The organism is Curtobacterium sp. PhB128, from assembly GCF_004340725.1.
Taxonomy (GTDB): Bacteria; Actinomycetota; Actinomycetes; order Actinomycetales; family Microbacteriaceae; genus Curtobacterium.
In genome coordinates, this window is record NZ_SLUR01000004.1 from 225192 (window position 1) to 281503 (window position 56312).

Annotated in this window: 55 protein-coding genes and 2 tRNA genes (2 of these 57 cut by a window edge); 33 read left to right on the forward strand and 24 right to left on the reverse strand. The window is 71.3% G+C overall.

The features are described 5' to 3' along the window. From EDF23_RS09270 to EDF23_RS09285, 4 genes are all read left to right on the forward strand, one after another. Positions 1-560: the 3' end of an MFS transporter gene (locus EDF23_RS09270; protein WP_311316827.1), read on the forward strand. 895 nt of this gene lie to the left of the window's left edge; 560 of the gene's 1455 nt are visible here — the last part of the coding sequence; the start codon falls outside the window, past its left edge; its stop codon occupies positions 558-560. A 170-nt stretch (positions 561-730) separates the two neighbouring features. After that, positions 731-1411, forward strand: coding sequence for a GntR family transcriptional regulator (locus EDF23_RS09275; protein ID WP_131846694.1), 681 nt, complete (start codon positions 731-733; stop codon positions 1409-1411). A 170-nt stretch (positions 1412-1581) separates the two neighbouring features. After that, positions 1582-2916: an LCP family protein gene (locus EDF23_RS09280; protein WP_131921486.1), complete on the forward strand. Its 1335-nt coding sequence runs from the start codon at positions 1582-1584 to the stop codon at positions 2914-2916. Positions 2917-3403: 487 nt separating this feature from the next. After that, positions 3404-3492: transfer RNA gene (locus EDF23_RS09285), tRNA-Ser, on the forward strand. Between the two features lie 141 nt (positions 3493-3633). Here the strand turns inward: EDF23_RS09285 and EDF23_RS09290 are convergent. Continuing rightward, entirely contained in the window at positions 3634-4830 is a 1197-nt protein-coding gene (locus EDF23_RS09290; RefSeq protein WP_123291867.1) for an MFS transporter, read from the reverse strand. A gap of 171 nt (positions 4831-5001) precedes the next feature. Between EDF23_RS09290 and EDF23_RS09295 the strand changes: the two genes are divergently transcribed. Further along, on the forward strand, positions 5002-5451 hold the full coding sequence (locus tag EDF23_RS09295) for a MarR family transcriptional regulator (protein WP_123291868.1): 450 nt from the start codon (positions 5002-5004) through the stop codon (positions 5449-5451). Positions 5452-5515: 64 nt separating this feature from the next. On the opposite strand, the gene EDF23_RS09300 is transcribed toward EDF23_RS09295, so the two are convergent. Then, the gene (locus EDF23_RS09300; RefSeq protein WP_123291869.1) at positions 5516-6511 is read right to left on the reverse strand and encodes a LacI family DNA-binding transcriptional regulator; all 996 of its coding nucleotides are present in this window, start codon (positions 6509-6511) and stop codon (positions 5516-5518) included. A gap of 97 nt (positions 6512-6608) precedes the next feature. Here EDF23_RS09300 and EDF23_RS09305 point away from each other — a divergent pair, with 97 nt between their 5' ends. The 5 genes from EDF23_RS09305 to EDF23_RS09325 all read left to right on the forward strand — a co-directional run bounded on the left by EDF23_RS09305 (position 6609) and on the right by EDF23_RS09325 (position 13668). Beyond that, on the forward strand, positions 6609-7829 hold the full coding sequence (locus EDF23_RS09305; protein ID WP_131921487.1) for a Gfo/Idh/MocA family oxidoreductase: 1221 nt from the start codon (positions 6609-6611) through the stop codon (positions 7827-7829). Further along, positions 7826-8830: a sugar phosphate isomerase/epimerase gene (locus EDF23_RS09310; protein WP_131921488.1), complete on the forward strand. Its 1005-nt coding sequence runs from the start codon at positions 7826-7828 to the stop codon at positions 8828-8830. The genes EDF23_RS09305 and EDF23_RS09310 overlap by 4 nt, the downstream gene beginning before the upstream one ends. 172 nt (positions 8831-9002) lie before the next feature. Beyond that, positions 9003-9995: a MoxR family ATPase gene (locus EDF23_RS09315; protein ID WP_235035938.1), complete on the forward strand. Its 993-nt coding sequence runs from the start codon at positions 9003-9005 to the stop codon at positions 9993-9995. After that, positions 9995-11326 (forward strand): DUF58 domain-containing protein, encoded by a 1332-nt coding sequence (locus EDF23_RS09320; RefSeq protein WP_131880528.1) that lies wholly within the window; start codon positions 9995-9997, stop codon positions 11324-11326. The genes EDF23_RS09315 and EDF23_RS09320 overlap by 1 nt, the downstream gene beginning before the upstream one ends. After that, a complete protein-coding gene (locus EDF23_RS09325; RefSeq protein ID WP_131921489.1) occupies positions 11323-13668 on the forward strand; it encodes a DUF3488 and transglutaminase-like domain-containing protein in 2346 nt (781 codons plus the stop codon). The genes EDF23_RS09320 and EDF23_RS09325 overlap by 4 nt, the downstream gene beginning before the upstream one ends. Positions 13669-13809: 141 nt before the next feature. Here the strand turns inward: EDF23_RS09325 and EDF23_RS09330 are convergent, their stop codons facing one another. Both EDF23_RS09330 and EDF23_RS09335 read right to left on the reverse strand, forming a co-directional pair. Next, positions 13810-14418 (reverse strand): TetR/AcrR family transcriptional regulator, encoded by a 609-nt coding sequence (locus EDF23_RS09330; RefSeq protein WP_165901076.1) that lies wholly within the window; start codon positions 14416-14418, stop codon positions 13810-13812. 229 nt (positions 14419-14647) lie between these two features. Continuing rightward, on the reverse strand, positions 14648-15433 hold the full coding sequence (locus tag EDF23_RS09335; protein WP_123291876.1) for a trimeric intracellular cation channel family protein: 786 nt from the start codon (positions 15431-15433) through the stop codon (positions 14648-14650). 69 nt (positions 15434-15502) lie between these two features. Between EDF23_RS09335 and efeU the strand changes: the two genes are divergently transcribed. The 3 genes from efeU to efeB are packed head-to-tail and all read left to right on the forward strand — an operon-like array spanning position 15503 to position 19603. After that, positions 15503-17098, forward strand: a complete 1596-nt coding sequence (efeU, locus tag EDF23_RS09340; protein WP_131921491.1) for an iron uptake transporter permease EfeU — start codon at positions 15503-15505, stop codon at positions 17096-17098. After that, a complete protein-coding gene (gene efeO / locus EDF23_RS09345; RefSeq protein WP_123291878.1) occupies positions 17085-18305 on the forward strand; it encodes an iron uptake system protein EfeO in 1221 nt (406 codons plus the stop codon). The genes efeU and efeO overlap by 14 nt, the downstream gene beginning before the upstream one ends. After that, entirely contained in the window at positions 18302-19603 is a 1302-nt protein-coding gene (efeB, locus tag EDF23_RS09350) for an iron uptake transporter deferrochelatase/peroxidase subunit (protein ID WP_131921492.1), read from the forward strand. The genes efeO and efeB overlap by 4 nt, the downstream gene beginning before the upstream one ends. A 328-nt stretch (positions 19604-19931) precedes the next feature. On the opposite strand, the gene EDF23_RS09355 is transcribed toward efeB, so the two are convergent. The 3 genes from EDF23_RS09355 to EDF23_RS09365 all read right to left on the reverse strand — a co-directional run bounded on the left by EDF23_RS09355 (position 19932) and on the right by EDF23_RS09365 (position 24475). Then, a complete protein-coding gene (locus EDF23_RS09355) occupies positions 19932-22286 on the reverse strand; it encodes a bifunctional UDP-sugar hydrolase/5'-nucleotidase (protein ID WP_131921493.1) in 2355 nt (784 codons plus the stop codon). A 111-nt stretch (positions 22287-22397) separates the two neighbouring features. Then, entirely contained in the window at positions 22398-23321 is a 924-nt protein-coding gene (locus EDF23_RS09360) for a sugar phosphate isomerase/epimerase (RefSeq protein WP_123938349.1), read from the reverse strand. Then, a complete protein-coding gene (locus EDF23_RS09365) occupies positions 23318-24475 on the reverse strand; it encodes a Gfo/Idh/MocA family oxidoreductase (RefSeq protein ID WP_165901077.1) in 1158 nt (385 codons plus the stop codon). Before EDF23_RS09365 ends, EDF23_RS09360 begins: the two co-directional genes overlap by 4 nt. A gap of 76 nt (positions 24476-24551) precedes the next feature. On the opposite strand from EDF23_RS09365, the gene EDF23_RS09370 reads away from it, so the two are divergent. The 3 genes from EDF23_RS09370 to EDF23_RS09380 all read left to right on the forward strand — a co-directional run bounded on the left by EDF23_RS09370 (position 24552) and on the right by EDF23_RS09380 (position 26970). Continuing rightward, positions 24552-25973 carry a glucose-6-phosphate dehydrogenase gene (locus tag EDF23_RS09370; protein WP_131921494.1) on the forward strand — a complete coding sequence of 474 codons (1422 nt, stop codon included), beginning with the start codon at positions 24552-24554 and terminating at the stop codon, positions 25971-25973. 28 nt (positions 25974-26001) lie between these two features. Further along, positions 26002-26787 (forward strand): dienelactone hydrolase family protein, encoded by a 786-nt coding sequence (locus tag EDF23_RS09375; protein WP_131921495.1) that lies wholly within the window; start codon positions 26002-26004, stop codon positions 26785-26787. A 110-nt stretch (positions 26788-26897) separates the two neighbouring features. After that, positions 26898-26970: transfer RNA gene (locus tag EDF23_RS09380), tRNA-Arg, on the forward strand. 97 nt (positions 26971-27067) lie between these two features. Here EDF23_RS09380 and EDF23_RS19205 read toward each other — a convergent pair. Next, positions 27068-27229 (reverse strand): hypothetical protein, encoded by a 162-nt coding sequence (locus EDF23_RS19205; protein ID WP_165901078.1) that lies wholly within the window; start codon positions 27227-27229, stop codon positions 27068-27070. 36 nt (positions 27230-27265) lie between these two features. Here EDF23_RS19205 and EDF23_RS09385 point away from each other — a divergent pair, with 36 nt between their 5' ends. After that, complete coding sequence (locus EDF23_RS09385) at positions 27266-27640, forward strand: HIT family protein (protein WP_131921496.1); 375 nt, start codon at positions 27266-27268, stop codon at positions 27638-27640. A 47-nt stretch (positions 27641-27687) separates the two neighbouring features. On the opposite strand, the gene EDF23_RS09390 is transcribed toward EDF23_RS09385, so the two are convergent. The 7 genes from EDF23_RS09390 to EDF23_RS09420 form a co-directional block, all read right to left on the reverse strand. Beyond that, entirely contained in the window at positions 27688-28011 is a 324-nt protein-coding gene (locus EDF23_RS09390) for a DUF4190 domain-containing protein (protein WP_165901079.1), read from the reverse strand. Positions 28012-28251: 240 nt separating this feature from the next. Continuing rightward, the gene (locus tag EDF23_RS09395; RefSeq protein ID WP_131921498.1) at positions 28252-30378 is read right to left on the reverse strand and encodes an acyltransferase family protein; all 2127 of its coding nucleotides are present in this window, start codon (positions 30376-30378) and stop codon (positions 28252-28254) included. Positions 30379-30619: 241 nt separating this feature from the next. Next, positions 30620-31708 (reverse strand): alkene reductase, encoded by a 1089-nt coding sequence (locus tag EDF23_RS09400; protein ID WP_131921499.1) that lies wholly within the window; start codon positions 31706-31708, stop codon positions 30620-30622. A gap of 41 nt (positions 31709-31749) precedes the next feature. After that, positions 31750-31962, reverse strand: coding sequence for a hypothetical protein (locus EDF23_RS09405; protein WP_173169183.1), 213 nt, complete (start codon positions 31960-31962; stop codon positions 31750-31752). Between the two features lie 52 nt (positions 31963-32014). After that, positions 32015-32455, reverse strand: a complete 441-nt coding sequence (locus EDF23_RS09410; protein WP_111086213.1) for a MarR family transcriptional regulator — start codon at positions 32453-32455, stop codon at positions 32015-32017. 288 nt (positions 32456-32743) lie between these two features. Then, on the reverse strand, positions 32744-35419 hold the full coding sequence (locus EDF23_RS09415; RefSeq protein WP_131921500.1) for an MMPL family transporter: 2676 nt from the start codon (positions 35417-35419) through the stop codon (positions 32744-32746). A 75-nt stretch (positions 35420-35494) separates the two neighbouring features. Next, a complete protein-coding gene (locus EDF23_RS09420; protein WP_165901080.1) occupies positions 35495-36133 on the reverse strand; it encodes a TetR/AcrR family transcriptional regulator in 639 nt (212 codons plus the stop codon). A 184-nt stretch (positions 36134-36317) separates the two neighbouring features. On the opposite strand from EDF23_RS09420, the gene EDF23_RS09425 reads away from it, so the two are divergent. The 6 genes from EDF23_RS09425 (at position 36318) to EDF23_RS19210 (ending at position 41281) form a co-directional block, all read left to right on the forward strand. Beyond that, entirely contained in the window at positions 36318-37799 is a 1482-nt protein-coding gene (locus EDF23_RS09425) for a mannitol dehydrogenase family protein (protein WP_123291890.1), read from the forward strand. A 108-nt stretch (positions 37800-37907) separates the two neighbouring features. Further along, complete coding sequence (locus EDF23_RS09430; RefSeq protein WP_123291891.1) at positions 37908-38615, forward strand: YafY family protein; 708 nt, start codon at positions 37908-37910, stop codon at positions 38613-38615. A gap of 107 nt (positions 38616-38722) precedes the next feature. Next, complete coding sequence (locus EDF23_RS09435; protein ID WP_131921502.1) at positions 38723-39094, forward strand: VOC family protein; 372 nt, start codon at positions 38723-38725, stop codon at positions 39092-39094. A 38-nt stretch (positions 39095-39132) separates the two neighbouring features. Next, the gene (locus tag EDF23_RS09440; protein ID WP_131921503.1) at positions 39133-39861 is read left to right on the forward strand and encodes an alpha/beta fold hydrolase; all 729 of its coding nucleotides are present in this window, start codon (positions 39133-39135) and stop codon (positions 39859-39861) included. Continuing rightward, positions 39858-40709 (forward strand): MBL fold metallo-hydrolase, encoded by an 852-nt coding sequence (locus EDF23_RS09445; protein WP_131921504.1) that lies wholly within the window; start codon positions 39858-39860, stop codon positions 40707-40709. Before EDF23_RS09440 ends, EDF23_RS09445 begins: the two co-directional genes overlap by 4 nt. Beyond that, the gene (locus EDF23_RS19210; RefSeq protein WP_165901081.1) at positions 40706-41281 is read left to right on the forward strand and encodes a TetR family transcriptional regulator; all 576 of its coding nucleotides are present in this window, start codon (positions 40706-40708) and stop codon (positions 41279-41281) included. The genes EDF23_RS09445 and EDF23_RS19210 overlap by 4 nt, the downstream gene beginning before the upstream one ends. Positions 41282-41451: 170 nt before the next feature. Here the strand turns inward: EDF23_RS19210 and EDF23_RS09455 are convergent, their stop codons facing one another. Together EDF23_RS09455 and EDF23_RS09460 are read right to left on the reverse strand one after the other, a co-directional pair. Further along, positions 41452-42018 (reverse strand): GNAT family N-acetyltransferase, encoded by a 567-nt coding sequence (locus EDF23_RS09455; protein ID WP_123938335.1) that lies wholly within the window; start codon positions 42016-42018, stop codon positions 41452-41454. Between the two features lie 9 nt (positions 42019-42027). Continuing rightward, positions 42028-43023: an alpha/beta hydrolase gene (locus EDF23_RS09460; RefSeq protein WP_123938334.1), complete on the reverse strand. Its 996-nt coding sequence runs from the start codon at positions 43021-43023 to the stop codon at positions 42028-42030. Between the two features lie 113 nt (positions 43024-43136). Between EDF23_RS09460 and EDF23_RS09465 the strand changes: the two genes are divergently transcribed. From EDF23_RS09465 to EDF23_RS09480, 4 genes are read left to right on the forward strand one after another with little or no spacing between them, the layout of a single operon-like run. Next, the gene (locus EDF23_RS09465; RefSeq protein WP_131880578.1) at positions 43137-44048 is read left to right on the forward strand and encodes an ABC transporter ATP-binding protein; all 912 of its coding nucleotides are present in this window, start codon (positions 43137-43139) and stop codon (positions 44046-44048) included. Further along, positions 44045-44911, forward strand: a complete 867-nt coding sequence (locus EDF23_RS09470) for an ABC transporter permease subunit (protein WP_165901082.1) — start codon at positions 44045-44047, stop codon at positions 44909-44911. The genes EDF23_RS09465 and EDF23_RS09470 overlap by 4 nt, the downstream gene beginning before the upstream one ends. Then, complete coding sequence (locus EDF23_RS09475) at positions 44908-46194, forward strand: histidine kinase (protein ID WP_165901083.1); 1287 nt, start codon at positions 44908-44910, stop codon at positions 46192-46194. Before EDF23_RS09470 ends, EDF23_RS09475 begins: the two co-directional genes overlap by 4 nt. Continuing rightward, complete coding sequence (locus EDF23_RS09480) at positions 46191-46847, forward strand: response regulator transcription factor (RefSeq protein WP_131921508.1); 657 nt, start codon at positions 46191-46193, stop codon at positions 46845-46847. Before EDF23_RS09475 ends, EDF23_RS09480 begins: the two co-directional genes overlap by 4 nt. Here EDF23_RS09480 and EDF23_RS09485 read toward each other — a convergent pair. Next, on the reverse strand, positions 46844-47035 hold the full coding sequence (locus EDF23_RS09485) for a hypothetical protein (protein ID WP_123938330.1): 192 nt from the start codon (positions 47033-47035) through the stop codon (positions 46844-46846). The genes EDF23_RS09480 and EDF23_RS09485 overlap by 4 nt on opposite strands. Before the next feature lie 224 nt (positions 47036-47259). Here EDF23_RS09485 and EDF23_RS09490 point away from each other — a divergent pair, with 224 nt between their 5' ends. Continuing rightward, positions 47260-48120, forward strand: coding sequence for a pentapeptide repeat-containing protein (locus EDF23_RS09490; protein WP_131921509.1), 861 nt, complete (start codon positions 47260-47262; stop codon positions 48118-48120). 6 nt (positions 48121-48126) lie between these two features. Here EDF23_RS09490 and EDF23_RS09495 read toward each other — a convergent pair whose 3' ends face one another. Beyond that, on the reverse strand, positions 48127-49056 hold the full coding sequence (locus tag EDF23_RS09495; RefSeq protein WP_207895469.1) for an NADP-dependent oxidoreductase: 930 nt from the start codon (positions 49054-49056) through the stop codon (positions 48127-48129). Between the two features lie 94 nt (positions 49057-49150). Here EDF23_RS09495 and EDF23_RS09500 point away from each other — a divergent pair, with 94 nt between their 5' ends. Beyond that, on the forward strand, positions 49151-49657 hold the full coding sequence (locus EDF23_RS09500; RefSeq protein ID WP_131921510.1) for a MarR family transcriptional regulator: 507 nt from the start codon (positions 49151-49153) through the stop codon (positions 49655-49657). Further along, positions 49654-49902 (forward strand): hypothetical protein, encoded by a 249-nt coding sequence (locus EDF23_RS09505; RefSeq protein WP_131846747.1) that lies wholly within the window; start codon positions 49654-49656, stop codon positions 49900-49902. The genes EDF23_RS09500 and EDF23_RS09505 overlap by 4 nt, the downstream gene beginning before the upstream one ends. A gap of 4 nt (positions 49903-49906) precedes the next feature. Here the strand turns inward: EDF23_RS09505 and EDF23_RS09510 are convergent, their stop codons facing one another. Next, positions 49907-50146 (reverse strand): hypothetical protein, encoded by a 240-nt coding sequence (locus tag EDF23_RS09510; RefSeq protein WP_123938326.1) that lies wholly within the window; start codon positions 50144-50146, stop codon positions 49907-49909. Positions 50147-50208: 62 nt separating this feature from the next. On the opposite strand from EDF23_RS09510, the gene EDF23_RS09515 reads away from it, so the two are divergent. Then, positions 50209-51162, forward strand: a complete 954-nt coding sequence (locus EDF23_RS09515; RefSeq protein WP_131921511.1) for a phosphotransferase — start codon at positions 50209-50211, stop codon at positions 51160-51162. Here the strand turns inward: EDF23_RS09515 and EDF23_RS09520 are convergent. Continuing rightward, complete coding sequence (locus EDF23_RS09520; RefSeq protein ID WP_131921512.1) at positions 51159-51389, reverse strand: hypothetical protein; 231 nt, start codon at positions 51387-51389, stop codon at positions 51159-51161. The two genes, EDF23_RS09515 and EDF23_RS09520, sit on opposite strands and share 4 nt — an antisense overlap. Before the next feature lie 42 nt (positions 51390-51431). Between EDF23_RS09520 and EDF23_RS09525 the strand changes: the two genes are divergently transcribed. Beyond that, positions 51432-51878 carry an NUDIX domain-containing protein gene (locus EDF23_RS09525; RefSeq protein WP_131921513.1) on the forward strand — a complete coding sequence of 149 codons (447 nt, stop codon included), beginning with the start codon at positions 51432-51434 and terminating at the stop codon, positions 51876-51878. A 148-nt stretch (positions 51879-52026) separates the two neighbouring features. Beyond that, positions 52027-54081, forward strand: coding sequence for a transglycosylase domain-containing protein (locus EDF23_RS09530; protein ID WP_243648872.1), 2055 nt, complete (start codon positions 52027-52029; stop codon positions 54079-54081). A gap of 99 nt (positions 54082-54180) precedes the next feature. Here the strand turns inward: EDF23_RS09530 and EDF23_RS09535 are convergent, their stop codons facing one another. The 3 genes in view from EDF23_RS09535 to EDF23_RS09545 are tightly spaced (at most 11 nt apart) and all read right to left on the reverse strand, a layout consistent with a single transcriptional unit that may run on beyond the window. Beyond that, complete coding sequence (locus EDF23_RS09535; RefSeq protein ID WP_123938322.1) at positions 54181-55191, reverse strand: ABC transporter substrate-binding protein; 1011 nt, start codon at positions 55189-55191, stop codon at positions 54181-54183. 11 nt (positions 55192-55202) lie between these two features. After that, positions 55203-56072: an ABC transporter ATP-binding protein gene (locus EDF23_RS09540; protein WP_123938321.1), complete on the reverse strand. Its 870-nt coding sequence runs from the start codon at positions 56070-56072 to the stop codon at positions 55203-55205. Further along, positions 56069-56312, reverse strand: partial view of an iron chelate uptake ABC transporter family permease subunit gene (locus tag EDF23_RS09545; protein WP_243648873.1) — the final stretch only. Its footprint extends 833 nt past the window's final position; only the last 244 of its 1077 coding nucleotides appear in the window; the start codon falls outside the window, past its right edge; it ends in the stop codon at positions 56069-56071. The genes EDF23_RS09540 and EDF23_RS09545 overlap by 4 nt, the downstream gene beginning before the upstream one ends.

Consider the following 56312-nt stretch of genomic DNA (forward strand, 5'->3'; position numbering starts at 1 on the left):
TGACGAACTTCTTCGGACTCAAGACCGCGCAGACGTCGATCTACTTCTTCCCGTTCGCGATCGGGAACCTGCTCGGACCGATCATCCTCGGTCGGTTCTTCGACACGTGGGGCCGTCGGCAGATGATCTTCCTGACGTACCTGGTGTCGGGGCTCGTCCTGGCGACCTCGGCGTTCCTGTTCCGCGCCGACGCGATCTCCGCGACGGTGCAGGTGGCCTTCTGGTGCGTGTCGTTCTTCTTCGCGTCCGCCGGTGCCTCGAGCGCGTACCTGACGGTCAGCGAGATCTTCCCCCTCGAGCTGCGGTCGCAGGCCATCTCGTACTTCTTCGCGCTCGCGCAGATCTTCGGTGCGGTCGCACCGTTGATCTACGGTGCCTTCATCGGGGACGGGTCCTCGCGTGAACCGCTCTTCTGGGGGTACCTGCTCGGGTCTGCGGTGATGATCGGCGGTGGGGTGATAGCCCTGGTCTTCGGGGTCGATGCCGCACGGAAGGGGCTCGAGGACGTCACCCAGCCCCTGTCCGTCCTGACCGGGGACGCGGAGCAGCAGCGGCGCTGAACAACAACGGCGGCCATGCAACATTCTGTATTCAGAGTGTTTAGCACGGCCGTCGTCGTGGTGTCACGGTGCTGGCATGGCACTCCTCCACAGCGCGACACCCACCACGACGATCCACGACGGTGCCGGTGCGGTCGGCCAGGGTGACCGCCGTGCGTGAGGCTGGCGCGATGGAGCAGTCACCGATGCGTGTCGGCCGGGGCGACCGCGACCCCCACGGCCTCCGGCGCAGTCTGTTGCGCGACGCGGTCTTCCTCCGCCTGCTCGACAGCGTGCTGCGCGGCGAGTACCGCCGCGGGCAGCGCCTGCGCCTCGACACCATCGCCGAGGACATGCGGGTCTCCCGCACGCCGGTGCGCGAAGCCCTCGTCTCCCTCGAGTCCCATCAGCTCGTCACCGTGCAGCGGTACGTCGGCGTGGTGATCACGCAGTGGTCCGTCGGGCAGATGACCGAGCGCCTGCGCATCGCCCGGGCCCTGGTCGTCGACCCGCCGGTGAGCGGCACGGGCCACGACGACCGCTTCGACCCGGCCTGGCTCCGCGAGTGCTGGACCGAAGCCGGGGCCTTCGTCGAACTCGCCGCGTGGTTCCTCCGGCGCCGCGGCGCCTCGGTCAGCGCCGACTGGATGCTGTCGCAGCGCACCGTGCTCGACACGTTCTTCACCGACGACGTCGCACTGGCCAACGGGATCGACGCCGTGGTCGACCGGGCGCGGCGACTCGACCTCGTCGACCAGGCCGTGCGGGCAGCGGAGCGTGACGCGCTCGACGACTGCGCCGTGGTGCTGCTCGAGCTCGCGGCGGCGCTCATCGCCCTGCCGGACCGGTTCCGGGTGGCCGTGGCCTCCTGAGCCGTCCCGGCTGCGGGTTCGCACAGGTCGGCGCCACGGCGCACGGATCCGGGGGTCGACGGTGGCCCGGTGGCCTCGCTCTGACGTCGTTCGCACTGGATCGCCAGGGACCTCCGTGGCAGCCTTGACCGGTTGCCACCCCGGCGCGTCCACCGACGACAGGAGAGCCCGTGAACGACGTCCGCGATCGCTCCCACCGTCTCAACCGAGCCGACGGGATCGCACGGCACGGACGTCTCCGTCGGTCCGAACCCTTCCGGACCGTCGCTGCGCTGGTCGCGAGCGTGGCCGCAGTCGCGCTCGTCAGCACCGCCTCGGTCGCCGCGATCGCCGCGAAGCAGGTGACCGACGACCTCGGTGACGGCGTGCAGATCGAGGGGCAGCCCGCGCCGCGGTCGAACGGCACCAAGGCGCCGTCGCTCAGCGCGTACAAGGGTGGCTTCAACATGCTCGTCGTCGGGACGGACAACGACCCGGACCAGTCCGCGGAGTTCGGGGAGCGCGACGCGACGCTCAACGACGTCAACATCCTGCTCCACGTCTCGGCCGACCACACCAACGCGACCGCGGTGAGCATCCCCCGTGACCTCGTCACCCCGATCCCCGCGTGCAAGAAGACCGACGGCTCCGGCACCGCGCCGGCCATGGCCGCGCAGCCGATCAACACCTCGTTCAGCGACGGCGGGCTGAACTGCGTGACCCAGACCGTGCAGGGGCTCACCGGCCTGGACATCCAGTACTCGGCCGCGGTCTCGTTCAACGGCGTCATCGAGATGTCGAACGCGATCGGTGGTGTGCCGGTCTGTGTGGCGCAGCCGATCGAGGACCCCTACACCGGGCTCGACCTGCCCGCCGGTACCTCGACCCTGCAGGGCGACGAAGCACTCGCGTTCCTCCGGACCCGGCACGGCGTCGGTGACGGTTCCGACCTCGGCCGGATCTCGAGCCAGCAGGTGTTCCTGTCGTCGCTGCTCCGGACCGTGAAGTCGAACGACACCCTCACGTCGCCGACCACCCTGTACAAGCTGGCCCGCGCCGCGGCGTCGAACATGCAGCTGTCCCAGAGCCTGAACGACATCGGGACGATGGTGCAGATGGGTCGGGCGCTGCAGGACCTCCCGCTGTCGCAGGTGAACTTCGTGCAGTACCCGGGCACGACCGGCGGCACCGGGGTCTACGAGGGCAAGGTCCAGCCGACGACGTACCTGGCCGACCAGCTGTTCGCGAAGATCAAGGCGGACCAGTCGTTCTCCCTGGGGGAGGACAGCACGGGCATCGGGTCCGAGGCGAACGCGGCGCCGTCGGCAGCGGCCTCGTCGCCGGCTGCTGCGGCACCGTCGGCTCCGGCGTCCGCACCCGCGGCTGCTGCGCCGTCGTCGCCTGCCGCCGGTACTCCGTCCACACCCGCTGCTGCTCCGACGGCATCCGCGACGCCGGAGACCATCGACGGGCTCGAGGGGCAGTCCGCCGACCAGGAGACCTGCTCCAAGGCCTTCGGCTACTGACCCGGCGGCTCTGGCTCTGGCTCGCCGGGCCCCCGCCCCGCTCGTCCCGCCCCGCGTCTCGCGAAAGCGACAGTCTGCCGCCGAACATCCGCGGCACACTGTCGCGCTGACGGCACAGACCACGGGCCGTGCCGGCACACTGTCGCTTTCGCGTACTGGTCGGCCGCCGTGCCCGGACGCAGAAACGGGGGCGCGGTGGTGGACCGCGCCCCCGGAAGCCGCTCCCCGAGCGGGCGCCAGGCAACCGGGCGCGCCGGGCCCGGCTCGGAGAGCGACGTCGGTGCTGTGTCGCGACTACGGGGACGAGCCCCGGAATGTGATCGCCGCGTCTCGATGATGCTATTCACCGGGGTACGTCGGGACAACCCCGAGGTGTCCCCACTTCGGGGGACCCGCGTTCCGCGACCGTGCCACGCGCGGGGGTGCGGTCGGGTCGAGAGTGGCCCGGTCCTCCTGTATGGTGGTCGGAGCGCTCGCGAGAGTGCTTGGAGACGTCGCATAGTCCGGCCGAGTGCACCACCCTGCTAAGGTGGAGTCCCCTTTAGGGGACCGAGGGTTCAAATCCCTCCGTCTCCGCACTCCATGAAACCCCGGTCCGATCGGACCGGGGTTTCGTCGTCTCCGTGCTGGTCTGCACGCCGCGTGAACCAGGTTCCGGACACGACACCGCGGAACGGCGTGGTGCTGTGTCCGGAACCTGGTTCCGCCGGGCTGCCGTCAGGCCGTCGCGACGCTCCCTGTCGAGGTCAGCTCGCCGGCCCCGCGCGAACGCCCACGCCGCACGGCACCCATGGCGACGAGCGTCAGGGCCACGGCGGCCAGGGTGATCCCGGCGCCCGCCCAGATCGGCGAGGTGTAGCCGAGCCCGGCGGCGATGGTGAGCCCACCGATCCAGGCACCGAGCGCGTTCCCGAGGTTGAACGCGGCGATGTTCGCCCCGCTCGCCAGGGTCGGCGCGTGGTCCGCGTACTGCATCACGCGCGTCTGCAGGGCCGGCACGGTCGCGAACCCGAAGGCGCCCATGAGCACGAGTGCGATGACGGTCAGCACGGGCGAGGTCGCGACGAGGGCGAACAGTCCGAGCACCACGGTGAGGGCGACGAGCACGACGAGCAGGGTCCGGTCGATCGAGCGTGCGGCGAGCTTGCCGCCGACGAAGTTCCCGACGAACAGCCCGAGGCCGAACACCACGAGCAGCCACGGCACCGCCGACGACGGGAACCCGGACACCGAGGTCAGCGTGTACGCGATGTAGGTGAACGCCCCGAACATCCCGCCGTAGCCGAGCACGGTCATGCCGAGCGACAGCCACACCTGGCCGGAGCGGAAGACCCCGAGCTCGCGGGCCAGTGACGGGGTCTCGGTCTGACGGACGGCGGGGACGAGCACGAGGACGCCGACCAGGGCGACGACTCCGATCGCGACGATGGCCCAGAAGGTCGAACGCCAGCCGAGCGCCTGGCCGAGGAACGTGCCGAACGGCACCCCGAGCACGTTCGACGCCGTCAGCCCCGTGAACATCAGGGCGACGGCCGAGGCGCGCTTCGAGCGCTCGACCATGTTCGCGGCGACGACGGAGCCGATGCCGAAGAACGCTCCGTGGCAGAGCGCCGCGATGACGCGTCCGGACATCATGACCTCGTAGGTCGGTGCGATCGCGGACAGCGTGTTGCCGATGATGAAGAGCACGAGCAGCCCGAGCAGGACGGGCTTGCGGGGGAGTCGGGTCGTGGCTGCGGTCAGGCCGAGGGCGCCGACGATGACGGCGAGTGCGTAGCCGGTGACGAGCCAGCCGGCCGTGGTCTCGGTGACGCCGTAGTCGGCGGCGACCTCGGGCAGCAGGCCGGTGATGACGAACTCGGTAAGTCCGATGCCGAATCCGCCGAGTGCGAGGGCGATGAGTCCCGCGGGCATGGGGGTTCCTTCCGTTGTGCGGTGGCGCTGTGCCGCGTACGCTGGTTGTTGCAGACGCGCGGTATCGATAGTTGCACACGCGGGGTATCCGCGCAAGCAACTGCACGCGCCCGCAACGACCGCAGCGACCGACCGCGGCGACCGACCGCGCAGCCGACCAGAAGGAGCCCGATGTCCGTCGACGACACCTCCACCGCCGTCCGTGCCCACGGCTGGCGCACCCTGGCGGCACTGCACGGCTTGATCGAGACGCGACTCGAGCGCGCGCTGCGCGACGTCGACCTGTCCGTGGTCGAGTACACCGTGCTCGACGCGCTGCGCCGACAGGACGGCTTCCACATGCGCATGCAGCAGCTCGCACGCGCGGCGGCCCTCAGCCCGAGTGCCACGACCCGGCTGGTCAACCGACTCGAGGAACGTGCGCTGCTCACCCGCGTGCTCTGCGCCGACGACCGCCGCGGGCTCTACACGGAGCTCACCCACGCCGGTCAGCGGCTGCTGGATGCGGCCACGCCGATCCACGCCGCTGCGCTCGAGGGGGCGCTCGCCGAAGCGCGCGAGGTCCCGGAACTCGAAGAACTCGCGGTCGCGGTCGACCGGCTCGAGGGTGCCAGCGTCTGATCCGTCGGCCGGGAGGCCCGGATCACCGCCGCCCCGCGCGCTGCGGTCGCGGGGTGGTGGCGTCTCAGGCCCGCGGCGGCGCCGTCGTGGACCGCACGACGAGCGACGGCGGCACCAGGACCCGGCTCGGAGCGGGTCGTTCGGCCGCGCCGACGAGCTCCACGAGCCGGTTCGCCGCGAGCCGCCCGACCTCGTCGTTGTGCGGGTCGACCGTGGTCAGGCGCAGCAGGGGTGAGGCGGCGAGCGGGGTCTCGTCGTTGCCGACCACCGAGACGTCCTCGGGGACCCGGAGTCCGGCTTCGCGGACGGCGGCGATCGCGCCCATCGCCATGACGTCGTTCGCGGCGAACACCGCCGTCAGGTCCGGGTGGTCCCGCAGTGCGCGGCGGGTGCCCTCGTACCCGGTCGTCTCGGACGTCGGGCCGTCGCCGTAGACCAGTGGCGCGATGCCGGACGCGACCATCCGCGCGACGGTGCCCTCGCGGCGGACCGCAGCCGGGCCTCCCGAGCCGGTGACGTGGACGATGCGGCGGTGACCGAGTCCGATCAGGTGATCCGCTGCCAACCGGCCGCCGGCGGCCTCGTCCGAGGCGACGACGTCGAGCCCGCCGGGCACGTCGGCTCGGGCGCCGGCGACGACGACGGGGGTGTCGGCCGGCACGACGAGGTCGGGGAAGCCCTCGGCGGCGAGGACGACGCCGTCGACCCGTAGCGAGACGAGGTCGTCGAACGGCGAGGAGTCGAGGTGGGCGTTCGCACGGGTGTCCGCGAGGGTGAGCCGCAGGCCGTGCGGTGCGAGCGCGTCGCGGATGCCGTCGAGCAGGGGGACGAACCACGGGTTGCGGAAGTCGTCGACGATGACGCCGACGGTGCGGGTCCGGGTGCCGGCGAGGATCGCGGCGGCGCGGTTGGGGCGGTAGCCGAGCTCGGCGGCCGCCGCGAGCACGGCCGAGCGGCGTGCGTCGGAGACGCCCGGATCGTCGCGGAGCACCATCGAGACGAGTGACTTCGAGACGCCGGCACGGGTCGCGACGTCGATGATCGTCGGGGGTCGTGACACGCGGCTCCTTGACAGGACATGGGGTGGTCGGGCTACAGTCTACCGACACGTTCTGGAACGTTCCAGAATCGGCACCGGACTTCTCGAAGGAGAGAACATGAGCGACAGCATCGGCGTCGCCGTCATCGGGGCGGGCATGGCGGGCAAGGCCCACATGGCCGCGTGGCGGAACGCACCCTCACTCTTCGCCCCGACGCTGCCGCCCGTGCGGCTCGTGTCGATCGGCGACGTGTACGAGCCGTTGGCGGCCGAGGCTGCGCAGCGCTTCGGCTACGCCCGCCACGACACGGACTGGCGAGCCATCGCCGAGGCCGACGACATCGACGTCGTGAGCGTCGTCGTCGCGAACAAGCTGCACCGCGAGATCGTCGAGGGGCTGCTGGCCGCCGGCAAGCACGTCCTGTGCGAGAAGCCGCTGTCGGACTCGCTCGAGGACGCACGGGCGATGGCCACCGCGGCCACCGAGGCATCGCAGCGCGGGCTCGTCGCCCGCGTCGGCTTCACCTACCGCCGCGCCCCTGGCCTCGCCGCGATCAAGCAGCTCGTCGAGGACGGCACGCTCGGCCGTGTCCTGCACGTCTCCGCCCGTTACTGGACCGACTACGGCTCGTCGCCCGACGTGCCCTTCTCGTGGCGCTTCGCGGGTGCCCCCGGCACCGGAGCCCTCGCCGACGTCGGCTCGCACCTGGCGTACGTGGCCGAGTTCCTGGCCGGCGAGGTGCAGAGCGTCAACGGCGGCATGTTCACGACCGCCATCACGAAGCGCCCGATCGCCGCCGGGTTCGCCCTGCGCGGGCAAGCCGTCCCGCTGACGGGTGAGTTCGCCGACGTCGAGAACGACGACTACGCCACCTTCAACGCACGCTTCGGTGACGGCTCCGTGGTGGGCTCGCTCGAGGTGTCCCGGGTCGCCACGGCGCACCCGAACGGCCTGGTCATCGAGGTCTTCTGCGAGAACGGTGCAGCGCGCTGGGACCAGGAGCGCGCCTCGGAGATCGGCCTCGCGCTGCAGTCCGACGGCTCCCGCCTCGGTGGCTACCGCCAGGTCGTCCTCGGCCCGGACCACCCCTACGTCGCCGGAGGCATGGCGATGGACGCGCCCGGTGTCGGCTGGGGACAGAACCAGATGTTCGAGTACCAGGCACGCGCGTTCCTCGACGAGGTCGCCGGCGTCGCGGACCCGCTCCCCGCCAACGCCACGTTCGACGACGGCGTGCACAACATGGAGATCCTCGACGCGGTGGCACGGTCCGCCGGGGCCGGTGGGGCCTCCCTCGACGTGCCGCCCGTCCGCACCACCGAAGGAGCGCACGCATGAAGCTCGGTCTGTACAACGCGATCTTCCACGACCGGCCGCTCGCCGACGCCCTGACGGCCATCGCGGGCAACGGCCTGACCGGCATCGAGCTGAACACCGGCGGGTTCCTGCCGCCGGTGCACGTGCCGGACATCGACGCGATCCTCGAGGACGACGCAGCACGTGACGCCTTCCTCGCCCGGTTCGAGGGCACCGGGGTGTCCATCGCCGGCCTGAACTGCAACGGCAACCCGCTGCACCCGGACCGAGCGATCGGCCAGGCCCACGCGGAGGACATCCGGCGCAGCATCCGCCTCGCCGCACGCCTCGGCCAGGACCGCGTCGTCACGATGTCCGGGCTGCCGGCCGGCGAGCCCGGCGGCACCCGACCGAACTGGATCGTGAACGCCTGGAACTCCGCCGCGCTCGACGTCATCGAGTACCAGTGGAGCGTCGCGGTGCCGTTCTGGCAGGAGATCGACGCCCTGGCGCGGGAGCACGGGGTCAAGGTCGCACTCGAGCTGCACCCGCAGAACGTCGTGTTCAACCCGGCGACGATCCGCGAGCTCGTGGAACGTGGTGGCCTGACGAACACCGGCGTCGAACTCGACGCTTCGCACCTGTTCTGGCAGCAGATGGACCCGGTGGCGGTCGTCCGCGACCTCGGCGACCTGGTCTTCCATGCCGCCGCGAAGGACGTCCGGATCAACCCGCACGCGGCCATCAACGGCGTGCTCGACAACTCGTTCCGTCGGCTGTCGCCGGACGAGCCGCGCACGAACCTCGGCGGCGACGAGTGGGCCAACGAGTGGCCGAAGCCGTCCGCGTGGGACTTCGTCGCGCTCGGCAAGGGTCACGACGAGGCGTACTGGTCGGCGTTCCTCGAGGCCCTGCGCGAGGTGGACCCGGACATGTGGGTCAACATCGAGCACGAGGACACCGAGCTCGGTCGCGAAGAAGGGGTCGCGGTCGCCGCGAAGGTCCTGCTCGCAGCCGACACGGCGCTCACGACGCGCGCGTGAGTCGCGTCTGAGACGCACCACGTGATCCGGACGGGAGGCCCGTGGGACGTGCGCTGATCGGCGCACGCTCCACGGGCCTCCCGTCCAGTGCGCATCGGTGACACGCCCACCGGGCGCTGTCACCGGACCGATGTAGCATGCACGACACCTGTCCCGAGACGAGGAGCCCTGCGTGCCGGAGCCGACCGACCCCGCCTTCCCCCTCGAGCGCATCCGAGAGGTCGGCGACGCCATCGTCGCGTCCGTCTCGACGGTGATCGACGGCAAGACCGAGGCGATCCGCACCGCCCTCACCGTGATGCTGGCCGAGGGACACCTGCTCGTCGAGGACGTCCCCGGCGTCGGCAAGACGGTCCTGGCGAAGGCACTCGGCGCCTCGGTGGGCGGCTCGGTGAACCGCATCCAGTTCACGTCCGACATGCTGCCGTCGGACGTCACCGGGGTGAACATCTTCGACCAGTCCTCGGGCACGTTCCGGTTCTCACCGGGGCCGGTGTTCGCGAACGTCGTCATCGGTGACGAGATCAACCGCACCAGCCCGAAGACCCAGTCCGCCCTGCTCGAGGCGATGGCCGAGTCGCAGGTCACGGTCGACGGCGTGACCCGGCTGCTCGACCGCCCCTTCATGATCGTGGCGACGCAGAACCCGATCGACATGGAGGGCACCTACCCGTTGCCCGAGGCCCAGCGTGACCGTTTCATGGCGCGCATCACGATGGGGTACCCGAGCGTCGACGCCGAACGGCAGATGCTCGCGAACCGCGGCGGCGGCGACCCGCTGTCGCACCTGCGACCGATCGTCGACGTGACCACGCTGCGCGGGATCATCGAGGCCGTGGCGAACGTCCACATCGCCCCCGACGTCGAGGCGTACGTCATCGCGATCGTCCGCTCCACCCGCACCCACCCCGACCTGGTGCTCGGCGCCAGCCCCCGCGCCACGCTGCACCTGGCCCAGGCTGCCCGTGCCCACGCGGCGTTGCTCGGCCGGCCGTTCGTCACGCCGGACGACGTCGCCGCGCTGGCACCGATCGTGCTCGCCCACCGGCTCGTGCCGGTGGCGCGCGGACTCGGTGGCACGGGCGAGGACACCGTGCGCGAGATCGTCGTCCGCATCGTCTCCGACACCGCCGTGCCGTTCACGGCGACCCCCGTCCGCTCCTGATGCCCGGCCGATCGGCACCGTCGTCGCTGCTGCGGCGCACCGGTGCCGCGCGCTCGACGCTCGGGCGCTTCGGCCGCCGCGGGCTGTCCCTGCTCCGGCGCACGCCGTTCCCCCGTCCGACCGTGCGCGGCTGGACCGTCATCGCGATCGGCATCGGGCTGATCGGGGGCGGGCTCGTGGGCACCACCAGCGTCGCCGTCTCGGCCGGGCTGCTGCTGCTCGTGCTCGTCGTGCTCGGCATCGTGATGGCGTTCGTGGTCGCCGCGCCGCTCCGGGGCAGCCGGAGCACGGCCCGCGCGATCGTGCAGGTCGGCGAGGTGTACCGCGAGCGGATCACCCTCGGCAGCACCAGCCTGCCGATCGGCCCGCGGTCGACCCTGCTCGTCCGCGAACAGCTCGAGGACGCCTTCGCCAGTGCGTCCGAGGCGGAGACCTACGCGCTCGTCGGCCCGGGCCTGCCGCCAGCGGTGCTCGACGTCGAGGCGCTCGCGATGCACCGCGGCCGCACGCTCGTCGGACCCGTCACCATCCGGGTCGAAGACCCCTTCGGCCTGCTCCGCATCGACCGCCCGGTGGTGCCGGCAGAAGAGGTCGTCGTCGTCCCCGCGAGCGCACCCCTCGCCGCGATCGACACCGGCGCCCTCGCCGGGGCCGTCTCCGCCGACGAAGGACGGGTCGGGCAGGGCGGGTCCGCCGACGACAGCGAACTCCGGCCGTACCGTCCCGGCGACCCGATCCGTCGGGTGCACTGGGCGCAGAGTGCTCGCCGCGGCGAACTGCACGTCCGGCAGACCACGCAGGCGCAACCACCCGAGGCCGTCATCGCGCTCGACGTCCGGCGCGAGTCCTACCAGGGCCTCGGGCGTGAGGACCTGGCGGAGCTCTCCGACCTGGGCGGTGACCAGGCCTTCGAGCACGCCGTCGTCGTCGCCGCCAGTGTCGCCCGCGCCCTCGCCGCCCGGACCTCGCGCGTCGTGCTCGTGAGCGACGGGCCGTCCGGCAGCACCCGGCACGCCGGTGACGTCGGCGGCCTCACCGACGTGCTCGTCGGACTCGCGGACGTCCGGCTCCGCAGCGACGCTCGTCCGGTCACCGATGTCCTGCCCGAGGTGCGTGGGCGGGACGTGCACGGCATGACCGCGGTGGTCACCGGCAACTGCACCGCCGAGCAAGCGGCTGAACTCGTGACGGCGACGAGCGGATCGAGCCGCGGAATCATGGCGACGATCGTGCCGCCGGACCCGGTGGTCCGCGGGATCCTCGACCGCGGTGGTTGGCGCACCCTCGTGGTACCGGTCGCCGGGGCGACCGCGTCCGGAGCCGCACGGTGAGCGGCACCGCTGCGTCGTCGCGTCGGCCCGTCGACGTGCGTGAGGTCCTGGACCGCGACGACGACACCCGTGACACCCCGAGCACCTGGGTCGTCGCGCTCGCCCCGGTGCCCGTGCTCATCGCCGCGCTCGCGATCCGCCCGCTCGTGCAGGGCACCGCCTGGTGGGTGTCCGGCGTCGTGGTCGTCGCGGTGCTCGTGGCCGTCATGCTCGCGGTGCGTCGCCGGGCCCCCGGGGTCCGGTTCGTGGCACTCGTCGCCACCCTCGTGCTGTGCTCGTGCGCCGCCGCCCTGGTCAACGACGTGCAACCCCTCGGCTGGCTCGACGCCGACGGAGCGCTGGGCGAGACGCTCGCCGCCATCCGCCTGAACCCCGCGCCGCTGCCGCAGACCGACGCGATCCGACTGGTCGTGACCGTGTCGATCGCCTGGGTGGCGGGCGTCTCGTTGTTCCTCGCCGCGATCGCCCGGATCCCGTCGCTCGCCGCCGCGCCGGCACTCGTCATCCTCATCGTCCCGGGGATCATCACCGGACAGCCGGCGGGCACCGCACTCGTGATCACCACGGCCGTCGCCTTCCTCGCCCTGCTGTGGCTGTCGGTCCGACCCGTGCAGCGTGCGGTCCCGGCCGCGGTCGTCGGTGCGATCGGGCTCGTCGTCGCGATCGGCCTGCCCGCGATCGTGCCGCTCAACGCGAGCTGGCTGTCCGGCGTCACCGGGGCCATCCAGTCGCCGATCCAACCCGGGCGACCCGGCACCCTGCTCGAGCTCGGCAACGACCTGCGGCAGCCGAGCGAACTCGAGGTGCTCCGCTACCGGTCGTCCGACGGCCAGCCCGAGTACCTCAAGCTCGCCGACCTGGACGAGTTCGGCACCGGGGACTGGGTGCCGACGGTGACGAACGCCGCCGAGGCCGACACCGCCGACCAACAGCAGTGGGCCGAGGGCGTGAACCCCCGCCTGGCGACCCGCGGCGACGTCACGGTCCGGATCACCGGGCTGTCGAGCACGTACCTACCGGTGCCGTCCGGGGCGGTGTCGATCGAGTCGCGTTCCACCAACCTCGACCTGTCGCAGTGGCGCTGGATGGGGTCCTCGAGCACCGTGCGGTCGACCGGTCCGGCCACGCCGCGCGGTGCGACGTACGAGGTCTACGGTGCCTCGACCTTGGCGAACGCGTACCTCGACGCCGTCGCGGCCTCGGGTGTCCTGTCCCGTGCCGACGGCCGGGGGTTCCGCGAGCCGAGCGGCGACCAGCTGCAGACCGACCTGACGCTGCCGAAGGACCTGCCCGCGAACATCACGTCGACCGCGGAGCGGGTGGCCGGGGCCGCGTCCGATGACTACGCCCAGGCCCGCGCCCTCGAGCAGTGGTTCCGCAGCGACCTGTTCACCTACTCCGAGACGGCCCCCGTCGAGCAGGGCTACGACGGCGACAGCATGGACGTCGTCTCGACCTTCCTGCAGGTGCGCGAGGGCTACTGCGTGCACTTCTCGTCGGCGATGGCCGTGATGGCCCGGACGCTCGGCATCCCGTCCCGCATCGCGGTGGGGTACCGGGCCGGGGCGGCGCAGCCCGACGGTGAGTACGCGGTGTCGAACCGGCAGCTGCACTCCTGGCCCGAGCTGTACATCAAGGGGGCCGGCTGGGTCGCGTTCGAGCCCACGCCGGACTCCGACGCGGCAGCGCAGCCCTCGACCGAACCCACGGAGACCCCGACCGCCGCCACGCCCGAGTCCCCGCTGCCCGCGCCCGAGCAGTCCGCACCTGCCGAGTCCTCGGCGACGCCGACCCCCTCGGCGTCGGCGCAGCCCGGTGCGGCCGGTGCCTCGGGCGGCAGCGGTCCGGCCGGCCTGCTGTTCGGCGCGGCGCTCGTGCTCGCGTTGCTCATCGCCCCCGGACTCGTCCGAGCGCTCCGTCGGCGGTCGCGGTTGTCCGCCGTCGCCGCTGGTCGCTCACCCGCGGTGAACGCCTGGCGTGAGGCCCTCGACGACGTCGCCGACCACGGCTACGCCCCCGGGCTGGCGCCACCCGGTGACGCAGGGGCTGCGGCCCGGACCGCCCGGGCCGTCCTCGGACGCCTCCGTCCGGTGCTGCCAGCCTCGGCGCTCCCGCACCTCGACGCCGTGGTCGACGCCGTCGACCACGAACGGTTCGCGGCCGGCGGGGTCGCAGCGGTCGACGGCGAGGCGCTCGTGCGGCACGTGCAGCAGGCGCGGGAGGCCCTCGACGCCTCGGTCTCCGGTGGACGGGTGCTGCGGTCGCGCCTGCTGCCGCCGAGCCTGCTGCCGTCGTCCGCGTGGTCGCACGAGGGCCGTCGGCGCTCCCGTCGCCCTGCCTGACCCCGCCTGACCCCGGAGTCTCGGCTGGTGCGAGGTTGGCCACTCGGTGCGGCGCAACAAGCTCGCACCGAGTGGTCAACGCCGCACCACGCCGCAGCACCACGCCAGAGCGCCACGCCGCAGCACCATGCCGCCGCCCGGTCAGCGGCGGCGGACGACCGCCTCGACCAGGGCGGCGATGACCTCGCCGGGGTCGACCCCCGGCAGCGCAGGCCCGTCGAACACGACCCCGACGTTGGCGGCGACGAGCGCCGTGGCGAAGGCGTCGAGCGGCATGCCGGCGTCGACCTCCGGGTGCGCCCCGAACCACAGTCGCACCAGCTCGTGCACGCCGTCCTGCAGCACCCGTCGCTGCCGCACGAACTCGGGCAGCAGATCGGTGTGTCGGATCGCGTAGGCGCGGAACTCCGACAGCAGGGCGAACTGCGCGCGCTGGTCGTGCCGTCCGAAGGCCGCTCGCACGACGTCCGCGATGTCCGCCGCGGCGATGTCGGCACGGATGAGCTCCTGCAGCGACCCGAGCACCAGGTTCGTCCCGCGCTGCATGACCTGCGCGAGCAGGTCCTCCTTCGACGAGAAGTTCGAGTAGACCGCGCCCTTGCTGAGCCCGGCGCGTGCGGCGACGTCGTCGAGGCGCGCGCCGTGCACGCCCTGTTCGGCGAAGACGGCGGCACCGGCGATGAGCAGACGTTCTCGGACCTCGGCCCGTGGGGTCCGCGGCGTGGGGGAGTCGGAGACGTCGTCGTTCATCGTTCCTGCTGGGGCGGGGCCACCGGTGCTGGAGCCGGGGCGGGCGAGCTTGGGGTGGGAGACCTGCCGCGCCGCGCGTCTGATCACGCGCGGCATCAGCGAAGCCCCCATCACCACGTCTGCGCGGAACCGGCGCGTTCGGGTCGCGTCGGTTCGGTGCGGACGACATGAGCCGGGTCGATACCCGACGGTAGGGATGCTACGCCGGAGCACCGACAGATGACACCCCTCAGTCGTCGAACGAGGAATCCGTTGCCGTGTCGTGTTCTTCGCGCACACTGCCCGCTCCCGTCCGCCGTCCGGGGCGTCGGAGCAGCCGGAGTGCGTCGGGTCGCAGGCTCCGCCCGCGCCGCAGCAGCGAGCCGAGCGTCGACTTCGGCTGCCAGTCACGACCGTTGGGCAGTCCCCAGCCGCGGCGGACCGCACCCCAGCGCAGCCCGAGCGACAGCGCGATCGCGGCCACGATCCCGATCGACGGCGACCCGAGGGCGGACGCGACGACCATGACGACCGACGCCGCGACGGCCACGGTGGCGTACAGCGCGTTCCCGCCGAACACCGCTGGCACTCGGCGGAGCAGCAGGTCCCGCATCGCGCCGCCGCCGACCGCGGTGATCGTGCCCATGATGATCGCGGCGGGCCACTCCAAGCCGGCGTCGTAGGTGCGCTGCACCCCGACCACCGCCCAGAACCCGATCACCGCGGCGTCGAGCACGGTGAACAACCGGTCCCAGGTGATCTCGGAGAACGACACGAAGAAGGCGATGAGTGCCCCGGCCAAGGCGACCGGCACGTAGAGCGGGTCGACGAGTGCGACCGGGGGGCCGTTCTGCAGCAGGGTGTCGCGCAGCATGCCGCCGCCGAGCCCCGAGACGAAGCCGACGACCAGGAACCCGAACAGGTCGAAGTCCATCGCGCGGGCGATCGATCCACCGAGGAGGGCGGACGCGAACACCCCGGCGAGGTCGAGCACGTTCGTGACCGACGCCAGGCCATCGACGGACAGCAGGTTCATGAGAACCATCAAACCCCACGCCGAACGACTGGCGGGCCGAACGGCGGTTAGGTTAGCCTCACCTACGTCATGCTCGCCACTCTCGTCATCGGCCTCCGTGAAGGCCTCGAAGCGACGCTCATCGTCGGCATCATCGCCGCGTTCCTGCGTCGCAACCGTGTCCCCCTCGCCCCCATGTGGTTCGGCGTCGGGGTCGCCGTCGTGCTCAGCATCGGCGTCGGGTTCGGCCTGCAGGTCGTCGAGCAGGCACTGCCGCAGGCGCAGCAGGAGGGCATGGAGGCGATCATCGGCATCGTCGCCGTGGTCTTCGTCACCGGCATGATCGTCTGGATGCGCACCCACGCGCGCACCCTGACCAAGGAACTCGAGGCGAGCGCGACCGAGGCGCTCGGCCGCGGCACCGCGTGGGCACTGGCCGGCATGGCCTTCCTCGCCGTGCTCAAGGAGGGCTTCGAGACCGCGGTCTTCCTCCTCGCCACCTTCCAGGCGTCGTCGGACACCGGTCTCGCCGCCCTCGGCGCGGTCATCGGCATCGCGGGCGCCGTCGTCGTCGGCTACGGCATCTACACCGGCGGCGTCCGGCTGAACCTGTCGAAGTTCTTCACCGGCACCGGCGTCTTCCTGGTGTTCGTCGCCGGCGGGCTCGTGCTGACGGTGCTCCGGCGCGCGCACGAGGCCGGGTGGATCGTCATCGGGCAGCAGCGGACCGTCGACCTGTCCTGGCTCGCCCCGAACGGGTCGGTGCAGGGTGCGCTCGTCACGGGCGTGCTCGGCATCCCACCGGACCCCCGCGTCATCGAGGTGCTCGGCTGGGTCCTCTACGTCGTGCCGGTCCTCGCCCTGACGCTCTGGCCCCGCGCCTGGCGTCCGTCGTCGGCACGCGTCCCCGCGATCCGCGCGACGGTCGCCGGTGCGCTCGCGGTCGCCGCCGCAGCACTGGCGATCGCCGTGCCGACAGGCGGGGTCGACCTGCCGCACACCGCTGCGGTCAGCGGGGACGCCACCTCCGTCTCGGCGGACGTCCACGACGCGTCCGGCGTCCTCCGCGTCGCCGGCACCACCACCGGCCAGGAGGCACGGCTCACGTTGCCGACGTCGGCCCACCGCCGCGCCACCCGCGCGGGCGTGGCCGCCGACCGGTGGCGGATCCGCACGTCGGCCACCGCCGCGGACCGCCCGGCGACGCTGACGCTCGACGACCTCGTCGACCTGTTCGGCCGGATCCCCGTCGGCGTCTCGCCGTCGACGAACCCCGGTCCGTTCACCGCCCGCTGGGCGGTGCGCGACACCGTGACCCTCTGGACGGTCCGTGGTGGGGTCCTGGACGCCACCCGCGACGAACGCACCGTGCTGACGCTGAGCGGTGGGGGCCTCCCGTCCGCGCGCACCACGACCCTGGACCGCTCCGTGTGGTCCGTCCCCGACTCCCGCGTCGAGCGGTCCGCCACCTCGGTGGCGGCCGCGGACACACGGGCTGCCGAGCTGCTGCTCTGGAAGGCCTGGTTGCCGATCGCCCTCGGCGGCGTCGCCGCCGCCCAGGCGCTGCTCGCGCTCCGTGACCGCCGTCGTCGGACGGCACCCGTGAACCCCACCCCCGAAACCGTCCCGACACGCGGCCCACCCGCCGGGGACCCTGCAAGGAGCAACGACTATGCCGTTCGGTAAGCCCGTTCGACCCCTGATCACCCTCGGCGCCCTCGGCGTCGTCACCGCCCTCGCACTGACCGGTTGCGCGAGCTCCGACGGTGCCTCCGACAGCTCCACCGACGCCGCGAAGGTCTCGCGCGTCACCATCACCCTGACGAACGACGGCTCGGACCAGTGCAAGGTCTCCGAGACGAAGGTCCCCGCCGGGCCGGTCACGTTCTCGGTGAAGAACGAGTCCTCGACCGCCATCACCGAGGTCGAACTGCTGCAGGACCAGCGGATCCTGGGTGAGAAGGAGAACCTCGCACCCGGCCTCGACGCCGTGCAGTTCACCGCGACCCTGACCGGTGGGGAGTACCAGGTGTACTGCCCCGGAGCCGACACCGAGCTCACCGACTTCACGGTCACGGGCAAGGTCACCTCGACCGCGAACAGCAGCGCCGCCACCCTGCTCGACGAGGGCACGAAGGGCTACGCCGACTACGTCGACGGCCAGGTCACCGACATGGTCACCGCGGTCGAACTGCTGCAGAAGGACATCGACGCCGGCGACCTCGACGCCGCGAAGACCGACTACGCGAACGCCCGACCGTTCTACGAGCACGTCGAGAGCGACGTCGACGGCTTCGTCAAGAAGGGCCACAAGGCGACCGACAACGCCGGCAACCTCGACTACCTGATCGACATGCGCGCCTCGAACCTCGACCCGGCCGTCGGCTGGAGCGGGTTCCACGCCGTCGAGAAGGACCTGTTCCAGGCGGGGGAGATCACCGCGTCGACCAAGAAGACCGCGGCCGACCTGACCGAGAACGTGCAGCTGCTCGCGAAGCTCGTCCCGACGCTCGACTACAAGCCCGAGGACCTGGCGAACGGTGCCGCCGGCCTGCTCGAGGAGGTCCAGTCGAACAAGGTCACCGGTGAGGAAGAGGCGTACAGCCACATCGACCTCGTCGACCTCGCCGCCAACGTCGAGGGTGCCCGTCAGGCCTTCGCGTACCTCAAGCCGGGCCTGACGAAGCTCGACCCGACCCTGACGAAGCAGATCGCGAAGCAGTTCGACGCGACGAACACGATGATGGACGGCTACCGCAACGCCGACGACCTCGGCGGCTTCGACACGTGGGACGCAGCGACCAAGAAGTCCGACGCGAACCGCATCTCGCAGCAGATCCAGGCCCTGCAGGACCCGCTGTCCCGCCTCGCCGAGAAGGTCGCCACCGCGTGACGCAGCCCGACGACGACCGCGCAGCCCGCACCGGGGTCTCCCGGCGCGGGCTGTTCGGCGCGGGACTCGCCGCGGCCGGAGCCGGAGCGGGCGCCGCGGTCGGCATCGGCGGCGCGACGGCCGCGACGGGGGTCAACCCGTTCACGGCGGCCGCCAACGGTGACGAGTCCATCGACCTGTCCCAGAGCCACCCGTTCTACGCGACCGCCGCACGGCAGCCGCAGGGCGGGGTGCAGACCGCCCCCCAGCGGTACTGCGTGTTCATGACCTTCGACCTGTCCACCAGCGTCGCGACCGAGCTGCAGGTGCTCCTCGCCCGCTGGTCTGCGGCGATCGCGCAGCTGCAGGCGGGGAAGACCGTCGGCAGCGTCGAACCCGCGCACGGTGACGGCGTCGGCGCGGACACTGGTGAGGCGCTCGACCTCGGCCCGGCGTCCCTGACGGTCACGGTGGGGTTCGGCCTCGGCGTGTTCGACGAACGCTTCGGTCTGGCCGACAAGCGTCCGGCGGACCTCGCCGACGTGCCTCGGCTGCCGAGCGACAACCTGCAGGCCGGACTGACCGGCGGCGACCTGTCGTTGCAGGCCTGCGCCGACGACCCGCAGGTGGCGTACCACGCGGTCCGCGACCTGGCCCGGATGGCGCGGGGGACGGCGACCGTGCGGTGGACCGTGCTCGGCTTCGGCCGTGCGTCGGCCGGCCCGCACCAGACGACGCCGCGCAACCTGATGGGCTTCAAGGACGGCACCAGGAACATCACGACGGACGAGGACCACGACCGCTTCGTGTGGGTCGACGACCCGGGCGACGGCGCGGAGTGGATGACCGGCGGGACCTACCAGGTGGTACGGAAGATCCGGATGAACATCGAGATCTGGGACGCCGACGTCGTCAGCGACCAGCAGCGCGTGTTCGGTCGGACCAAGATCGAGGGCGCACCGCTGTCCGGTGGGACCGAGCACACGACGCCGGACTTCGCGGCGACCGACGGCGACGGTGCCACGAAGATCGACGCGACGTCCCACATCGCCCTGGCCGCCCACGAGGCGAACGGCGGCGTGAAGATCCTGCGTCGTCCGTACAACTACACCGACGGCCTCAACGAGTACGGCCAGCTCGACGCAGGGCTGCTGTTCCTGGCGTACATGAACGACCCGGAGCACTTCACCCGGCTGCAGCGGAAGCTCGGCGCCTCGGACCGGTTGAACGAGTACGTCTCGCACATCGGGTCCGCGGTGTTCGCGATCCCGCCGGCACCGCGCAAGGGGTCGTACATCGGCGAGCAGCTGTTCCGCTGACCGTGTCCGGAGCGCGCTGACGCCGCTGGGGAGAGGGCGCCCTCCGCCGTTTCCCTGGAGGCGGAGGGCACCCGCGCCGCGGGGTCTCGTCGAACGGAACCACCGCCGACCTGAGAGGCGACCCGGCGCGACGCGTCGCGATGCGACAGCCCCGAGAGTACCCCGCCGATCCCCGGATCCGCAGTGCGAGCGCTGCTATGGGACAGGGAGCGCGGCAGCGGATCGGCGCGCGGTGCGCGCCGGACGCGATCCGTGCCTCCCGGCGCGACGGAACGGGCCGCCTCACGGTGGTGAGACGGCCCGTTCGGGTCGGACGGGAGGCGCGGTGTCAGTCCGTCTGGACGCTCGCGTCGGTCCCTGCGCGCTTCCGACGCACGGCGACGAGTGCGGTGATGCCCGCCAGCAGGAGCAGACCCGCTGCGATCCCCGGCACCGTCAGGTCCGCGCCCGTGTAGGCGAGGTCACCGCCGGCGTTCGTGGAGTCGGACGGGTCGCCCGCCAGGTCCGTGCCGGTGCCGGTGCCGGTGCCGGTGCCGGGGGCGTTGCCGTTGCCGGCACCCGGGGCGTCCCCGTTGCCCGCGCCCGGGTCGGCCGGGTCCGTGGGGTCGGTCGGGTCCGTGGGCTCCGTCGGGTCCGTCGGGTCGACGGCCGCGGCGAGCGGGATGGTCACGGCGAGCGTGATCGTCCGGCCGCCCGGCAGGGTGACGACGAGCGGCTCGTCCGTCGTCGCGGCGGCACGGGCAGCCGTCCGGACCGTCGCTGCGTCGGCCGACGACTCGACGGTCGGCACGGCGAAGGTCAGCGTCGCACGACCCTGCTCGTCGTTCGTGTCGACGATCGTCGGGTCGATCTCGGCGGTGGCGAGCTCGACGTCACCGGCGCTGACCGACACGGTGCCGGCTGCAGCGGGGTCGTCGCTGCTGAACACGAGCGACGACAGGTCGATGCTGATCTCGTCACCGGGCTGGAACCCGCCCTCGGGGGTCGGCGTGACCGTGGTGCCGACGGCACGCTGGTCGGACGGCGGGGTGACCGTCGGGTTGGCCAGGAAGTAGTCGACCTGCGCCTGCAGGTCGACCTGGCCCGAGTCGGCGATGTTCGCGCCGGTCGCGAAGGCGGCGAAGTTGTCGCCACCGGTCGACAGGAACGAGTTGACCGTCACCTTGAGGGTGTCGTCGAGGGCGATCGACTCGCCGTTCAAGGTCATGCCGGTGATGCGCTCGCCACGGCCCTTCGCGGGGTCGTAGGTGTACGCGAAGCCGTCCGAGACGCCGAGCTTGAGGAACGGACGCGGCAGGCCGTCCGGCTGCCACTGCTGCTCGAGGGCGTCCTTGATCTGCTGGCCGGTCATGTCCTCGGTGACGAGGGTGTTCGCGAACGGCTGGACGAGCGCGGCCTCCTTGTAGGTCACCGTGCCGTCCGGGTCGCCGGCACCGCTCGACGCGTAGACCATGTCCGTGCGCAGCCCGCCGGGGTTCATGAAGGCGATCTGCGAGCCGTTGCGCTCGGTCGCGGAGCGCTGCACCTCGGCGATGTAGTTGCCCAGGACGGACTCGCCGCCGCGGTTCTCGGTCGTGCGGTCCGACTGCACCGCACGACGCAGGTCGCCGGTGATCTCACCGAGCTTCTTGCTGCCCTCGACGTCGGCGACGGCCTTCGCAGCCGTCACGATGTCGGCCACCGCGTCCACCGAGGTGGAGTCGGCCGGCACGCGGTTCTCACCGTTGACCGACTTGACCTCGGACGTGATGCCGGTGAGCTGCTTGTCGGCGTCGACGGTGAGCTGCAGGTGTCCGTAGTTCACGCCGTAGGAACCGGTCTGGATCACCGGGCGGGTCGTACCGTCGGGACCCGCGATCTGGTGGTTGTAGGTCGCGTGGGTGTGTGCGGAGACGATCGCGGACACCTTCGACGAGACGCCCGAGGTGATCGTGCCGAACACGCCGGACCCGGTCGCGTCGGCGAGGGCGTTCGTGGGAGCACCCTCGTGCACCAGCAGGACGAGCACGTCGGCCTCGCCGTTGCCGTCGACACCGTCGGTGAGCTGGTCGGCGTACTTGTTGACCTGGCTGACGATCGGGGCCATCGCGAGGCCCTCGACACCGCCGGGGCTGACGAGCCCCGGGATGAGGTCCTCGGTGGTCGCGCCGATGAAGCCCACCTTCACGCCGCCCTTCTCCACGATGGAGTACGGCTCGAACGCGGGGTCGGTCGTGCCCTGCTTGACGATGTTCGCCGAGACGTAGGGCCAGTCGGCCCGGTCCTCGATGCGCCCGGTCAGGTCGTCCTGGCCCTTGTCGAGCTCGTGGTTGCCGATCGCGCTGACGTCGAGGTCCATGGCATTGAGCGCATCGATCGTCGGGGCGTCCTGCTGGATCAGCGAGGTGAACGTCGAGGCACCGACGTTGTCGCCGACGCTGGCGAAGATCGTGTTCGGGTTGGCCTCGCGGTACGACTGCACGACACCGGCGAGCTCGGCGGCACCGGCGGCCTTGTCGACGGCGGTGCCCTCGGACTCGATGCGGCCGTGGAAGTCGTTGACGTCGATGATGTCGATCGTCGTGTCGCCCTCGGCGGCGACGGCGGTGGAGGGGACGGACAGTGCGACGAGCACACCCGCGGTGGCGAAGGCCGCGCCGCTGATGATGCGCCGTCGGCGGCGCGGAGAGGAGTGGAGGTTCATCGTCGGAGAACCTATGAGGACGCACAGCCGACCCGCCAGTGTCGGGTCGAAGTCGTCACACGACGTTCACATGAGCAACACCCGTCGTGCTGCGTGCTGCTCGACGTGCCGTCACTCCGCGGCGATGAGGGGGCGGAGCGTGCGGTGGGCGATGCGCAGCCCCTCGAGGACCTTCTCGTCGGTGCCGCCCCAGAGCGGGTCCTCGTGCTCGACCGACAGGGTGCCGTCGAACCCCGCTTCGTACAGGCGGTCGACGACGTGCGGCCAGTCCACGACGCCACGGCCCGGCACCCGGAAGCGCCACCAGCCCATGTCCCACGGGTCGCCGCCCTTGTCGACCTTGCCGAAGAACCCGTACGCGTCGCGCTTCGCCGGGAAGAGCTCGAGGTCCTTCGCCTGCGCGTGCACGATGTGCTCGGCGAACGGCAGGATCGTCTCGACCGGGTCGATGCCGATCCAGGTCAGGTGCGACGGGTCCCAGTTCAGACCGAAGCCGAGGCCGGTGACCCAACCCCAGAGCTCGGGGGAGTACGCCAGGTTGCCGGGGTAGCCGTCCGGGTGCCAGCCCTCCATCACGCAGTTCTCGATGATCAACCGCACGCCGCGCTCGCCGGCGTAGTCGACGAGCTCGGGGAGGACCTGGTTCCCTTCGGCCATGTTCTCCCGCACCGACTTGCTGTTGTCGCGGCCGATGAACGTGCCGACGTACGGCACGCCGAGCACCTGCGCGGCATCGATCGCGTGCTTGAGGTGGGTGCGGACCTCCTCGCGCCGGTCGAGGTCCTGGTGCAGGTTGTTCTCGTAGTACGCGAGCGCCGAGATCTCGAGGCCGGTGCGGTCGAGCAGGTCACGGGTCGCAGCGGCGTCCTCGTCGGTGAACGTCGCCACCGGCAGGTGCGCCGCCTCGAAGTCGCGGCCACCGGTGCCGGGCCACACGCCGACCTCGAGCCGCTCGTACCCCTGCTCGGCGGCGAAGTCCGCGATGCGGTCGAGGGGCCAGCCGGGCAGGCAGGCCGTCAGCATGCCGAGCTTCACCGGATCTCCCGCCACGTGGTCTCGGCCGCGCTGGTGATCACGGCGTCGATGATGTCGGCGGAACGTGCGCCGTCCGCGAAGGTCGGCAGGCCGTCGGGGGCCACACCGGTGCGGACCGCGGTGTAGGTGTCGGCGACGAACGCGGCGAAGGCGTCGAGGTAGCCCTGCGGGTGCCCGGACGGCACGACCGCCAGACGCCGCTGGTCCGGGTACCCCTGCGACGGGTCGCGCACGACGATCTGCGCACCACGCTCGTTGCCGAACCACGCGGACTCGGGCTGTTCCTGGTCGAAGGCGGCGCTGCCCCGGGTGCCGTCGACCTCGAACCACAGGCGGTTCTTCCGACCGGACGCCACCTGCGAGATCACCACGTTGCCGATGCGCCCGGTGCCGGTGCGGAACGTCGCGACCGCGGTGTCCTCGGTGGTGACCTCGGCCCGTTCCGCGGCGTCGGCGACCGGGTCGGGGTCCGGCGAGCCGGAGAACGACGGCCCCGAGGCCGCGGGGCGGGTCGGGTAGACGATGTCGGTCGCCGCGGACACCGAGGTGAAGCGCTCACCGGTGACGAACTCGACCAGGTCGCACCAGTGCGAGCCGATGTCGGCGAACGCGCGGGACAACCCGCTCGAGGTCGGGTCGACCCGCCAGCTCGAGGCGTCCTCGTCGAGCATCCAGTCCTGCAGGTAGTGGCCGTGCACGGCGAGCAGTCGACCGAGGTCGCCGTCGGCGATGCGCGCGCGGATCTCACGGATCATCGGGTGGTAGCGGTACACGAACGGCACCGTGGCGACGACACCGGCGTCCGCCGCCGCGGCGACGAGTTCGGCGGCCTGCGCCGGGTCGATCGCGAGGGGCTTCTCGCACACCACGTGGATGCCCGCGGCGATGACCGCCATCGCCTGCGGGTGGTGCTGGTCGTTCGGCGTGCAGATGTGCACGACGTCGGGGGCGTCCGCGATGACGTCGTCGAGCGAGGCGTACCCACGAGGCAGGTCGAGTTGCGCCGCGACCTGCTCGGAGCGCGATGCGTTCCGGCCGAGCACCCCGAGCACCTCGGCACCAGCGGCCCGGGCCGCGCGGGCGTGGACCCCCGCGATCATGCCGGTGCCGATCACGACGACGCGGAGGCGTCGTCCTTCGTACCCACTGCTCATGGTGCTCCCTCGCGCCGAACTGTCACCACCGTAGCGGCCCGGCCGTCCACCGGGGCCGATGAGTACGGTCGGAGGCATGTCGAGCCTCCAGACCAGCCTGCTCATCCTCGGAGCCAGCGGCGACCTGTCCAAGCGCCTGCTCCTGCCGGGTCTCGCGACCCTGCTCGAGGTCAAGGACGACTGGGACGTCCAGCTCATCGGGGCGGGTGTCGAGGACCTCTCCGACGCCGACTGGAAGGCGCAGGTGCGCGAGTCCTTCGAGAACGCGCAGGCGTCGAAGAACGAGGGCGACGAAGGCGCGGAGGGCGAGTCGTCGCTGTCGGAGCGGCTGCAGGCCGTGATCGACGCGTCCTCGTACCGCAAGGCCGACGTCACGAGCGCCGACGACCTGCGCGCGCTGCTCGGAGCCTGCGACCACGACCCCGCGATCTACTTCGCGCTGCCCCCGGCCGTGACCGAGAAGAGCTGCGAACAGCTCGCCCACCTCGACCTGCCGAAGCGCACCCGCCTGGCGCTCGAGAAGCCGTTCGGTACCGACGCCGCCAGCGCCGAGCACCTGAACGACCTGCTGCACTCGTTCATCCCCGAGGAGCGCATCCACCGGGTCGACCACTTCCTCGGCCGTTCGACGGTGCTCAACCTGATCGGGCTGCGCTTCGCGAACCGCATCATCGAGCCCCTGCTGTCCTCGCAGCACGTCGAACGCGTCGACATCGTGTACGACGAGACCCTCGGGCTCGAGGGTCGCGCCCGCTACTACGACAAGGCCGGCGCCCTCACCGACATGATCCAGAGCCACCTGCTCCAGGTCATGGCCGTCGTGGCCATGGAGGCGCCGGCGTCGATCGACGCCGACGACCTGCGGACCCAGAAGGAACTCGTGCTGCGCGCCGTGCGGCCGTGGGGCGGCGACGTCGTCGCCGCCGGCAAGCGCGCCCGGTACACCGCGGGCACGGTCGGCGACCGCAAGCTGCCGTCGTACGCCGACGAGGACGGCGTCGACCCCTCGCTCGGCACCGAGACCCTCGCCCAGCTGACCCTGGAGATCGCGAACTGGCGATGGGCCGGAGTCCCCTTCACGTTGCGGTCCGGCAAGGCGCTCGCGAAGCAGCGCCGCGAGATCGTCATCACGTTCAAGGACTCCCCGCAGGTGCCCGTCGGTCTGTCCGGCGCCGCGCAGCCGGACCGGCTCCGGATCTGGATCGCCCCGGACGAGATGCAGCTCGAGCTCAACGTCAACGGCCCCGGCGACCCGTACACGATCGACCGCACCAGCCTCGAGACGACGTTCAACCCCGGACGGCTCAGCGCCTACGGCGAGGTCCTGGCCGGTGTGCTCGAGGGCGACGCGACCCTGTCGGTCCGTGGCGACAGCGCCGTGCAGGGCTGGAAGGTCGTCGGACCGTTCCTCGAGGCGTGGAAGGCCGGCACGACGCCGCTCGACGAGTACCCGGCCGGGTCGAGCGGTCCTGCGGACTGGGACAACATCGACGCCTGAGCCGGACGGCGGCGTAGCGTCGGACGACGTGACCACCATCGACGACGTCCTGCAGACCGTTCCCGAACCCGCCGGTTCCGACATCCGTGTCGAGCCCGTCCACTACGACCACGACGGCACCGACCTGCTCGGCGTGCTCGCGAAGGACGCGGCCGTCGCCGGTCCCCGCCCGGCCGTCCTGGTCGTGCACGACTGGCACGGCGTGAACGAGCACGTCGAGGCGCGCGTGACGATGCTCGCCCGCCTCGGCTACGTCGCCTTCGGTGCGGACATCTACGGTGCCGGCGTGCGGCCCGGTGACGACACCGCCGGCCAGGTCGCCGGGTCGTACTACCAGGACCTGCCGTTGCTCCGGGCACGTGCGACCGCCGGCCTCGAGCGGCTGCGACAGGACCCCGACGTCGATCCGGCCCGCATCGTCGTCATCGGCTACTGCTTCGGCGGCTCCACCGCGATCGAGCTCGCACGCACCGGCGCGGACCTCGTCGGTGCGGTGTCGTTCCACGGCGGGCTCATCACGCACGACCCCGCCGACGCCTCGGCGATCCAGGCGAAGCTGCTCGTGCTGACCGGGGGAGCGGACCCCGTCGTGCCCGACGACGCCGTGCACGCCTGGCAGGACGAGATGCGCACCGAGCCCGGCGTCGACTGGCAGGTCGTCACGTACGCCGGGGCCATGCACGCGTTCGCCGTGCCGGGGACCGACGCGCCCGACCACGGCGCCCAGTACCAGGAGCGCGCCGACCGCCGATCGTGGCAGGCGCTGCGGGTGTTCCTGGCCGAGGTCTTCGGCGAGGAGGCCGCGGCGCTGTGAGGTCGAGGGCTCGGCTGTCGCCTCGCGACACGCCGGGTGGAGCGGTCGGGCGGCCTCGATTGGCGCCCGGGCCGGAGCTGTTGTAGAGTCTTCCACGGCCGCAAGGCCACGCGCTCGTAGCTCAATGGATAGAGCATCTGACTACGGATCAGAAGGTTGGGGGTTCGAGTCCCTTCGAGCGCACAGTGCCGGTTGAACGGCGCGACACCGAACAGATGAAGGGCCCCGGCGGATTCCGCCGGGGCCCTTCGTCGTTGGTGGTTCGTGCGCGAGTCGTCTTTCACCGGCGCTGACGCCCGAGCAGCGCGATCCCCAGTACGACCAGCGCCACGACGACGAGCCCGACGACGACGAGCAGGGGAAGCAGGTTGATCGACGCGGTGTCGTCGTGGCAGTCGACGTTCGCGACGGCACAGGAGGCGAGGACGGTCGTCGCGGTCATGGTCCGAGTGAAGCACGGCGAGGTTGGATGGGGAACATGACGACGACGTCCGTGTTCGAACTGGTACCACGAGCGCAGTGGGTCGCGGACGACGAGTTCGTCTTCGCGATCCTCGATGCACACCCGGTGTCACCTGGTCACACGCTCGTCATCCCGAAGCGGCGGATCACCAGCTGGTTCGATGCGACCGAGGGAGAGCTCGCCGCGATGACCCGGATGGTGGCGCTGCTGAAGGCCCGGCTCGACGAGCAGCACCACCCCGACGGCTACAACGTCGGGTTCAACGACGGATCGGCCGCTGGCCAGACCGTCTTCCACGCCCACCTGCACGTCATCCCGCGCTTCGACGGCGATGTCCCGGCGCCGGCTGGCGGGGTGCGGCACGCCGTCGTCGGGCACGGCCACTCCTGAGCGCGGTGGCCAGTGGCCAGTGGCCAGTGGAACGACGGGGCGACGAGTCAGCCCCAGAGGTGGATCGTCGAGTCGATGACGCCGGACAGCGCGAGGGCTCCGGGGACGAGCACGCCGAACAGGGTGAGCGTCGCGCCGATCAGGATGGCCGCGAACGCCAGTCCGTCTCCACGCTCGCCGGTCCGTCGGACCTCGTGCCGCGCGATGAACCCGACGACGACGCCGCCGATCGGGGCGACGAAGGCGAGCGCGATCGCCACGACGGCGAGTAGGCTCAGCGGCGCGAGTCCGGGTGTCCCGTCCGTGCTCGGGGCGGAGGCGGCCGGGGCGGAGGCGGCCGGCGCGGAACGCTCGGGGGCGAGGTCGGTCACGGGTGTCTTCCGTTCAGTCGGCGCACGTGGCGAGCTGCGGGCGTGCGAGGTCCGCTCAAGAGTAGAGCGACGGCGCCCGGAGCGGAGGCCCGCATTCGGGGTCCAGCTGCCCGGTCGGGCGACTTCGTGAGCAGAAATGGTCGGGTTCATCGACGGGACTCGACCATTTGTGCTCACGAAGCGCACGCGCTCACGAAGCGCATGGCTCACGAAGCGCACGCGCTCACGAAGCGCACGCGCTCAGCGCCCGAGCGCCGTGAGCTGCTTCTGCAACCCGCGCTCGAGGTACGGCTCCAACGACGTCGCCCACGTCGCCGTGATGTGCGTGGTGTCCCGGTAGACCAGCACGCCACCGATCACCGCGGGACAGGTCGTCTCGGTGCAGTAGTAGTCGGTCAGGTCGATCACCCCGGCTCGTCCTCCGGCGGCCTTGAACGCCCGCACGGCCTCGATCGACGAGTCGGTCTGGGCGAGCGCCTCGGAGCGGGGCCGGTCGCACGACGCGTTCGTCGGTCCGGACATCTTGCTCACACAGGCGATGACGTCGGGCCGGGGGACCGGGTTGTCGCGGATCGCGATGACGGGGAGTTCGTCGCCGGCGGCCTGCTCCCAGGCGTCGACGAGGCCGTTGCGGGTCGCGATGTCGCGGGAGGCTCCGGCCGGCAGGCTGACGGGCATCTGCGTGGCGGAGTGGGTGACGACCAGGGCGTCGGCGTCGCGGTGGGCTCGGACGTAGTCGATGGCCGCGTGCTTCCACGCGTTGCAGCCGCGCAGCGCGCCGGCGTTCACCGAGTTCTGCTGCGCCGTGGTGAGGTAGCAGCCGCCGATACCGGCCATGTCGATGCGCCACCCGTTGTCGTCGGCGATCTTCTCGTAGGCGCCGAGCAGGGCGTTGCTGTGCGAGTCGCCGATGACGATCAGGTGCTTCGACCAGCCGGTCGCCTTGCCGAGCACGCAGGTGCGGAAGGTGCCGTTCCAGCACTCGGGGCGGTTCGCGTCGTCGTCCTCCGCCGCCGCGGGGGCCGGGATCCGCGTGTCGGCGAGGGCCGGGTCGACGCAGGGGTCGGCGGAGCTGATCCGTGCGGCTGCTCCGATGCAGGACTCGTCGTCCTGTGCCCGTTCGGTCGCGAGCCGCTTCGTGAGCTGCTCGGTGGCGCCTTCGGCGTGGACCTCCTGCACGTAGACGGCGGTCAGGGTCGAGGCGCCGAGCGTGACGACCGTGAAGGTGCAGATGACGCCGAGCGCGACGACCCCGCGGGGCCGCAGGTCGCGCAGCCAGGTCGAGAAGCGGACGGGTTCCTCGAACCAGATGGTCGTGACGGCTGCCAGTCCGACAGACACCAGGAGCACCGAGGTGCTGGTCGCCCAGTCCAGCGGGCGTCCGAGCATGATCGGCAGGATCACGACGAGCGGCCAGTGCCAGAGGTACAGCGCGTACGAGATCCGTCCGGTGAACGCGACCGGCCCGAGCGCGCCGATCGACTCGAACACGGTGCGTCCGCCGAACAGCACCACGAGGGTCGCGCCGGCGACGGGGAGCAGCGCGGCGATCCCGGGGAACGGCGTCTCCGCCCCGATGACGAACAAGGACAGGACGAGGGCCACGGCGCCGACACTCGTCAGGATCATGCGCACCCGCCGGGCGACCTCGGTGCGGACCTCGGGCAGGTGCACGGTCGCGGCGAGGCCGCCCAGTGCGAACTCCCACGCGCGGGTGCCGGTGGAGAAGTACGCGACGCCGGGGTTCGTGCTGGTCTGCACGATGCTCCACACCAGGGACAGCACGACGACCGCGCCGAGCAGCAGGCGTGCGGTGGTCAGCGTCGAGAAGCGCCCGCGCACGGCGACGGCCAACCCGATCAACAGCAGCGGCAGGACGATGTAGAACTGCTCCTCGACCGACAGTGACCAGAAGTGCTGGAACGGTGAGGGGTCGTCCGCCGAGGCCAGGTAGTCGACCGAGTTCGCCGCCAGCTCCCAGTTCTGCAGGTAGACCGTCGACGCGATGAGCTCGCGGCCGTACTGCCCCCACAGTGCGCTCGGCACGGCGACGAGCACCGCTGCGCCGGTGGTGAGGATGGTGAGGAACGCGGCCGGCAGCAGGCGTTTCGCCCGGCGGGACCAGAACCGGCCGAGGTGGATCGTGCCGGTGGCGAGCTGTTCGCGCAGCAGGAGACCGGTGATGAGGAACCCGGAGATCACGAAGAAGACGTCGACCCCGACGAACCCGCCCCGCAGGGCGTGCGGCCACAGGTGGTACACGACGACGGCCAGCACCGCGAACGCGCGGAGACCCTGGATGTCCCACCGCGTCGTGTCGCGCGCGCGGTGCGCGGGGCCCCGCTCGCCCGGCGTTGCAGTGTTCACTGCGACGATCCTACGAGAAGCGCGTCACGCCCTGGGACGGCACGCGAGAAGACGGGAGGCCCGTGGCGGTCTCGCCACGGGCCTCCCGTCCGCCGTTCGCTCGCCCCCACCCCGTGGGGTTCCGAGATCTCGGAACCTCGCGGGCACGCGCCGTCCTGATCGGAACCTCGACGGAACGTACGCGGGGTGTCGTGGAACCTCGACGCACAGCGCGCCGCGTGCCGTGGATCTGCGCGCAGCGTCAGACGGTCGCGCGCACCTCGGCCAGCGACGGGTAGTCGGTGTAGCCCTCGGCGGTCGCGCCGTAGAAGAGCTCGGGGCGGGGCTCGTTGAGCTCCGCGTCCTGCTCCCAGCGGTGCGCGAGGTCCGGGTTCGCGATGGCCGGGCGGCCGGCGGCGACGGCGTCGGCATGGTCGGCGTCGACGAGTGCGATGGCCTCGTCGCGGGTGGTCAGTGACGAGAAGCCGGAGTTGACCACGAACGGTGCGCCCGCGGTGCGGCGGACGTGCTGCACGAGGTCGCCGGTCGGCTCGGCGTGCAGGACGTCGACGAAGGCGAGCCCGAGCGGTGCGAGGCCCTCGGCGATCGCGGTGTAGGTCGCGCGGACGTCGGCTGCGTCGTCCTCGATGACGCCCTGGATGCCGTGCTCGGGCGACAGGCGGATGCCGGTGCGGTCCGCGCCGACGGCCTCGGCGACGGCGGTCGTGACCTCGATCGCGAAGCGGGCGCGGTTCTCGGGTGAGCCGCCGTACTGGTCGGTGCGGGTGTTCGACACCGGGGACATGAACTCGTGCACCAGGTAGCCGTTGGCACCGTGGACCTCGACGCCGTCGAGTCCGGCGGCGATCGCGTTGCGTGCAGCCTGCGCGAAGCCCTGCACGGCGTCCTGCACCTCGGCGGTGGTCAGCTCGTGGGGGACGGGCATGTCGGCCTTGCCGGTCGCGGTGTGGGTCTGACCGGGAGCGGCAATGGCGCTCGGGGCGACGATGCGCGGTGTCTGCGAGATGTCGGGGTGCGAGACACGGCCACCGTGCATGAGCTGCATCACGATGGTGCCGCCCTCGGCGTGCACGGCGTCGGCGACGCGGCGCCAGCCGGCGATCTGCTCGTCGGTCTCGATGCCGGGCTGCCCGGGGTAGGAGCGGCCTTCCTGCACGGGCCAGGTGCCCTCGGTGATGATCATGCCGAGGCCCGCACGCTGACGGTAGTGCTCGACGAGCAGGTCGTTCGGGATGCCGTGCTCACCGGCGCGGGTGCGCGTGAGCGGGGCCATGACGACGCGGTTCGACAGGCGCAGGGCGCCGAAGGAGGTGGGTTCGAAGAGCTTCACGAGGGAGTGGAACGTCGTGTTGCTCGGTGCAATTCCCGCCGTCAGTCGCGCGGGCAGACCAGGGTCGACGAACGGACCTGGCCCTCGGGGCGGATCACCTGGTGCAGGGAGAGGGGCTTGCCGCAGATCGGGCAGCCGCGGTCCACTGACCGGTCGTCGACCCCCTCGGGGTGTCCGGCGCCGATCTGCGACGGACCCATCTTGTTGATGAGCGTCGTGTTCCACCGTTCGTACCACTTGCCGAAGCGACCCACGGTGCATCCTTTCGTTCGTGCACGAACCATTATGGCACCATCGGCCCCGGGATCACACCTGGTCGACCCGCTCCAGCAGTTCCGTCAGGTCGTCCTTGAGCGCTTCGAGGCGTTCCAGTGGCCACCCGAGCCGGTCCGCGACCGCCAGGGGGACCGCTCGTGCGCGGTCGCGCAGGGCCCGCCCGGCCGTGGTGAGCGAGACCTCGAGCTGCCGTTCGTCGGCGGCGCTGCGGGTCCGGCGGACGTAGCCGGAGGCCTCGAGTCGCTTGAGCAATGGGCTGAGGGTGGCCGAGTCGAGCCGCAGTTCGCCGGCGATCTCGCGCACCGACCGCGGGTCCTGCTCCCAGAGTGCGAGCATCACGAGGTACTGCGGATGCGTCAGGCCCATCGGCTCGAGCAGGTCGCGGTACAGCCCGATGACGCTCCGGCTCGTGGCCGCGAGGGCGAAGCAGAGCTGCCGGTCGAGCGCGAGTGGGTCGGGTGCGGAGGTCATGCGCCCACGATACCGTTCGCGCACGAAGTGTTCCCCGGGCGCGGTGGGTCGGTGCGGGTCGGTGTGGGTCGGCGCGACAAGTTCGACGTCGTCCGACATCGATCTTGTCGCACTGGCGCGGCCGCAACAGTTGCAGGCGCGGGCTGGCGACATCCTCGATGTCGTACGACATCGAGGATGTCGTTCCGGGTCGCGGGTCGACGTCGGCCGGGCGGGGTGGGCGCACGCACGGGAGGCCCGGTGCCGGTCTAGTGGACCGGCCCCGGGCCTCCAGGCTGGGTGCGTCGACTACGCGCGGTGCGCGGGCGGGTGCCCCGACTCGTGCGCGTTGGCGTCCGGCGCCACGGGGAGGGCGTGCGACCCCGTGTGGGTGTCCTCGTGACCGGGCTGACCGGGCTGGCCCGGCTGACCGGCGACCGGGTGCGACCGCTCGAGCTTCGCGCCCTCGACGTCGACGTCCGGCACGATCCGGTCGAGCCACTTCGGGAACCACCACGCGCTCTGGCCGAGCAGGTGCATCGCAGCCGGGATCAGCAGCATGCGGACGACGAACGCGTCGATGAGCACACCGAACGCCAGCCCGAAGCCGATCGGCTTGATGGTGGAGGAGTCCGAGAAGATGAAGCCCGCGAACACCGAGATCATGATGATCGCCGCTGCCGTGACCACCGCGCGACCGGCGTGCAGCCCGCGCTGGACCGCGACCTTCGCCGAGGCGCCGTGGGCGTAAGCCTCACGCATGCCGGACACCAGGAACAGCTGGTAGTCCATCGCCAGACCGAACAGGATGCCGATCTCGATGATGGGCAGGAAGCTCAGGATCGGCGCCGGGTCGTGCACGCCGAACACGGAGCCGAGCCAGCCCCACTGGTAGATCGCGGTCAGGCCACCGAAGGACGCCATCACGGACAGGATGAAGCCCGCCGTCGCCGTGATCGGGACCAGGAAGGACCGGAACACGATGATCAGGATGATGAGCGACAGGCCGACGACCACCACGAGGTAGAGCGGCAGGACGTTCGACAGCTTCTCGGACACGTCGATGTTGGCGGACGCGTTGCCCGCGACTCCGAGCGTGACCGTGCCGTCGTCGGTCGTGACGGTCTGCTCGCGCAGGTCCTTGACCAGGTTCTCGGTGGAGATGCTGTCGGGACCGCCGCCGGGCTTCACCTGGAACGCGATGATGTCGCGGTCCGACGAGGTGCCGATCGGCAGGACGGCCTTGACGTCGTCGTTCTTCGCCAGGGCCTCGCCGATGGTGACCTCGGTCGCGGTGACGTCGGACTTGCTGATCGACTCCGGCAGGGTCGCGACGACGAGCAGCGGGCCGTTCTGGCCGGCACCGAACTCCTCGTCGAGGGCCTTGTACGCCTTGTACTGGCTCGAGTCGACGGACTCGGACGCACCGGTCGGCAGGCCGAGGCGCATCTGCGTCGCGGGGAGTGCGATGACACCGAGCACGGCGACACCGGCGACGAGCGTGACGATCGCGCGCCAGGTCTTCATCGGCTTGTTCGGCACCCGGGTCGAGCCGGTGTTGCCGATCTTCGCGCGCTCCTTCTTCCGCAGGATCCTCATCCCGATCAGGGAGAGCAGCGCCGGGGTGAACGAAGTGGCGATGAGGATCGCGAAGAACACCGCGACCGCACCGACCGTGCCCATCAGCCCGAGGAACGGGATGCCGGTGATGTTCAGCGCGAGCAGCGCGACGATGACGGTCGCACCGGCGAACACCACGGCGTTGCCCGAGGTGCCGTTCGCGAGGCCGATGGACTCGTGCACCTGCATGCCCTGCTTCAGCTGGGTGCGGTGTCGGTTCAGGATGAAGAGCGAGTAGTCGATGCCGACCGCCAGGCCCAACATCACCCCCAGCACCGGGGTGACCGAGATGAACTCGACCAGGCCGGAGAACGACAGCGAGGCAAGTGACGCCACGCCGACACCGAGCACGGCGCTGACGAGCGGGATCGCCGCACCGATGACGGTGCGGAGCATCAGGAAGAGCACGAGCGCGGCGATGATCACGCCGACGATCTCGCCCGGGCCGAGGATCGACGGCACGCCCTGCGCGATGTCGTTCGACACGTAGACGTTCACGCCGCTGATGTCGGCCGAGTCGGCGTCGTCCGCGATGGCGGTCTTCGTGTCGGCGGGGACCTCGTAGGTCGACTTCGTGAACTGGACCGTGCCGATGGCGGCGCTGCCGTTCGACGACACGAAGCGGACGTCCTTCGACAGGTCGAGGAGCTTGGAGCCCTGCTCCAGCTCGTCGGCGCTGTCGTCGAGCTTCTTCGTGTTGGCGTCGATCGTCTTCTGTGCGTCGGCGATCTGCTGCTCGCCGGCATCGATCTGCGCCTGCTGGGCGTCGATCTGCGCCTGGGCCTGCTGGAGCTGCGCCGCCGCAGCCTGCGCCTGCGCTGCGGGGAGCGCTGCGCCGGCGGCCTCGGCCTGGGCCTTCTGGGCGTCGAGCTGCGCCTGGGCGTCCTTGATCTGCTGCTTGCCGGAGGTCAGCTGCGCCTTCTGAGCGTCGAGCTGGTCCTGGCCGGTCTCGAGCTTCGCGCGGCCGTCGGTGATCTCCTTGCGGCCGTCGACGATCTTCTGGCGCTGCTCGTCGAGCTGGTCCTGGGTGTCGAAGCCGCTCGTCGCGCCCTTGACGCCGTCGAGCTTCTCGACCTCGGTCAGGAAGTCCGCGACCTCCGACTTCTGCGCGTCGGTGAACGCCTTGCCGTTCTTCGTCTCGAAGACGATCGTGCCGTTGCCGCCGTTCGCCGACGGGAACTTGTCGGCGAGCTCGTCCTGCACCTGACTGGTCTTGGTGTTCGGGATCGAGATCGCCGATGAGATCGTGCCCGAGAACAGGCTGTAGGTGACGCCGGCGACGGCCATGATCACCACCCAGGTGATGATCACGAGCCAGTGGCGTCGTGCGGAGAACCGTCCGAGACGGTAGAGGAGACCGGCCATGCGGTTGCCCCGTTCCTTTCGTTGCAGGTGCTGTGTGGAGCGGGGTGCGCCGGTGGACCCCTGGGGAGGGAAGTGTCAGTCGGTGGGCATGTAGCCGCTGCGGACGCTGTGCACGAGTCGTGCCAGCAGGGCGTCCCAGTCGGCGACGGACTGCTCGTCGATCGCGGGGCCGGAGGTGGCCAGCCAGTGTTCCGCGATCACGACGATGCCGCTCATGAGCGACTCGACGAGCAGGGCGGCGTCGAGGGGATCCGCTGCCGGGTGGCGGCGTGCGACCTCGTCGCGGAGTCGTTCGGTGACCCGCGAGAACGCCGTCTGGGTGAGGACCGCGGCCTTCGGGTCGTCCTTGCCCGGGTCACCGAGGATCCGGTACATGCTCGAGATCGCGGCTGCCAGGTCGGCTCCGCGTGCGGCGGACTCGAGCTCGTCGAACATCGAGGCCCGGCTGCCGTCGCCGACCGGGGTGCGTGCCATGTCGGCGAGGAACCGGTCGATGATCACGGACAGCTCCTGCTCGCACACGGCCAGCAGGACCTCGTCGAGGGAGGCGAAGTGGTTGAACACCGTCCGCCGCGCGATGTCGGCCCGTGCTGCCAGGTCGTCGACGCTGAACTCACGGCCGCCGCGTTCGTCGACCAGGTCGCGTGCGGCCTGCAGGATCGCCGCACGGTGCTTCGCTTTGAGGGCGGCGCGGCGGTCGGTCGTGAGGGTCACGAATGAGAACACTAGGTGCATCGATGCACTCGGTGCAACGACTACGAGTGCATCCTCAGGTTCGTACCCCGCGGTGGAAACTCGGTTCTGAACAGATGTGCGCATGGTTGACTGCACCCAGCACGACCGCCGGTGCGACCGGCGGCGCGACCGCCAGAACGACCGTTGTACGAAGGAGTACCCGATGCCCGTCCGCCTGTCCCCGGAGACCCTCGACGAGATCGCCGCGAGCGGTGTCGCCGTCCCGACCTACGACCGCAGCGGGATCACCGCCGGCATCGTGCACTTCGGCGTCGGCGGCTTCCACCGCGCGCACCAGGCGATGGTGATCGACCGGCTGCTCCAGCAGGGCGAGGCGCGCGAGTACGGCATCTGCGGCGTCGGTGTCCTCGAGCAGGACCGCCGGATGGCCACGGCGATGGCGGAGCAGGGCGGCCTCTACACGCTCGTCCTCAAGCACCCTGACGGCACGCGCGAGTCCCGCGTCGTCGGCAGCATCGTCGACTACCTGCTCGCCGTGGACGATCCGGACGCCGTCGTCGAGAAGATGGCGCACCCGGACACCAGGATCGTCAGCCTGACCATCACCGAGGGCGGCTACAACTTCGATCACGTCACCGGCGAGTTCGTCGCGGACGAGCCCGGCGTCGCGGCCGACCTGCGCGGCGACGGACCGCCCCGCACGGTGTTCGGCCTGGTCGTGGCAGCGCTGCAGCGGCGCCGGGAGCGCGGGCTGGAACCGTTCACCGTGATGTCCTGCGACAACATCCAGGGCAACGGCCACGTCGCCCGCGACATGTTCACGGCCTACGCACGCCTGCAGGACCCGGCGTTCTCCGACTGGATGGACGAGCACGTGTCGTTCCCGAACTCGATGGTCGACCGCATCACCCCGGTCACCGCCGACGAGGACCGCGCCTGGGTCCGCGACGAGCTCGGCATCGAGGATGCCTGGCCCGTCGTCGCCGAACCGTTCTTCCAGTGGGTGCTCGAGGACGACCACCCCGCCGGACGTCCGCCGTACCAGGACGCCGACGTGCAGATCGTCGAGGACGTCGAGCCGTACGAGCTGATGAAGCTCCGGTTGCTCAACGCCTCGCACCAGGGCCTGTGCTACTTCGGGTACCTCTCCGGGTACCGCTACGCGCACGAGGCCACGCAGGACCCGGCGATCGCCACGTTCCTGCGCCGCTACATGGACGACGAGGGCTCGCCGACCCTGCACCCCGTGCCCGGCATCGACCTCGAGGACTACAAGTCCACCCTCATCGAGCGCTTCCAGAACCCCGAGGTCCGCGACACCCTGGCCCGCCTCTGTGCCGAGTCGAGCGACCGGATCCCGAAGTGGCTGCTGCCGGTGGTCCGCGACAACCTCGCCGCCGGCCGGCCCGTCACGCTGTCCGCCGCCATCGTCGCGTCGTGGGCGCGCTACGACGAGGGCACGGACGAGTCCGGCGAGTCGATCCAGATCGTCGACCGGCTGGCCGAACCGCTGCACCGCATCGCCCTCACCCAGCGCGACGACCGGCTCGCCTTCATCGCGAACCGGCAGGTCTTCGGCGACCTGATCGACGACGAACGGTTCGTCGCGGCGTACCGCGACGCCCTCGACGGGCTCATCGCCGACGGCGCCCACGCCACGGTCGAACGCTTGTCGCGTTCCTGACGCGAGTCGCGCCCTGCGCGTGACCGGACGGCGGACGGGAGGCCCGGTGCCAGCTGGTGCCGCGCCTCCCGTCCGGTGCCCGGTAGCGTCACGGGCTATGGTCGCGTCGTGAACCGGACCGACCGCCTGTACTCGCTCGTCGAGGAGCTCCGCGCCGCGGCGCCCGCGCTGCGGAGCGCGCGACGACTCGCCGAGCGGTTCGGAGTCAGTGTGCGCACGGTCGAGCGGGACCTGCTGTCCCTGCAGCAAGCCGGGGTGCCGATCTGGGCCGAGCCGGGGCGGACCGGCGGGTACACGATCGACGTCCGTGCGACGCTCCCGCCGCTTGGACTGACCGCTGACGAAGCGCTCGCGGTGGCGATCGGCCTCGGCACGCTCGGCTCCAGCCCGTTCCGCGACGCGGCGCGCAGCGCTGCCCGCAAGGTCACCGCGGTGCTCGCCGAGGACGACGCCCGACGGGCAGCGCGACTCGCGAGCCGCGTGCACCTGCTCGAGTCGGGGGAGCGCACGCCGGCTCCCACGGCGCTCGCCGGTGCGCTGACGGGCGGGCGCGTCGTCCGGATGCGGTACCGCGACGCAGCGGGCGCGGAGACCGACCGCGTGGTCGAACCGCTCGGGTACATCGGGAAGGGCGAGGACTGGTACCTCGTCGCGTGGTGCCGGTTGCGCGACGGCGTCCGGGCCTTCCGCGGAGACCGGGTGCTGGCGGTCGAGGAGACCGACGAACAGGCTCCGCCCCGGGTGGTCCACCTCGACGAACTCGACATCCCGCACGGCGTCCTGCGCCCCGTGCTCGGAGACCTGCTCGGGGACTGAACCGCCAGATCCGCCTGCTCACTCGCCGAAACACCGACAGGACGGTGTCGCGGTGGTCGCGCATGCTCGACGAGTCCGGTCACGGTGGCCGGCCAGGAGGGCTTCCCGTGCAGTTCGCATCCATCCGGATCATCACCGACGACCTCGACGGGATGGTGCGGTTCTACGAACGCGTCACCGGGACCGAGGCGCGGCGGCCCGCACCCGTCTTCGCCGAGATCGTGACCGGCGGCGCCGTGCTCGCCCTCGCGACCCCGGCGACCGTGGCGATGCTCGGACCGGCCGCGCCGGAGCCCCGCACGAACGGCGGGGTGTTCCTCGAGTTCGTGGTGGACGACGTCGACGCCGCGTTCGCGGGGTTGCGTGGTGCCATCGACGACGTGGTGCTGCCGCCGACGACGATGCCTTGGGGCAACCGGTCGGCGCTGTTCCGTGACCCTGACGGCAACCTCGTGAACCTCTTCAGCCGCCCCGCTTGACCGTGTATTCTGTCAGTCACTGACAGAATCGAGTGCACATGCAGCTCCACGTCGAGACCCACGGTCACGGCCCGGTCCGGGTCGGACTCGTGCACGGCATCCTCGGTTCGGCGCTGGTGTGGCGCGACCTCGTGTCCCATGCCGGCCCGGACCGGTACACGTTCCTCGTGCCGGACCTGCGGGGTCACGGCGAGAGCGACCGCGCGGCGTCGTACACCCTCGCCGCGTTCGCCGACGACCTCGCCGAGACGCTGCCGCAGGGGCTCGACGCCGTCGTCGGACACTCGCTCGGCGGGCGGGTGCTGTTCGACGCCGTCGACCGGTTGCGCCCGGCCCGTGCGGTGTACCTCGACCCCGGCTTCCACCTGCGGGCACCGGGGCGGAGCGTGCTCGGGCGGGCGTTCTGGGCGCTGCCCGGGCTGCAGCCGTTGCTCGTGCAGGCCTACGACCGCACCGATCCGCGGTGGGGTCCGGCGAACGTCGCCCGGGCCGAGGAGAGTCACCGGCACTGGGACCGCACGATGCTGCGCGACGTCCTGCGAGCGGTCGCGACGACACCGGTCGCTCCGGCGGCCCCGTTCGTGCCGTCGACGCTCGTGCTCACCGACGACGGTCGACACGTCGTGCCGGCGGCCGAGGTGCCGGTCTACGAGCGCCTCGGGTGGGACGTCGAACGGGTGCACGGGGTGCACCACGACCTCGCGATGGAGGACGCCGCGCGCACGATGCGGCTCCTCGACGACGTGATCGGCGGGGCCCGCGCATGAGCGTCACCACGGTGTTCGGCGGGGTGTCCAACGTCCTCGTCTCCGACGGCACGACCTCGCTGCTCGTGGACGGCTTCTTCAGTCGTCCCTCGTTCCCGCGGCTGATGCTCGGCCGGCTCCGACCGGACGTCACCCGGATCGAGGACGCACTCGCACGGTTCGACGTCGACCACCTCGATGCCGTGCTCGTCTCGCACTCGCACGCCGACCACGCCCTCGACGCGCCCGTGGTCGCGGACCGGACCGGGGCGGAACTCGGCGGCTCGGCGTCCACCCGGATGATCGCCACCGGGTACGGGCTCGACCGCGTGCCCTTCCGGGAGCTCCACGACCGAGAGTCGTTCGCGGTGGGGGCCTTCACGGTCACGCCGCTGCGCGCCCTGCACAGTGACGGCGACGCGGTCCCGGGCGAGATCACCGAGCCGGTCACCCTGCCGGCCCGGATGCGCGACTTCCGTACCGGCGGGTGCTCCTCGTTCCTGTTCGAGCACCCGGACGGCTCCGTACTGGTGCACCCGACGGCGAACTTCGTCCCCGGAGCGTTCGCGGGGCTCCACGCCGACACCGTCTACCTGGGTGCGGGCGCCGCCGGTGCGAAGCCGACGGCCTGGATCGAGCAGTACTGGCAGGAGACCGTCGGTGCCCTGCGTCCGAGCGTCGTCCGGCCGGTGCACTGGGACGCGTTCTGGCGGCCGTTGACCCGTCCGCTCACGCCGCTGCCGAAGAAGCTCGACCGCCTCGACGTCACGATGCGCGCGTTCACCCGTCTGGCGGACGCCGACGGTGTCGACCTCCGACTACCGGCGCTCTGGCAGCGCGAGACGGTCTCCGGGCGGTCGGTGTCGTGACGGAGGTCCGGGCGCAGAACCGCCGGGCGCAGAACCGCCGGGCGACGGAGCGTGCCGTCGAGGACGCCGCGGTCGCGCTGGTCGGCGCGCGCGGGTTCGACGTCGTCACCGGGGCCGAGATCGCCACCGCGGCCGGCATCACCGAGCGCACGTTCTTCCGGTACTGCGCCGCGAAGGTGGACGCGTTCCTGTTCGTCTCGCGCGACGTCCACGACGCCGTCACCGCCGCGGTGACCGCCCCGGTGCCGTTCGATGCGTTGACCGAGGTGATCGCCGAGGTGCTCGCGACGTTTGAACGCGACCGCCCCGACGACCTCGACCGCCTGGTCCGGGTGCGCGCGCTGCTCGTCGCCGATCCGGCACTGCTGTCCGCCGTGCTCGAGCGGGACGCCGCGCAGATGCTGGAGCTGCAGTCGGCGTGGCAGGGCGCCGATCGGTTCGCGGTGCCGTTGGCGCTGCTCGCGCTGCGCGCCGCGTTCGACGAGTGGGCGGAGCGCGCCGCGGGGGAGTCGCTCAGCGTGGCGTTCCGGCGGACCTGCGCCGCGCTGCGGAGGGCGGCGACTGGCGGCTGATCGCGCGTCATGCCGTGGACGCAGCCACCGGGCGGACGGGAGGCCCGTGGCGGGCGTGACCCGAGCCTCCCGTCCGCTCTGGACCGTGACGCGAGACGCGCCGGGCAAGCACGTTCCTCGTGCGGTGACGGTTCTGGTTCACGTTCCCCGTGGATCACGAACCAGAACCGTCAGTCGTCAGGAAGCACGTCGTCGTCCCACGGCACCGGCGTCGTTTCGCCCGTCTCCCAGTCGTGGCGCAGCATCCCGTACCCGACCGACGCGACCGCGCGGCCGCCTTCGATCGGCCACCCCTCGCGGTAGTGCGCCTCCTTGACCCACCCGGCACGCACGAAGACCCGGCGCATCGCCGTGTTGTCCTCGCGGGTCTGGCCCTCGAAGCGGGTCACCGACGGCAGGGTGCCGAAGACGTGGTCGGTGACCGCGCGAAGCGTCGGGACGCCGAGTCCGCGGCCGCGGAACGCGCCGGCGATGCGCAGGTCGAAGAGCGGGACCGGGTCTTCCAGATCCTCCAGCCGGACGAACCCGATGCGGCCGTGCTCCGTGTGGTCGACCCAGTACGAGTCGTGCTCGTCGTCGCGGTAGGAGCCGGACGCCACGGCCTCGACGGCCTGCGCACGGGTCCACGACCGCCGCACGTGGAAGGGGAAGTCCTCGGTCGACAGGAAGTCGACGAGGGCATCGTGGTCGATCCCGATCGGGTCGAGCCGGGTCAGCCGGACGGAGCGGTCGGTCATCGCGCCACGCTAGCGGGGCTGCAGCGTGGTGGCCCAGCGTCCGATCGCGTCGTACGCCTGCTCCCGCACGTCGGGCGCGGACAGCACCACGTCGTGCACGGCTCCCGGCAGTCGGCGGACCGTCACCTCGTTGCCGAGTGACAGGGCTCGGTGGGCCACCGTGTCGACGTTCAGCGCGACGTCGGCGTGTGCCATGCCGGGGTCCCACCGGGGTTGCAACATGCTCTTGTCGCTGAGCATGACCAGGACGGGGACCTGGATGTCGAGCCCGTGCTCGACCGTCTCCTGCCCCGCGAAGACCGCCGCGAGCCAACCGGGGTGCAGGGGGAACCCGCGTTCCGGCCGCCACTGCTGGTCGTACGTCCACGAGCCCTCGCCCGCGGCCGACACGGTGCGCGTGTAGAAGCCGGGGTCGACGGCGGGCATCGGGGCGAGGGGGTTCCGCTTCGCGCCGAGCTTGATGACGGGCGCGACGATCGCCCGGCCCACGGCGGTCGCCTGGAACTCGAGCCAGGGACTGTTCAGGACGACGCCGTCGACGAGTTCGGGGTGGCGCGCAGCCCACAGCGACAGCGTCAGACCGCCGGTGGAGTGCCCCATCAGCACGAGCCGCCGCTCGCCGGGGCCGGGGTGCTCGGCGGACACCGCGTCGAGCGCTGCGGCGATGTCCTCGTCGTACACCGCCAGGTCGTCGACGTTGCCCGGGGTCTGGTGGGGGCGGAGGCTCCGGCCGTACTTCCGCAGGTCCAGCGCGTGGAAGCGGGCCCCGAGCCGTTCGATCCGCTCCGCCAGCTCGGTCTGGAAGAAGTAGTCCGACCACCCGTGCACGTACAGCACGTCAGCGCCGTGCAGCGGCCCGCGCCCGTGCAGCAGCAGGTCCGTCGGGGTGTGCCGACGACGGACGAGGGTGGCGACGACCGGCCCCTCGGGGTCGGAGCCGAGCGGCAGTTCGAGTCGCTCGTAGGGCGCTCCGAGGACGTCCTCGTGCCACCGCTGGACGACCATGACCCCACCGTATCCGGCACCGCTGCGGGTGGTACCGGGGTACCACGGTCGCTCCGCGGAGATCGTCTGCGACGGCGATGTGGTGGACCCGGTGGTCTCCGTACCGTTGCCGCATGATCGAGATCCAGAACCTCTCCAAGCGCTACGGCGAGAAGGTCGCCGTCGACGACGTGTCCTTCACGGTGCGCCCCGGCGTCGTCACCGGCTTCCTCGGTCCGAACGGCGCGGGCAAGTCCACCACGATGCGCGCCGTCGTCGGACTCGACCGGCCGACCTCGGGCACCGCCCACGTCGACGGACGCCCCTACCGCGAGCTGCGCGACCCGCTGCGTCGCGTCGGCGCACTGCTCGAGGCCAAGGCGGTCCACAAGGGACGCAGCGCCTTCGACCACCTGTCGGCGCTCGCCGCGACGCACCGGATCCCGACGGCCCGGGTGCACGAGGTCATCGGCATGACCGGCCTCGAGAACGTCGCGAAGAAGCGCGTCGGCGGGTTCTCGCTCGGCATGGGGCAGCGGCTCGGGATCGCGGCGGCACTGCTCGGTGATCCGCAGACGCTGATCCTCGACGAGCCGGTCAACGGCCTCGACCCCGAGGGCGTCGTGTGGGTGCGTCGACTCGCCCGCAGCCTGGCCGCCGAGGGGCGTGCGGTGTTCATCTCGAGCCACCTGATGAGCGAGATGGCCCTGACCGCCGACCGCATCGTCGTGATGGGTCGCGGCCGGGTGCTCGCGGACATGGACATCGCGGACCTGGTCGCCGCCGCCACGGAGCGGTCGGTCACGGTGCGGACGCCGGAGCCCGAGCGGCTCCTCGACGCGATCGCCGGACCGGACGTCACCATCGGCTACGAGGGCGACGGATCGCTGCAGGTCCGTGGCCTCGGCGCCGAGCAGATCGGCGAGGCAGCGGGTGCCGCGGGCATCGTCCTGCACCAGCTGGCCACCACCGAGGCGAGCCTGGAGCAGGCCTACCTCGAACTCACGCACGACCAGGTCGAGTACCGATCGGAGGTGGCCCGGTGAGCGCGGTCACGAGCAACACCCTGCCCCGGCACGACGGAGCCGGCAGCCACACGTCCGGCGTCCACTTCTCCGGCGTCCTGCGCTCGGAGTGGATCAAGCTCCGCTCGCTGCGGTCGACGGCGTGGAGCTTCCTGCTGGTGCTCGTCCTGCCGATCGGCATCGGTGTGCTCCTGGCGGCCTTCGCGGACAACGGCGGTCAGGGGCTCTCGGGTGACGCGGCTCGGAACGCCCTCGTCCTCTACAGCACGAGCGGCACGATGCTCTCGTCGCTGATCGTCGCGGTGATCGGCGCCCTCGTCGTCACCGGCGAGTACGGCACCGGCATGATCCGCTCCTCGTTCGCGGCGGTCCCACGGCGGTCGGTCGCGCTGGCGGCGAAGGCGATCGTCCTCGCCGTGGCCGTCTTCGTCACGAGTGCCGTGAGCGTCTGGGCCACCGCCTTCACCACCCTGCCCATCGCCGCGGGACGGAACGTCGAGGCGTCGCTGGACGCGAGTGTCGCGATGCCGCTGCTGGGTGCCTCCGTCTACCTGACGCTCATCGCGCTGCTGGCCTTCGCGGTCGGCGTGGTCCTGCGCTCCACAGCCGGCGCGATCGCCGGGGTCCTCGGCCTGATGCTGGTCGCCCCGGTCGTCGTGCAGCTGGTGCAGTCGTTCACCGGAGCGGACTGGCTCGGCACGCTGACCAACCTGCTGCCGCAGAACGCCGGGCAGCCGCTCATGCAGTTCGGCACCGAGGTGACGTCGGGGTGGCACGACGGCGTCCTAGCCTTGGGGGGATGGAGCGGATTCGCGGTACTGCTGGCCTGGGTGGTCGTCGCCTCGGTGACGGCGCTCGCCCTGGTCGAGAAGCGGGACGCGTGACCCCTGCCGACCTCGCCCCCGGTGCCGTCCAGGACGGTGCCGGGGGCATCGCCCTGCCCGACGCACCCGGCCGGCTCCGGCGGTTCTGGGCGCGCCACCCGGTCATGACCGACGCGCTGCTCATGGTCTTCTGGGGTGCGATCGAGGTCGTCGTCGCGTTCCGGAGTGCGTGGCAGGTCGACGGGAGCCCCGTCGCACGGGTCGCGGTCGTCGTCCTCGTGGTCATCGCCGTCTCCGGCATCCCGCTCCGGCGCACGCACCCCGCGGTGACGGCCGTGCTCGGACTGGCCTCCGTCGTCGCGATGACGTGGACGGAAGCGGGGTACTCCCCGGTCCTCTTCACCGTCTACGCGGCGACCGTGTGGTGGTCGCGCGCCGCCGGGTGGTGGACGGCCGCGGTCGCCGTCGTGCTGGCCGCGGGGGCGACGGCGCTGCGCGTCTTCGTGGTCGCGCCGGGGTCCGGAGGACTCGCGGACGTCCTGTACCCGCAGCCCACGACGTTCCTGCTGGCAGCGGTCCTGATCGGCGTCAACGTGTCGAACCGCCGTCGCTACACGCAGGCGCTGATCGACCGCGCGCACCAGCTGGCCCGGGAGCGCGACCAGCAGGCGCAGCTCGCCACTGCCGCGGAGCGGGCCCGGATCGCGCGGGAGATGCACGACATCGTGTCGCACTCGCTCACGGTGATGGTGCGGCTGTCCGAGGGCGCGGCAGCCGGGGCGTCCGCTGGTGCACCCGCCGGTTCGGCGGGGTCCGCTGCCGCTGCCATGCGCGGTGTCGCCGACGTCGGCCGTGGCGCGATGGGCGACATGCGCCGCATGCTCGGGGTGCTCGGAGGCGACGGCGAACCCGCGCTCGCGCCGCAACCGGGCATCCACGACGTCCCGCAGCTCGTCGACCGGTTCCGCGCGCTGGGCGCCCCCGTCGCCCTCGAACTGGTCGGCGTCGTCCCCGACGACGACGCCCTGCAGCTCGCCGTGTACCGGGTCGTGCAGGAGGGCCTCACCAACACCGCCCGGCACGCGCAGCGCGTCCGATCGGTCGACGTCCGCGTGGCAGCGTCCGACACCGAGGTCACCGTGGTCGTCACCGACGACGGACGGACAGGAGGCCCGACTCGGCCGGGCGGATCGGCCCACGCCCCAGCGGGGTCGGGTCGAGGGCTCATCGGGATCGACGAGCGCATCCGCGCGCTGGGTGGGCAGGTGCGCGCGGGCTCCCGCGACGGCACTGACGGTTGGCAGATCCGGGCGACGATCCCGGTCAGGACGGAGGACCGGTGATCCGCGTGGCGATCGTCGACGACCAGCAGCTCATCCGCACGGGGTTCCGGCTGCTGCTCGAGGCACAGTCCGACATCGAGGTCGTCGGTGAGGCCGGCGACGGCGGTGCGGGTGTTCGGCTCGTGCGTGCCCTGCGTCCGGACGTCGTGCTGATGGACGTCCGGATGCCCCACGTCGACGGCGTCACGGCGACGGCCGCGATCGTCGAGCAGGTCCCCGAGACCCGGGTGCTCGTGCTGACGACCTTCGACCTGGACGAGTACGCGTTCGGTGGCCTGCGTGCCGGGGCGAGCGGGTTCCTGCTCAAGGACGTCAGCGCCGCGCAGCTCCTCGACGCCGTCCGGTCCGTGGCAGCGGGAGAGGCTGCCGTCTCACCGCGGGTGACGCAGCGGATGCTCGAGCTCTTCGGCTCCGTGCTGCCGGACGACCGGCCGGCGGGTCCGGACCCGCTGGAGCCCCTGACCCCGCGGGAGCGCGAGGTGCTGCTCGCGATCGCCCGCGGGTTGTCGAACCCCGAGATCGCCGCACACCTGGTGACGAGCGAGTCCACGGTCAAGACCCACGTCGGGCGGGTGCTCGGCAAACTGGGCCTGCGCGACCGGGTGCATGCGGTGATCTTCGCCTACGAGCACGGTCTCGTGCCGCGGTCCTAGCTGCGCGGGGCCCTCGCGAAGAACAGGGTGATCGCGCCGAGGGCGATGGACGCGACGATCAGCACCCAGGCGAGCACGGGGATCAAGCCGTCCCACGGTGTGAACAGGAGCACGATGCCGATCACCAGCACGACGGCGGCGGCGATCAGCACGAGGCGGTGCGGTCTTGCCGGGTGGGTTCTGGTCACACGTGCACCGTACGCGTCGGGACTGCGGACGGGCGCAGTCGCGCGCCGCTAGCCTGGCCGCAGTGACACGTTCTCCCGCTCTGTGACGCAGAGCCCATCCAGCGACACCGGTTCGCTCCTCGGACGAGGGGCGGTGATCTCGTGCGCCCGGAACGGAGACTCCCTACGGAGTTCCCCAGCACCCCGGCGCCCTGTCGAGACCACTCCAGAGAGACCGTTCGTCCATGTCATCGTCTTCTTCTTCATCCTCTCCTTCTGCTCCCTCCGACCGCTCGGGGCTCCGCGCTTCGTGCGGTGACTGCTTCGCGCTCTGCTGCACCGCCTTCGGGTTCCAGCGGTCCAGCGACTTCCCGATCGACAAGCCCGCCGGCACCCCGTGCCGGAACCTGGCCGACGACTTCTCCTGCACGATCCACCAGGCGCTCCGTCCGCGGGGCTTCACCGGGTGCACCACGTTCGACTGCTTCGGGGCCGGCCAGTACGTCTCGCAGGTCCTGTTCGACGGCACGAGTTGGGTGGACCGGCCGGACTCGAAGCCCGAGATGTTCCGGGCCTTCGCCGTCGCCCGGCAGCTCCACGAGATGCTCTGGTACCTGGCCGAGGCGGTGTCCCGCTCGACCGCTCTGGGGTCAGCGGATGCACCGACCGTGCTCCAGCACCGTGTCCAGCAGGTCCTCGACGGTGAGTTGGCCGGCGTCCTCGCGGTGGACGTCGAGTCGCTCCGGTCCGAGGTCCGTTCCGTCCTGATCGACGTCAGCGCGGAGGCCCGAGGTGGGTACCCCGCCGCCGGCGACTCGGCCGATGACCTGCACCCGTCGACAGACCTGGCCGGCCGCGACCTGCGATCTCGCGTCCTGGTCGGCGCCGATCTGCGCGGTGCGGTCCTGATCGCCGCGGACCTGCGGAGATGCGACCTGTCGGGCGTGGACCTGCTCGGAGCGGACCTGCGCGATGCCCGGCTCGGGGGAGCGGACCTGTCGAACGCGCTGTTCCTGACTCAACCCCAGGTGAACGCTGCGCAGGGCGATGCGTCCACGGTGCTGCCCGACGACCTCGATCGTCCAGGGCACTGGTCGCTCCCGTGATCCGGGTCAGGGCAGGACGACGACCTTGCCGACGATCCTCCCGGCTGCGCCCTCGGCGTGCAGCGCCGGCAGCTCGGCCAGGGAGATGCGCCGCGTGACCTCGACCGTCAGGGCACCGTCGTCGACCAGTGCGACGAGTTCCGCCAGGCGTTCCCGGTTCGGCAGGACGAACACGGTCGCCGCGCGCACGCCTCGGGACTCGTCACCCGGCGTGGCCATGAACGCCGTCGTGCTCACGACGACCCCGCCGTCGCGGACCGCTGCGACGTCCGCCGCGAACTGCTCGGGCTCGATCGGCGCCAGGTTGAGCAGCACGTCGACCTGACCGTCGAGGGCGTCGAGCAGGTCGGTGTCGGTGTGGTCGATGACCTGGTCGGCACCGGCCGCGCGCACGGCATCGGCACTGCGGGGGCTGGCGGTCGCGATGACGTGTGCTCCGGCGCGCTTGGCGAGCTGGACGGCGTACTTGCCGACGACCCCGCCGGCACCCACGACGAGCAGACGCTGCCCGGCGGTGAGCCGGCCGTCGTCGAACAGGGCCTGCCATGCCGTCAGCGCGACGGACGGCAGCGCGGCTGCGTCGGCGAGCGGGACGCTCGTCGGCGCTGCGACCACGGCGTCCGCCGGTGCGACGACGTACTCGGCTGCCCCGCCGTCGCGGTCCATCGGCAGGAACGCGATGACCGCGTCGCCCACGGTCAGACCGGTCACCCCCTCGCCGATCGCGTCGACGGTACCGGAGACGTCGTAGCCGGGGACGTGCGGCAGCTGGATCGGGATCGGCAGGAAGCCTGCCCGCATGCCGTTGTCTGCAGCGTTGTACGCGGAGGCCGCGACGCGGAGTCGCACCTGTCCTGCTGCTGGGGTCGGCTGCTCGACCTCGCCGTACTGGAGGACCTCGGGTCCGCCGACTTCGTGGAACTGCACTGCCTTCATGGTGATGTCCTGTCTCGTAGTTGCTTCGAATTCGAAGCGCTTGCTGGAGACGCTAGCACTGCTTCGAACTCGAAGCAACGGGTAGGATGGCTGCATGAGCGACGCCCCCACCGCACTGACCCCGACACAGCTCGGCGCCTACTTCGCGCTGACCGAGGTGAGTGCACTCCTGCGCCCCGCGGTCGAGAAGCAGCTGCGCGACGTCGGTCGGCTGAGTTACGTCCAGTTCCAGCTCCTCGCGCGCCTCGGTGACACCGCCGACGGCCGCCAGCGGATGACGGACCTGGCCGACGGCGTCGTCTACAGCCGCAGCGGGCTGACCTACCAGGCGCAACTGCTGGAACAGCGCGGCCTCGTCACGAGGTCCCCGTCGCCGGACGACGAACGCAGCACCGTCGTCGCGATCACCGACGCGGGGCGCGAAGTCCTTGCCGACGTGTTCCCCGGCCACATCGGCACCGTGCACGGACTCCTGTTCGCACCGATCACGGACGACGACTCGAGTGACCTCGCCCGGATCCTCGGACGCATCAGCGAACACCTGCGAGCGAACCCACCGCGGTCAGCGTCGCGACGATCCGTGAAGGGGGCGTCCGCGTGACCGTCGGAGCGCGCGCCGCTCGGTGGATCATCGTCGGCTCGGTCGTCGTCGGACTGGCGCTGACCGTCTACGCGACGTCCTACTGGCTGTTCCCGACGTCGTTCCAACTCCAGGAGCGGTTGCCCGACGGATCGATCAACCCGCGCGCATGGGCCGACCTGCTCGTCTCGTACATCCTCGCGCTCGGCTGCTTCGCGGTCGCCGGATGGGTGGGCGTGCAGCGGCTCCGCACCCGCCGCCGCTGAGGCGTCAGCTGCGCGTGCGTGACCGTCGCCGCGACACGGTGCCGACGACGAGCGTGGCGACGCCGAGCGCGATCCCGATCAGACCGAGCAGGTAGCCGAACAGCATCAGGATTCCGCCGCCGATGTTCGCACCGCCCCCGGTGTCGTTCGCGAGCGACCACCCACCGATCCCGACCGACAGGAAAGCACCCAACAGGAACACCGTGCACATCACGTGCAGGACCCTCGTGCTCTGGGAGGTCATGGCGACTCGCTTCCGTGCGTGGACCGGTACCGAATGGTAGCGCGACCTGCGAGGGTGGAGCGATGACGCTCGAGATGCTCTGGGAACGAGCCGATCCAGACCAGGTGCTGCGGAGCCGCTTCGGGTTCACCGACGTCGCCGCTGCCGAGGACTGGCTCATCCGGATGCTCGAGCGGTGGTGGAACGTGCGCGTCATCGCCTGCGAGCGCATTGTGATGAGCGACCACAACGCACTCGCCTGGGTCTCGACCGCTGGCGGCCGGATGCTCCTGAAGTGGTCGATCGCACCGGAGGGGTTCGAGCGCTTGGCGTTCGCGGCGGACCTCACGACGTGGCTCGCGGAGCGCGGCCTGCCCGTTTCCGCCCCGGTGCCGACGCCCGACGGACGGGTGCAGGTCGAGGAAGACGGGGTCTCGATGGGGCTCCAGCACGTCATCGGCGGAACCCTGCTGGACGTCCGCGATCCGGCACAGGTCCACGCGGCCGGTGCGACGCTGGCCCGCTTCCACGACGCCCTGCGCGACAGCCCCGATCGGGCGCGCGCCGCCGGTGTGCGCCCGCCGCCGACCCCGCTCCTGCAGCAGATCGCAGGCTGGCTCGACGGTGCGACGCACGTGCCGGACCGTGCCCGGGTGGCGCTGCGACGGCTGCTGGCGGCAGCGCCGTCCGACGACCTGCCGGTCCAGATCGTGCACGGGGACTACCGGGCGGCGAACGTCCTGTGCGCTGACGCGGACGTCGTCGCCGTCATCGACTTCGAGGACCTGCGGCTCGACCACCGCATCGTCGAACTGGCGCGGTCGGCCGTCCTGCTCGGGACGCTCTTCCACGACTGGGGGCCGGTCCCCGAAGCCGTCCATCGGCAGCTGCTCGACGGCTACCGCTCGGTGAGCGCGCTCACTGCCGACGAGCTCGCGTGGTGGGACGTCCTGGTGCTCTGGAACACGATGCTGTTCGTCCCGCCGGGGGACGACCCCACCGGGTGGGGCGCTGCCGCCGAGGCGCTCGCCGGTTAGCGGACGCCGCGCCTCGCTGCCCGGGCGACGGCCACGAGTGCGGTGACTCCGAGTGCGATCCCGGCGATGCCGACGACCATGCCACCCATGTACATGAACCCCGCGGCGAAGTTCACGCCAGTGCCGTCCGGGGTGAGGATCGTCCAGACGGAACCACCGGCGGTGAGCAGGAAGCCCAGACCGAGGAAGACGATCGCGAGGGTGACGATCGAGCGGATGTGGTGCATGGCCCGAACCTACCGAACCCGCACCGGTGGCAGAGTGGCGTGATGGGGAGCATCCGGAACATCGCGGTCGGGCTGCCGGTCAAGGACGGCCACGTGCTGCTGTCCGAGTCGTTCGACAGCGTGCGGGACCTCCGCTTCCACCGTGCCGTCGGCGGCGGCATCGAGTTCGGGGAGACCGCCGTCCAGGCGCTCCGTCGCGAGTTCCGCGAGGAGCTCGACATCGCACTCGACGAGGTCCGGCTGCTCGGCGTCCTCGAGAACCTGTTCGAGTACGAGGGGCAGCCCGGGCACGAGTACGTCCACGTGTTCGCCGTCCGGTCGGCGGAGCTGGACGCGGTGCCGCTGGACGCTGAACTCGTGGTGCTGGACGAGGGCAGCCCGGTGCGCTGGGTACCCGTCGACACGGACGTCCCGGTGTTCCCGGACGGCGTGCTCGACCTGCTCGCAGGCACCATCCCGGCGACGCAAGGTGACCACTCGACCCGCTGACGTCACGATCCCGTCACGACGGGCGCATTCCCAGCGGACACGGCGGTGTTCCGCGGCGAAGTCCCGGCGACCGCCCGAGATCGGCTGGGACGCTCCCGAACGACAGCACCAGATCGGTGCGGTGATGCACCACGGGGGATCCAGAGCGATGACGATGAGACGTGCAGGGGGAGCCGCGCTCGGCTTCGTGGGCGGCAGTGTGCTCGCCGGGTTGATGATCGGGATCGGCGTGACGCCGATGATCGCGGTCGCCGGGGTGAGCACGACGTCGGCGATCGGGGTGTTCGAGTCGCTGCCGGAGCACATCGAGATCGGGGACCTGCCGCAGCGCAACCAGGTCTGGGCGTACCGCGGCGGCGAACCGGTGCACCTGGCGAACGTGTGGGCGCAGGACCGGCAGGAGCTGTCGTTCGACCAGATCAGCGACCAGCTCAAGCACGCTGCGGTCGACGGTGAGGACAAGCGGTTCTACGAGACCGGTGGTGTGGACGCGACGTCGATGGTCCGCTCCCTGGTGAGCGTCGCCGCGTCGCAGGGCGAGGGCGGTTCGGGTGGCTCGACGCTCACGATGCAGCTCGTCCGGAACATCAAGATCCAGCGGGCGAGCGAGCTGCCGACGCTCGAGGAGCAGAAGGCCGGCTACAAGGAGGCGACGAAGCGGTCGCCGCAGCGGAAGCTCGCCGAGATGAAGCTCGCGATCGGCCTGGCGAAGAAGTACACCAAGGAGCAGATCCTGACGGCGTACCTGAACATCGCGTACTTCGGCGACCAGACCTACGGCGTGCAGTCAGCCGCGCAGCACTACTACGGCAAGTCCGCCACCGACCTGACCCCGGCCGAGGCGGCATCGCTCATCGCGATCGTGCAGTGGCCGGAGCGCCGCGACCTGTCCACGCCGGACCACTACCGCGACAACGCCGCGCGGCGGAACGTGATCCTCCGCTCGATGCACGAGCAGGGGCACCTGACGACCGACGAGTACCGCACGGCACGGCTGTCGCGGCTGGCCGATTACGTCCGGATCACCGCGCCGCAGCAGGGGTGCGAGGCCGTCGAGACCGGGGCGGAGTTCTTCTGCGACTACGCCAAGCGCGTCGCAGCGCGGCTGCCGCAGCTCGGCGCGACGAAGCAGCAGCGCGCCGATGCCTGGCGGACGGGTGGGTATCGCATCCAGACGACGCTCGACCTCGACCTGAACGCGAAGCAGAAGGAACTGCTCGACCGGTACGACCCGAAGACCGAGACGCGTCTCGCGTTGGGCGCGACGCTGAACACCGTCGAGGCGGGCACCGGCCGGGTGCTCACGATGGCGCAGAACACCGACTACGACCGGTCGGAGCAGGCGCCACCGACTGCGACGTCGCTGAACTACGCCGTCGACCAGGCCGACGGAGATTCGACCGGCTTCCAGACCGGCTCGACGTACAAGATGTTCACGCTGCTGGCGTGGCTCGAGGCCGGCCGCAGCCCGGACACGGTCGTGAACGGTACGCCGCACCCGCAGAGCACGTGGACGGCGTGCGGCGAGCAGACGACGGCCTTCTGGCAGCCGAAGAACGACTCGCAGGGCCAGAAGGGGCCGTACTCGGTGCGCTCCGCCACGGCCCAGTCCGTGAACGCCGCGTACCAGTCGATGGCGGCGCAGCTCGACCTGTGCGACATCCGCGACGTCGCGAAGCGGCTCGGCGTGCACCTTGCGGCCGGCGGCGAGCTGCCGTGGAACCCCGCGTCGCTGCTCGGCACCGAGAGCATCGCGCCGCTGACGATGGCGGCGGCGTACGCGGGCGTCGCGAACGGTGGTCGGTACTGCGCGCCGGTCGTCATCGACAAGGTCACCGCACCGGACGGCACGGAGCTCGGCGGGCAGCCGCGCACCTGCTCGCAGGCCGTCTCGCCGCAGACCGCGGCGACGGCATTCGAGGTCATGCAGGGCGCGTTCCGGGGCGGCACGGCGAGTGGCGGCCAGACCCCGGACGGCACCACGCTGTTCGGCAAGACCGGAACGGCCGACGCCGCCGACCAGGTGTGGTTGGTCGGCGGGAGCTCGCGTGCTGTGACCGCGTACTGGCAGGGCAACACCGACGGCGGGAAGCACAACCTGCGGTACTACTCGAACGGTCAGGGCGGCACCTACGCGGGGTCCCGCGCAGCGGTCTGGCGCGATGCGCAGACCGCGGTGAACGCCGCCTTGCCGGTGGGCTGACGACACCAGGCGGGGCACGTGCACGAGAACGCACCACGGATAGACGGGAGGCCCGTTGCCAGCTGGCAACGGGCCTCCCGTCTGTTCGTCGGTTGCGTTCTAGGACAGCTTCTTGCTGTCCTCGAGCCAGCCCGCGAGCTCCGTCATGTAGCCGGCCTGCGAGGCGTAGTCGAGCGCCGGGAAGGTGAAGCTGTGCACCTGGCCGGCCTCGAGCGCCGCGTTGTCGGCGAAGGTCGGCTGCTTCTCGAGGTCCGCGACCTGGTAGCCCTGCTGCGACAGCAGCAGGACGTCGGCCTTGATCTGGCCCGCGTTCTCCCACGAGTAGATGCCCCAGTAGAAGCCCTTCGGCTTCGGGTTCACGAAGTCGACACCGAACGACGAGTACATCTGCAGCAGCGGCTCGTCGGTCGGGCGGGTGACGTAGGCGCCGTCACCGTCGGCGTACATGGAGACGACCGACAGGTCCTGCTCCTTCGCGACCTTCTCGAGCTCGTCACCGGCGGTGTCGAAGCGCTTCTCGGCGGCCTCGATCGTCGACTCCTTCGCACCGAGCGACTCGCTCAGGTCGGCGATCTTCTCGATGACGTCCTCGCCCTTGCCGCCCCACTTGACCTGGACGACCGGCGCGATGGCCTCGATCTGCTTCTCCTGCTCGTTGTCCTTGAAGCCGTAGCCGGGCTGCGTGTCGTCGAGCGTGCCCTTCTCGTCGGTCGGGTAGACCGAGGTCACGACGAGGTCGGGCTTCAGCGCGGCGAGCTTCTCGAGGTCGACGTCGCCGTACCCGGTGCCGAGCTGCGTGATGCCGTCGGTGTCCAGGTCGTCGAAGCGGGCGTCCTTCGCCATGGTCAGCTGGCCGAAGGTGCCGACCGGCTTCAGGCCGTACTCGATGAACGAGATCGCGATGTCGTTCAGCACGACGACGCGCTTCGGCGTGTGGTCGACCTTGACGGTCGTGCCGGTGGCGTCCTCGTAGGACCAGGCCTTCGACGCCGCGGTGTCACCGTCGGAGTCGTTCGAGTCGGTGCTCGAGCAGCCGGCGAGGAGGAGGGCCGAGACGGCCACGGAGGTCAGGAGGGTGGCTCGGAGGGAGCCGCGTCGGGAGAGCTTCACGTTAGGAGAGGCTAACCTAAGTGCGCGGCACCCGCCAGTTCGACGTCCGGTTCGGCATGCGGCGCCGGGTCGTGCTCGTCGGCCTCGGGCACGATCATCGGGGCACCGGTCACGGGGTCCGGGAACACGCGCGCGTGCAGCCCGAAGGCGTGCTCGAGCAACGCGGGGGTCAGCACCTCGTGCGGTGCGCCGTCGGCAGCGACGCCGCCGTCGTGCAGGACGACGAGCCGGTCGGAGAACCGGGCCGCGAGCGACAGGTCGTGCAGGACCATCACGATGGTGGAGCCCTGCTCGCGGTTGAGTCGGCGCACCAGGCGCAGGACCTCGAGCTGGTGCGCGAGGTCGAGGTAGGTCGTCGGTTCGTCGAGCAGCAACGTGTCGGCCTGCTGCGCCACCACCAGGGCGATCCATGCACGCTGTCGCTGGCCACCCGACAGGCTCGCGACGTCGCGGTGGGCGACGTCGGTCAGCCCGGTCGCCGCGATGGCCTGCTCCGCCACGTCGGCGTCGTCCGCGGTCCACGGCTTCGCCCACGACTGGTGCGGGTTGCGGCCGCGCATCACCAGGTCGAGCACGCTCGTGCCCGCGGGTGCGACGGGGGACTGCGGCAGGATCGCGAGCTTCCGCGCGACCTGGCGGTTCGGTTCCTTGCGGATCGGGGCACCGTCGAGCAGGACCTCGCCGGACTGCGGCTTCAGCACGCGCCCGAAGGCCTTGAGCAGGGTCGACTTGCCGCAGCCGTTCGCGCCGAGGAACGTCGTCACGGTGCCGCGCTCGATGCGCAGGTCGAGATCGGTCAGCACGGGGTGCCGGTCGTAGCCGACGGACAGGCCGCGGGCTTCGAGGACCGGGGTGGACGGGGGTGTCGACGGGGGAGTCATCGGGACATCTCCTTGCGGTGACGGATGAGGAGCCAGATCAGGTACGGGGCACCGATCACGGTCGTGATGATGCCGACGGGCACCTGCCACGGGAACGCCGATCGGGACAGCAGGTCCGCGGCGAGGACGAGCGCTGCGCCGAGCAGACCGGCGAGCAGCAGGGGCGGACGGTTCGTGCCGGCCAGCCGGAGTCCGACCTGCGGTACCACGAACGCGACGAAACCGACCGGTCCCGCAGCG

Coding starts and splice junctions, on each gene's coding strand:
- EDF23_RS09275 (WP_131846694.1), top strand. CDS start 731: ATGGAGCAGTCACCGATGCGTGTCGGCCGGGGCGACCGCGACCCCCAC.
- EDF23_RS09290 (WP_123291867.1), bottom strand. CDS start 4,830: ATGCCCGCGGGACTCATCGCCCTCGCACTCGGCGGATTCGGCATCGGA.
- EDF23_RS09295 (WP_123291868.1), top strand. CDS start 5,002: ATGTCCGTCGACGACACCTCCACCGCCGTCCGTGCCCACGGCTGGCGC.
- EDF23_RS09305 (WP_131921487.1), top strand. CDS start 6,609: ATGAGCGACAGCATCGGCGTCGCCGTCATCGGGGCGGGCATGGCGGGC.
- EDF23_RS09310 (WP_131921488.1), top strand. CDS start 7,826: ATGAAGCTCGGTCTGTACAACGCGATCTTCCACGACCGGCCGCTCGCC.
- EDF23_RS09320 (WP_131880528.1), top strand. CDS start 9,995: ATGCCCGGCCGATCGGCACCGTCGTCGCTGCTGCGGCGCACCGGTGCC.
- EDF23_RS09330 (WP_165901076.1), bottom strand. CDS start 14,418: ATGAACGACGACGTCTCCGACTCCCCCACGCCGCGGACCCCACGGGCC.
- EDF23_RS09335 (WP_123291876.1), bottom strand. CDS start 15,433: ATGAACCTGCTGTCCGTCGATGGCCTGGCGTCGGTCACGAACGTGCTC.
- efeU (WP_131921491.1), top strand. CDS start 15,503: ATGCTCGCCACTCTCGTCATCGGCCTCCGTGAAGGCCTCGAAGCGACG.
- efeO (WP_123291878.1), top strand. CDS start 17,085: ATGCCGTTCGGTAAGCCCGTTCGACCCCTGATCACCCTCGGCGCCCTC.
- EDF23_RS09355 (WP_131921493.1), bottom strand. CDS start 22,286: ATGAACCTCCACTCCTCTCCGCGCCGCCGACGGCGCATCATCAGCGGC.
- EDF23_RS09365 (WP_165901077.1), bottom strand. CDS start 24,475: ATGAGCAGTGGGTACGAAGGACGACGCCTCCGCGTCGTCGTGATCGGC.
- EDF23_RS09370 (WP_131921494.1), top strand. CDS start 24,552: ATGTCGAGCCTCCAGACCAGCCTGCTCATCCTCGGAGCCAGCGGCGAC.
- EDF23_RS19205 (WP_165901078.1), bottom strand. CDS start 27,229: ATGACCGCGACGACCGTCCTCGCCTCCTGTGCCGTCGCGAACGTCGAC.
- EDF23_RS09385 (WP_131921496.1), top strand. CDS start 27,266: ATGACGACGACGTCCGTGTTCGAACTGGTACCACGAGCGCAGTGGGTC.
- EDF23_RS09410 (WP_111086213.1), bottom strand. CDS start 32,455: ATGACCTCCGCACCCGACCCACTCGCGCTCGACCGGCAGCTCTGCTTC.
- EDF23_RS09415 (WP_131921500.1), bottom strand. CDS start 35,419: ATGGCCGGTCTCCTCTACCGTCTCGGACGGTTCTCCGCACGACGCCAC.
- EDF23_RS09425 (WP_123291890.1), top strand. CDS start 36,318: ATGCCCGTCCGCCTGTCCCCGGAGACCCTCGACGAGATCGCCGCGAGC.
- EDF23_RS09440 (WP_131921503.1), top strand. CDS start 39,133: ATGCAGCTCCACGTCGAGACCCACGGTCACGGCCCGGTCCGGGTCGGA.
- EDF23_RS09445 (WP_131921504.1), top strand. CDS start 39,858: ATGAGCGTCACCACGGTGTTCGGCGGGGTGTCCAACGTCCTCGTCTCC.
- EDF23_RS09455 (WP_123938335.1), bottom strand. CDS start 42,018: ATGACCGACCGCTCCGTCCGGCTGACCCGGCTCGACCCGATCGGGATC.
- EDF23_RS09460 (WP_123938334.1), bottom strand. CDS start 43,023: ATGGTCGTCCAGCGGTGGCACGAGGACGTCCTCGGAGCGCCCTACGAG.
- EDF23_RS09465 (WP_131880578.1), top strand. CDS start 43,137: ATGATCGAGATCCAGAACCTCTCCAAGCGCTACGGCGAGAAGGTCGCC.
- EDF23_RS09490 (WP_131921509.1), top strand. CDS start 47,260: ATGTCATCGTCTTCTTCTTCATCCTCTCCTTCTGCTCCCTCCGACCGC.
- EDF23_RS09495 (WP_207895469.1), bottom strand. CDS start 49,056: ATGAAGGCAGTGCAGTTCCACGAAGTCGGCGGACCCGAGGTCCTCCAG.
- EDF23_RS09500 (WP_131921510.1), top strand. CDS start 49,151: ATGAGCGACGCCCCCACCGCACTGACCCCGACACAGCTCGGCGCCTAC.
- EDF23_RS09510 (WP_123938326.1), bottom strand. CDS start 50,146: ATGACCTCCCAGAGCACGAGGGTCCTGCACGTGATGTGCACGGTGTTC.
- EDF23_RS09515 (WP_131921511.1), top strand. CDS start 50,209: ATGACGCTCGAGATGCTCTGGGAACGAGCCGATCCAGACCAGGTGCTG.
- EDF23_RS09520 (WP_131921512.1), bottom strand. CDS start 51,389: ATGCACCACATCCGCTCGATCGTCACCCTCGCGATCGTCTTCCTCGGT.
- EDF23_RS09525 (WP_131921513.1), top strand. CDS start 51,432: ATGGGGAGCATCCGGAACATCGCGGTCGGGCTGCCGGTCAAGGACGGC.
- EDF23_RS09530 (WP_243648872.1), top strand. CDS start 52,027: ATGACGATGAGACGTGCAGGGGGAGCCGCGCTCGGCTTCGTGGGCGGC.
- EDF23_RS09540 (WP_123938321.1), bottom strand. CDS start 56,072: ATGACTCCCCCGTCGACACCCCCGTCCACCCCGGTCCTCGAAGCCCGC.